This is a genomic window from Rhizobium sp. BK176 (genome assembly GCF_024808055.1).
Genome location: NZ_JANUBV010000004.1, coordinates 111,856 through 167,924 on the forward strand (window position 1 = coordinate 111,856; position 56,069 = coordinate 167,924).

Annotated in this window: 56 protein-coding genes (1 of these 56 running past the window's edge); 19 read left to right on the forward strand and 37 right to left on the reverse strand. The window is 61.2% G+C overall.

Annotated elements, in window-relative coordinates; translation table 11 throughout:
- The first annotated feature begins 146 nt into the window (after nt 1-146).
- Complete coding sequence (grpE, locus tag FHT76_RS15940) at nt 147-767, forward strand: nucleotide exchange factor GrpE (protein WP_183860550.1); 621 nt, start codon at nt 147-149, stop codon at nt 765-767.
- A gap of 58 nt (nt 768-825) precedes the next feature.
- On the opposite strand, the gene FHT76_RS15945 is transcribed toward grpE, so the two are convergent.
- Nucleotides 826-1,770, reverse strand: a complete 945-nt coding sequence (locus FHT76_RS15945; RefSeq protein WP_259185689.1) for a nucleoside hydrolase — start codon at nt 1,768-1,770, stop codon at nt 826-828.
- A 260-nt stretch (nt 1,771-2,030) separates the two neighbouring features.
- On the opposite strand from FHT76_RS15945, the gene FHT76_RS15950 reads away from it, so the two are divergent.
- Both FHT76_RS15950 and FHT76_RS15955 read left to right on the forward strand, forming a co-directional pair.
- Nucleotides 2,031-2,462: an Hsp20 family protein gene (locus tag FHT76_RS15950; RefSeq protein ID WP_016552493.1), complete on the forward strand. Its 432-nt coding sequence runs from the start codon at nt 2,031-2,033 to the stop codon at nt 2,460-2,462.
- A gap of 49 nt (nt 2,463-2,511) precedes the next feature.
- Complete coding sequence (locus FHT76_RS15955; protein ID WP_007799651.1) at nt 2,512-2,769, forward strand: DUF1150 family protein; 258 nt, start codon at nt 2,512-2,514, stop codon at nt 2,767-2,769.
- 7 nt (nt 2,770-2,776) lie between these two features.
- Here the strand turns inward: FHT76_RS15955 and FHT76_RS15960 are convergent, their stop codons facing one another.
- The 17 genes from FHT76_RS15960 to FHT76_RS16040 all read right to left on the reverse strand — a co-directional run bounded on the left by FHT76_RS15960 (nt 2,777) and on the right by FHT76_RS16040 (nt 17,235).
- Nucleotides 2,777-3,478: a tRNA (guanosine(46)-N(7))-methyltransferase TrmB gene (locus FHT76_RS15960; protein ID WP_183753255.1), complete on the reverse strand. Its 702-nt coding sequence runs from the start codon at nt 3,476-3,478 to the stop codon at nt 2,777-2,779.
- Complete coding sequence (metK, locus tag FHT76_RS15965; RefSeq protein WP_114711016.1) at nt 3,475-4,728, reverse strand: methionine adenosyltransferase; 1,254 nt, start codon at nt 4,726-4,728, stop codon at nt 3,475-3,477. The genes FHT76_RS15960 and metK overlap by 4 nt, the downstream gene beginning before the upstream one ends.
- A 183-nt stretch (nt 4,729-4,911) precedes the next feature.
- The gene (locus FHT76_RS15970) at nt 4,912-5,331 is read right to left on the reverse strand and encodes a helix-turn-helix domain-containing protein (protein WP_018855116.1); all 420 of its coding nucleotides are present in this window, start codon (nt 5,329-5,331) and stop codon (nt 4,912-4,914) included.
- A gap of 151 nt (nt 5,332-5,482) precedes the next feature.
- Entirely contained in the window at nt 5,483-7,084 is a 1,602-nt protein-coding gene (gene lnt / locus FHT76_RS15975; RefSeq protein ID WP_183860544.1) for an apolipoprotein N-acyltransferase, read from the reverse strand.
- A gap of 77 nt (nt 7,085-7,161) precedes the next feature.
- The gene (locus FHT76_RS15980) at nt 7,162-8,310 is read right to left on the reverse strand and encodes a hemolysin family protein (RefSeq protein ID WP_183753251.1); all 1,149 of its coding nucleotides are present in this window, start codon (nt 8,308-8,310) and stop codon (nt 7,162-7,164) included.
- Nucleotides 8,307-8,822: an rRNA maturation RNase YbeY gene (gene ybeY / locus FHT76_RS15985; RefSeq protein ID WP_183860542.1), complete on the reverse strand. Its 516-nt coding sequence runs from the start codon at nt 8,820-8,822 to the stop codon at nt 8,307-8,309. The genes FHT76_RS15980 and ybeY overlap by 4 nt, the downstream gene beginning before the upstream one ends.
- The gene (locus FHT76_RS15990) at nt 8,822-9,874 is read right to left on the reverse strand and encodes a PhoH family protein (protein ID WP_016552500.1); all 1,053 of its coding nucleotides are present in this window, start codon (nt 9,872-9,874) and stop codon (nt 8,822-8,824) included. The genes ybeY and FHT76_RS15990 overlap by 1 nt, the downstream gene beginning before the upstream one ends.
- Nucleotides 9,875-9,893: 19 nt before the next feature.
- On the reverse strand, nt 9,894-11,303 hold the full coding sequence (gene miaB / locus FHT76_RS15995) for a tRNA (N6-isopentenyl adenosine(37)-C2)-methylthiotransferase MiaB (RefSeq protein WP_183860540.1): 1,410 nt from the start codon (nt 11,301-11,303) through the stop codon (nt 9,894-9,896).
- A gap of 50 nt (nt 11,304-11,353) precedes the next feature.
- The gene (locus FHT76_RS16000; protein ID WP_183860538.1) at nt 11,354-12,151 is read right to left on the reverse strand and encodes a 1-acyl-sn-glycerol-3-phosphate acyltransferase; all 798 of its coding nucleotides are present in this window, start codon (nt 12,149-12,151) and stop codon (nt 11,354-11,356) included.
- A 30-nt stretch (nt 12,152-12,181) separates the two neighbouring features.
- Nucleotides 12,182-12,610 (reverse strand): Fur family transcriptional regulator, encoded by a 429-nt coding sequence (locus tag FHT76_RS16005; protein ID WP_016552503.1) that lies wholly within the window; start codon nt 12,608-12,610, stop codon nt 12,182-12,184.
- Nucleotides 12,611-12,646: 36 nt separating this feature from the next.
- Nucleotides 12,647-13,147, reverse strand: a complete 501-nt coding sequence (locus FHT76_RS16010) for a GNAT family N-acetyltransferase (protein ID WP_405049256.1) — start codon at nt 13,145-13,147, stop codon at nt 12,647-12,649.
- A complete protein-coding gene (gene tsaB, locus FHT76_RS16015) occupies nt 13,144-13,803 on the reverse strand; it encodes a tRNA (adenosine(37)-N6)-threonylcarbamoyltransferase complex dimerization subunit type 1 TsaB (RefSeq protein ID WP_259185690.1) in 660 nt (219 codons plus the stop codon). Before tsaB ends, FHT76_RS16010 begins: the two co-directional genes overlap by 4 nt.
- Before the next feature lie 101 nt (nt 13,804-13,904).
- Nucleotides 13,905-14,471, reverse strand: coding sequence for a NifU family protein (locus FHT76_RS16020; protein WP_183860534.1), 567 nt, complete (start codon nt 14,469-14,471; stop codon nt 13,905-13,907).
- A 110-nt stretch (nt 14,472-14,581) separates the two neighbouring features.
- Nucleotides 14,582-15,073: a universal stress protein gene (locus FHT76_RS16025; protein ID WP_007529542.1), complete on the reverse strand. Its 492-nt coding sequence runs from the start codon at nt 15,071-15,073 to the stop codon at nt 14,582-14,584.
- An 81-nt stretch (nt 15,074-15,154) separates the two neighbouring features.
- Complete coding sequence (locus tag FHT76_RS16030) at nt 15,155-15,580, reverse strand: cupin domain-containing protein (protein ID WP_259185691.1); 426 nt, start codon at nt 15,578-15,580, stop codon at nt 15,155-15,157.
- A 97-nt stretch (nt 15,581-15,677) separates the two neighbouring features.
- Nucleotides 15,678-16,742: a tryptophan--tRNA ligase gene (trpS, locus tag FHT76_RS16035; protein WP_183753231.1), complete on the reverse strand. Its 1,065-nt coding sequence runs from the start codon at nt 16,740-16,742 to the stop codon at nt 15,678-15,680.
- Nucleotides 16,743-16,839: 97 nt separating this feature from the next.
- Nucleotides 16,840-17,235, reverse strand: coding sequence for a VOC family protein (locus FHT76_RS16040; RefSeq protein ID WP_259126400.1), 396 nt, complete (start codon nt 17,233-17,235; stop codon nt 16,840-16,842).
- A 702-nt stretch (nt 17,236-17,937) separates the two neighbouring features.
- Here FHT76_RS16040 and FHT76_RS16045 point away from each other — a divergent pair.
- The gene (locus tag FHT76_RS16045; protein WP_183753229.1) at nt 17,938-18,363 is read left to right on the forward strand and encodes a DUF882 domain-containing protein; all 426 of its coding nucleotides are present in this window, start codon (nt 17,938-17,940) and stop codon (nt 18,361-18,363) included.
- Nucleotides 18,364-18,378: 15 nt separating this feature from the next.
- Here the strand turns inward: FHT76_RS16045 and murJ are convergent, their stop codons facing one another.
- The 4 genes from murJ to mutS all read right to left on the reverse strand — a co-directional run bounded on the left by murJ (nt 18,379) and on the right by mutS (nt 25,996).
- A complete protein-coding gene (gene murJ, locus FHT76_RS16050) occupies nt 18,379-19,959 on the reverse strand; it encodes a murein biosynthesis integral membrane protein MurJ (protein ID WP_183860528.1) in 1,581 nt (526 codons plus the stop codon).
- Between the two features lie 10 nt (nt 19,960-19,969).
- Nucleotides 19,970-22,879: a [protein-PII] uridylyltransferase gene (locus tag FHT76_RS16055; RefSeq protein ID WP_183860526.1), complete on the reverse strand. Its 2,910-nt coding sequence runs from the start codon at nt 22,877-22,879 to the stop codon at nt 19,970-19,972.
- 105 nt (nt 22,880-22,984) lie between these two features.
- Entirely contained in the window at nt 22,985-23,260 is a 276-nt protein-coding gene (locus FHT76_RS16060) for a hypothetical protein (protein ID WP_183860524.1), read from the reverse strand.
- Between the two features lie 3 nt (nt 23,261-23,263).
- Complete coding sequence (gene mutS, locus FHT76_RS16065; RefSeq protein WP_183860522.1) at nt 23,264-25,996, reverse strand: DNA mismatch repair protein MutS; 2,733 nt, start codon at nt 25,994-25,996, stop codon at nt 23,264-23,266.
- Nucleotides 25,997-26,107: 111 nt separating this feature from the next.
- On the opposite strand from mutS, the gene FHT76_RS16070 reads away from it, so the two are divergent.
- Nucleotides 26,108-28,393: an NADP-dependent malic enzyme gene (locus tag FHT76_RS16070; RefSeq protein WP_183860520.1), complete on the forward strand. Its 2,286-nt coding sequence runs from the start codon at nt 26,108-26,110 to the stop codon at nt 28,391-28,393.
- Between the two features lie 54 nt (nt 28,394-28,447).
- On the opposite strand, the gene FHT76_RS16075 is transcribed toward FHT76_RS16070, so the two are convergent.
- The 5 genes from FHT76_RS16075 to FHT76_RS16095 form a co-directional block, all read right to left on the reverse strand.
- The gene (locus tag FHT76_RS16075; RefSeq protein WP_183753217.1) at nt 28,448-29,323 is read right to left on the reverse strand and encodes a GNAT family N-acetyltransferase; all 876 of its coding nucleotides are present in this window, start codon (nt 29,321-29,323) and stop codon (nt 28,448-28,450) included.
- Between the two features lie 109 nt (nt 29,324-29,432).
- On the reverse strand, nt 29,433-31,703 hold the full coding sequence (locus FHT76_RS16080; RefSeq protein WP_183860770.1) for an ATP-binding protein: 2,271 nt from the start codon (nt 31,701-31,703) through the stop codon (nt 29,433-29,435).
- Between the two features lie 55 nt (nt 31,704-31,758).
- The gene (gene lspA / locus FHT76_RS16085) at nt 31,759-32,262 is read right to left on the reverse strand and encodes a signal peptidase II (protein ID WP_183860518.1); all 504 of its coding nucleotides are present in this window, start codon (nt 32,260-32,262) and stop codon (nt 31,759-31,761) included.
- Nucleotides 32,259-33,119: an RNA methyltransferase gene (locus FHT76_RS16090; protein ID WP_183860516.1), complete on the reverse strand. Its 861-nt coding sequence runs from the start codon at nt 33,117-33,119 to the stop codon at nt 32,259-32,261. Before FHT76_RS16090 ends, lspA begins: the two co-directional genes overlap by 4 nt.
- Nucleotides 33,109-34,215, reverse strand: coding sequence for a class I SAM-dependent methyltransferase (locus tag FHT76_RS16095; protein WP_183860514.1), 1,107 nt, complete (start codon nt 34,213-34,215; stop codon nt 33,109-33,111). Before FHT76_RS16095 ends, FHT76_RS16090 begins: the two co-directional genes overlap by 11 nt.
- Nucleotides 34,216-34,332: 117 nt before the next feature.
- Between FHT76_RS16095 and FHT76_RS16100 the strand changes: the two genes are divergently transcribed.
- Nucleotides 34,333-34,785, forward strand: coding sequence for a carbon monoxide dehydrogenase subunit G (locus FHT76_RS16100; RefSeq protein ID WP_183860512.1), 453 nt, complete (start codon nt 34,333-34,335; stop codon nt 34,783-34,785).
- 9 nt (nt 34,786-34,794) lie between these two features.
- Complete coding sequence (locus tag FHT76_RS16105) at nt 34,795-35,268, forward strand: GNAT family N-acetyltransferase (protein WP_183860510.1); 474 nt, start codon at nt 34,795-34,797, stop codon at nt 35,266-35,268.
- Between the two features lie 18 nt (nt 35,269-35,286).
- Here the strand turns inward: FHT76_RS16105 and FHT76_RS16110 are convergent, their stop codons facing one another.
- The 4 genes from FHT76_RS16110 to sppA form a co-directional block, all read right to left on the reverse strand.
- Nucleotides 35,287-36,192, reverse strand: coding sequence for a S1C family serine protease (locus FHT76_RS16110; protein ID WP_183753205.1), 906 nt, complete (start codon nt 36,190-36,192; stop codon nt 35,287-35,289).
- A gap of 149 nt (nt 36,193-36,341) precedes the next feature.
- On the reverse strand, nt 36,342-36,674 hold the full coding sequence (locus FHT76_RS16115; protein WP_183753204.1) for a lipopolysaccharide assembly protein LapA domain-containing protein: 333 nt from the start codon (nt 36,672-36,674) through the stop codon (nt 36,342-36,344).
- A gap of 123 nt (nt 36,675-36,797) precedes the next feature.
- Nucleotides 36,798-37,097 carry an integration host factor subunit beta gene (locus FHT76_RS16120; RefSeq protein WP_003544934.1) on the reverse strand — a complete coding sequence of 100 codons (300 nt, stop codon included), beginning with the start codon at nt 37,095-37,097 and terminating at the stop codon, nt 36,798-36,800.
- 26 nt (nt 37,098-37,123) lie between these two features.
- A complete protein-coding gene (gene sppA, locus FHT76_RS16125) occupies nt 37,124-38,077 on the reverse strand; it encodes a signal peptide peptidase SppA (protein WP_183860507.1) in 954 nt (317 codons plus the stop codon).
- A 211-nt stretch (nt 38,078-38,288) separates the two neighbouring features.
- On the opposite strand from sppA, the gene lptC reads away from it, so the two are divergent.
- From lptC to ptsN, 6 genes are all read left to right on the forward strand, one after another.
- Nucleotides 38,289-38,954, forward strand: coding sequence for an LPS export ABC transporter periplasmic protein LptC (gene lptC / locus FHT76_RS16130; RefSeq protein ID WP_183860505.1), 666 nt, complete (start codon nt 38,289-38,291; stop codon nt 38,952-38,954).
- A 13-nt stretch (nt 38,955-38,967) separates the two neighbouring features.
- Nucleotides 38,968-39,591: an LptA/OstA family protein gene (locus FHT76_RS16135; RefSeq protein ID WP_016552527.1), complete on the forward strand. Its 624-nt coding sequence runs from the start codon at nt 38,968-38,970 to the stop codon at nt 39,589-39,591.
- Nucleotides 39,592-39,630: 39 nt separating this feature from the next.
- Nucleotides 39,631-40,413: an LPS export ABC transporter ATP-binding protein gene (gene lptB, locus FHT76_RS16140; protein ID WP_016552528.1), complete on the forward strand. Its 783-nt coding sequence runs from the start codon at nt 39,631-39,633 to the stop codon at nt 40,411-40,413.
- Nucleotides 40,414-40,570: 157 nt separating this feature from the next.
- Complete coding sequence (gene rpoN / locus FHT76_RS16145; RefSeq protein ID WP_183860503.1) at nt 40,571-42,130, forward strand: RNA polymerase factor sigma-54; 1,560 nt, start codon at nt 40,571-40,573, stop codon at nt 42,128-42,130.
- A gap of 253 nt (nt 42,131-42,383) precedes the next feature.
- Nucleotides 42,384-42,959: a ribosome hibernation-promoting factor, HPF/YfiA family gene (hpf, locus tag FHT76_RS16150; protein WP_016552530.1), complete on the forward strand. Its 576-nt coding sequence runs from the start codon at nt 42,384-42,386 to the stop codon at nt 42,957-42,959.
- Nucleotides 42,960-43,023: 64 nt separating this feature from the next.
- Nucleotides 43,024-43,488, forward strand: coding sequence for a PTS IIA-like nitrogen regulatory protein PtsN (gene ptsN / locus FHT76_RS16155; RefSeq protein ID WP_183753195.1), 465 nt, complete (start codon nt 43,024-43,026; stop codon nt 43,486-43,488).
- Between the two features lie 73 nt (nt 43,489-43,561).
- Here the strand turns inward: ptsN and FHT76_RS16160 are convergent, their stop codons facing one another.
- The 3 genes from FHT76_RS16160 to FHT76_RS16170 all read right to left on the reverse strand — a co-directional run bounded on the left by FHT76_RS16160 (nt 43,562) and on the right by FHT76_RS16170 (nt 48,295).
- Nucleotides 43,562-45,901: a methyl-accepting chemotaxis protein gene (locus tag FHT76_RS16160; protein WP_183860501.1), complete on the reverse strand. Its 2,340-nt coding sequence runs from the start codon at nt 45,899-45,901 to the stop codon at nt 43,562-43,564.
- 219 nt (nt 45,902-46,120) lie between these two features.
- Nucleotides 46,121-47,020, reverse strand: a complete 900-nt coding sequence (locus FHT76_RS16165) for a ribokinase (RefSeq protein ID WP_183860499.1) — start codon at nt 47,018-47,020, stop codon at nt 46,121-46,123.
- A gap of 48 nt (nt 47,021-47,068) precedes the next feature.
- Nucleotides 47,069-48,295, reverse strand: a complete 1,227-nt coding sequence (locus FHT76_RS16170) for a DNA recombination protein RmuC (protein WP_183860497.1) — start codon at nt 48,293-48,295, stop codon at nt 47,069-47,071.
- A gap of 194 nt (nt 48,296-48,489) precedes the next feature.
- On the opposite strand from FHT76_RS16170, the gene FHT76_RS16175 reads away from it, so the two are divergent.
- From FHT76_RS16175 to arsC, 5 genes are all read left to right on the forward strand, one after another.
- The gene (locus FHT76_RS16175; RefSeq protein ID WP_183860495.1) at nt 48,490-49,986 is read left to right on the forward strand and encodes a globin-coupled sensor protein; all 1,497 of its coding nucleotides are present in this window, start codon (nt 48,490-48,492) and stop codon (nt 49,984-49,986) included.
- Nucleotides 49,987-50,082: 96 nt separating this feature from the next.
- Nucleotides 50,083-50,601 carry a peptide deformylase gene (def, locus tag FHT76_RS16180; protein ID WP_114712448.1) on the forward strand — a complete coding sequence of 173 codons (519 nt, stop codon included), beginning with the start codon at nt 50,083-50,085 and terminating at the stop codon, nt 50,599-50,601.
- A gap of 151 nt (nt 50,602-50,752) precedes the next feature.
- Nucleotides 50,753-51,688 carry a methionyl-tRNA formyltransferase gene (gene fmt, locus FHT76_RS16185; protein ID WP_183860493.1) on the forward strand — a complete coding sequence of 312 codons (936 nt, stop codon included), beginning with the start codon at nt 50,753-50,755 and terminating at the stop codon, nt 51,686-51,688.
- On the forward strand, nt 51,688-52,494 hold the full coding sequence (gene truA, locus FHT76_RS16190) for a tRNA pseudouridine(38-40) synthase TruA (protein WP_183860491.1): 807 nt from the start codon (nt 51,688-51,690) through the stop codon (nt 52,492-52,494). Before fmt ends, truA begins: the two co-directional genes overlap by 1 nt.
- Nucleotides 52,472-52,876, forward strand: a complete 405-nt coding sequence (gene arsC, locus FHT76_RS16195) for an arsenate reductase (glutaredoxin) (protein ID WP_183860489.1) — start codon at nt 52,472-52,474, stop codon at nt 52,874-52,876. The genes truA and arsC overlap by 23 nt, the downstream gene beginning before the upstream one ends.
- Nucleotides 52,877-52,879: 3 nt before the next feature.
- Here the strand turns inward: arsC and FHT76_RS16200 are convergent, their stop codons facing one another.
- The 3 genes from FHT76_RS16200 to dapD form a co-directional block, all read right to left on the reverse strand.
- Nucleotides 52,880-53,476 (reverse strand): hypothetical protein, encoded by a 597-nt coding sequence (locus FHT76_RS16200; RefSeq protein ID WP_183753179.1) that lies wholly within the window; start codon nt 53,474-53,476, stop codon nt 52,880-52,882.
- Nucleotides 53,463-54,656 carry a succinyl-diaminopimelate desuccinylase gene (gene dapE, locus FHT76_RS16205; protein WP_259185692.1) on the reverse strand — a complete coding sequence of 398 codons (1,194 nt, stop codon included), beginning with the start codon at nt 54,654-54,656 and terminating at the stop codon, nt 53,463-53,465. The genes FHT76_RS16200 and dapE overlap by 14 nt, the downstream gene beginning before the upstream one ends.
- 160 nt (nt 54,657-54,816) lie before the next feature.
- Nucleotides 54,817-55,677: a 2,3,4,5-tetrahydropyridine-2,6-dicarboxylate N-succinyltransferase gene (gene dapD / locus FHT76_RS16210; protein WP_183753170.1), complete on the reverse strand. Its 861-nt coding sequence runs from the start codon at nt 55,675-55,677 to the stop codon at nt 54,817-54,819.
- A 192-nt stretch (nt 55,678-55,869) separates the two neighbouring features.
- On the opposite strand from dapD, the gene FHT76_RS16215 reads away from it, so the two are divergent.
- Nucleotides 55,870-56,069 carry the beginning of an LOG family protein gene (locus FHT76_RS16215; RefSeq protein WP_183753168.1) on the forward strand. Its footprint extends 667 nt past the window's final position, so the window shows 200 of its 867 coding nt (coding positions 1-200); the start codon lies at nt 55,870-55,872; the stop codon falls past the right edge of the window.

Consider the following 56,069-nt stretch of genomic DNA (forward strand, 5'->3'; position numbering starts at 1 on the left):
AGCGCGAGCAAGTCAAGCTGGCCCTCTCGCATCCCCCGCATCGGTTGCCTTACATCGCGCGCTTTTCGGTCACGCAGACTTGATTTTTGCCCGCCAAAGCTCGATATCGGGCACATCCTAAAAGACACCAATCACCGGAGAACGTCATGACTGACGAAACGACGAAGAACGGACCTGACGCAGCCGCGGCCGAAGCCGCAGCGGACGCCGCCGCAAACGTCGAGAACGAAGCCACCGTACAGCCCGATCCGCTGGAACTTCTGAGGACCGAGAATGCGGAGTTGCGCGACCGTTATCTTCGGCTTGCCGCCGAGATGGATAACCTGCGCCGTCGCACCGAGCGCGAAGTCAAGGACGCGAAGACCTACGCAGCCGCCGGCTTCGCCCGTGATATGCTGGCTGTTTCCGACAATCTGCGCCGCGCCATCGATGCTGTTCCGGAAGAAGCAAAGGCTGCTGCCGATGCTGGCCTGACAACGCTGATCGAAGGCGTCGAAATGACCGAGCGTTCGATGCTGTCGGCGCTCGAGCGTCATGGCGTCCGCAAGCTGGAGCCGGTCGGCCAGAAATTCGACCCGAACTTCCACCAGGCCATGTTCGAAGTGCCGAATGCCGAAGTACCGAACAACACCGTCGTTCAGGTCGTTCAGGCCGGCTACACGATTGGCGAGCGTGTCCTGCGTCCGGCCATGGTCGGTGTCGCCAAGGGCGGCCCGAAGCTCGTCGAACCCGAAACCAATTCGGTTTTTGACCAGAAGGACGCCTGATCCGATCGGCCCGCTTCCGCGGGCCTGATCTCTCAGCCGCCCTCAAACGCACTAGGCATCAGATGCGGGCGAAGCGCTCGATCAACAGATCGAAGAAGCCGTCCGCATCGACATCGCGCATGACTTGAACATTGCGCTTGCGATCCGTCACGTGCCACCAGTCGACAACGGTCATGCCGACCGTCAGTTCCGACTTAACTTCGATCTCGACATTGCAGGTCCGCCCCTTGAAAAGCTCGGGCTTCAAGAGATAGGCGATTACGGTCGGATCGTGCAGCGGGCCGCCGTCCGAGCCATACTTTTCGACATCGAAGCGCTCGAAGAATTCCAGCATCTCGACCATGGCGATGGCCGGGCGCGTGCCGAGATCGGCCATGCGCTTGACGCGGTCCTTGCGGGTCAGGAGCTTGTGCGTGACGTCGAGCGGTATCATCACGATCGGTATGCCGGAGCGAAGGACGATGTCGGCGGCCTCGGGGTCCACGTAGATGTTGAACTCGGCGGCCGGCGTAATGTTGCCGCCTTCAAAGAAGCCGCCGCCCATCATGACGAGTTCACGGACACGCGGGACGATGTCGGGCGCTTTCTGGAAGGCCAAGCCGATGTTGGTCAGCGGCCCCAGCGTACAGAGCGTCACGGTGCCTTGCGGCTCGCTGCGCAGCGTGTCGATGATGAAGTCCACGGAATGCTGCGGCTGCAGAGCCATGGTCGGCTCGTCAAGGACAGGACCGTCGAGTCCCGTCTTGCCGTGGACGTGCTCCGCGGTGACGAGCTTGCGCGCGATCGGCTTGTCGGCGCCGGCAAAGACCTTCGTATCGGTGCGGCCGCAGAGCTCGCAGACAATGCGCGCGTTGCGGCTCGTATAGGACAGCGGAACGTTGCCGGCGACCGTAGTGATCCCCAGCACCTGAAGTTCTTCCGGGCTGCCGAATGCCAGCATGATGGCCGCGGCGTCGTCTTGACCGGGGTCAGTGTCGATAATGATCTTCCTAGGGTCCGCCATTCCGGTCGTTCCATCCTCATGGTGCGCGTCTTCGTGGCATGCACCGTTTGTTTATGCTTCCGTCGCAAATCGGCACAGCCGCCGCGGGCACGTTTTGATGCGAGGCGGCGCTTGCTTTGTCAAGGTCGGACCGTTGCGGGGCTTTCCAAGTGCGAGCGCGACATCCGCCTTGCGCCTGCGCCTGTCAGTTCCCATATTGGAAGCATTCGGATGCTGTATTCAGGTCCGGCAAGGTCGCTTGAATCAAGGACTTGAAGACGATGAGCCGCATGACGCCTTTCGCAAGCCCGCTACTCCTGGGCTTTGACGCCATGGAAAAGACGCTGGAGCGCCTTTCCAAGGCCAGCGACGGATATCCCCCTTACAATATCGAGCGAGTTGCCGCCGACCGTGCTTCCGGCGATCCGGAGAGGTTGCGCATAACCCTGGCCGTGGCCGGCTTCAGCGAAGAAGAATTAGACGTGTCGGTCGAGGAGAATCAGCTTTCTATTCGCGGTCGCCAGGTCGAGCAGGGGGAGCGGGATTACCTGTATCGCGGCATCGCCGCACGCCAGTTCCAGCGGACTTTCGTTCTGGCCGACGGGATGCAGGTTTTGGGCGCTTGCCTGAAGAACGGATTGCTCTCGGTGGATCTCATCCGCCCCGAGCCCAGCCGTATGGTGAAGAAAATTAACATTTCGGTCTCACAGTAGGACAACGGCGCATGTTGAGCCGTTGGTCCCTTCTCTTGGAGGTACAGGAATGTTGATGAAAGAAGCCAATTCGCACCTGACCAAAACCGAACTTGCCGGTATCGGCAACGGCGAGGTCGCCTATATCCGCAAGATGCGCAACGAAGAAGTTGCCAAGTGCTTCCCGGAAGCGCCCGACATCGATCCGAGCGTTGACCTTTGGGCGCTATTCGGCGCCGATGGCACGCCGATCCTGTTGACGGATAACCGTTCCAGCACCTTCTTCAAGGCTGCCGAGGATGAACTGAAAACGGTGAGCCTGCACTAAGGCAGGCTCAGACGCGCTTAAATGTGAGATAGGCGGAAGATCTGCCTTCGCGCCGTGCCTTGGCCTCGTAGCGTGTGCTCGGCCAGCCCTCGTAGGGCGTCAGCCAATCTGCTGCATCCTGTGCCAGCCAGTCGAAGCCGCCATGGTCGCGGCACTTCAGCAGCGTCCAGTTGACGTAGGTATCGATGTCCGAGGCGAAGCAGAACAGCCCACCCGGCTTCAGTACGCGGTGGAAGCGGTCGAGATTGGTCTTCGACACGAAGCGGCGCTTCCAATGCTTCCGCTTTGGCCACGGATCCGGGTAGAGCAGGTCGATCTGGTCGATCGAGGCGTCCGGCAACCAATCCAGCAATTGCGTCGCATCGTCGTTGTAGACGCGGACATTCCTGGCGTCCGCCTTGTCGACGCTCGTCAGCAGCTTCTGCATGGAATTGATGAAGGGCTCGACGCCGATGAAGCCGGTGGACGGCATTTCGACGGCACGATGAATCAGATGCTCGCCGCCGCCAAAGCCGATTTCCAGGCGCAGCCTTTGGGTCGGCGCCGGAAAGAGAGTGTTCAGCGGCTCGGGCGGAGCCGCTGAAAGGTCGATAAGGAACGTCGGAAGCAGGGTGTTCAGTCGCTCTGCCTGATGTTCGCGCAGAGCCTTTCCCTTGCGGCGACCGAAGAAGGCTTCGGTCGCGCGTCCGCGACGTTCCATGTCGGTCATGCTGCTTCCTTGACCTTGACGGCGTCCTTGAGCGCCTTGACGAGATCAGTGCGCTCCCAGGAGAACGAGCCGTCGCGGCCAGCCTTGCGGCCGAAGTGGCCGTAGGCCGAGGTCTTGGCATAGATCGGCTTGTTGAGGTCGAGGTGACGGCGGATGCCGGTCGGCGACAGGTCCATGTTCTTGCGGATCGCAGCTTCGACCATGTCTTCCGTCACGCCCTTGCCGGTACCGTGCAGGTCGACGTAGATCGACAGCGGCTGCGCAACGCCGATGGCGTAGGAGAGCTGGATCGTGCAGCGGTCGGAGAGGCCGGCGGCAACGACGTTTTTCGCGAGGTAGCGAGCAGCGTAGGCAGCCGAACGGTCGACCTTGGTCGTGTCCTTACCGGAGAACGCGCCGCCGCCGTGCGGAGCAGCGCCGCCGTAGGTGTCGACAATGATCTTGCGGCCGGTCAGGCCGGCATCGCCGTCCGGGCCGCCGATGACGAACTTGCCGGTCGGATTGATGTACCACTTGCAATCGTCGGCGATCGGCAGGTCGCCGAGAGCTTCACGGATGTAGGGTTCGACAACCGCGCGCACCTTCTTCGAGTCCCAGCTTTCGTCGAGATGCTGGGTGGAAAGGACGATCGACGTGACTTCGGTGGGCTTGCCGTTGACGTAACGCACGGTCACCTGGCTCTTGGCGTCAGGGCCGAGCTTCGCGACGTCGCCGTCGCCCTTCTTGCGGGCGGTAGCAAGGAGCTGCAGGATCTTGTGGGAGTAATAGATCGGCGCCGGCATGAGGTCAGGCGTTTCCTTGCAGGCGTAGCCGAACATGATGCCCTGGTCGCCGGCACCTTCGTCGCCCTGCTGGTCGGCAGCACTGTCGACGCCCTGGGCAATGTCGGCGGACTGCGAGTGCAGAAGCACGTCGATCTTAGCCGTCTTCCAGTGGAAGCCGTCCTGCTCGTACCCGATGTCCTTGATGGCGCGGCGGGCAGCAGCCTTGAACTTCGAAGGGTTGATGACGTCGTTGCCGTCCTTGTCCTTCTTCATCAGGCTCGGCGGCAGGCGCACTTCACCGGCGATCACGACGCGGTTGGTGGTTGCCAGCGTCTCGCAGGCAATGCGCACGCCCCAAGGGTTGACGCCGGTCTTGGCGGCTTCGCGGTAGACCAGATCCACGATCTCGTCGGAGATCCGGTCACACACCTTGTCCGGGTGACCTTCGGCAACTGACTCGCTGGTGAAAAGGTAATTGGCGCGCATTCCGGGATTCCCCTCAAAGAACAAAAGCTGCGTAGTAGGTACTCAGTTCGCGCGGGAAAAACAAGCGTAGAAGGACATAAATATATCTTTATATCTGCGACTAAGTGGCAATTTGTGCCCAAAAAACGCCAAAAAGCGGCCGCTGTGGCCGCTTTCACTCTTGCTCCAAATTTTCAGTGGCTATTATTCGCTGTCTGCTTCGGCCGCGAGCGCCTTGACCAATTCCACGACCTTGCGGCGAACCTTGGGGTCGGTGATCTTCACAAAGGCGCGGTTGAGCTGCAGTCCTTCGGACGACGAAAGAAAGTCGACCACATAGTTGGAGCTGGAGGCTTCCGCCATGCCGGACAGTCCGGAGGACTGTTCGCCGGGGGCATCTTCAAAGAAGAAGGAGACCGGGACGTTCAGAATGCTGGAGATGTTCTGGAGACGGCTGGCACCGACGCGGTTGGTGCCCTTTTCGTATTTCTGGATCTGCTGAAAGGTGATGCCGAGGCTCTCCCCGAGCTTTTCCTGGCTCATTCCGAGCATCGTTCTGCGAAGGCGAATGCGACTACCTACATGGACGTCGATGGGGTTCGGCCGCTTCTTGTTCTCAATCATGGTCCTGCCCTAACAATAATTTTCAACCTTGTTTAAACCGGCATGCCCAAACCCACCCCAAAACGCCACGTTGCAAAGTCTTGCTTAACCACCTTGAAACATACGCTAAGAACGCCGATCCCAACCACTATGCAATTTTAGGGGTTTTCGGTCAATTCTGCTTGAAAACAAAACCAAAGCGAGAAACGATAGCAATTACAAACAGAAGTATTTCCAGCAACCAGAAGTAAGTTTGGCGTGGATAGCCCGCAGGACGATGCGCGTCGAAGCTCGTGATAGTTGCATCGACGAAGCCCGTTTCATTGAGATCAAGACCAGTAATGACTTCGCCGCGAGCGTTCACGAGGGCCGAAATGCCGCTGTTACCATTACGAATCAGCGGCAGCCCGGTCTCCACGGCACGCAGCCTGGCCTGCTGGAAGTGCTGGTAGGGTCCAGGTGTAGCGCCGAACCAGGCATCGTTCGTGACGTTGAGGATGGCATTGGCGGCACCAAGGTCGCCCGTCATCTCGTCAGGGAAAATGATCTCGTAGCAGACGAGCGGATAGAATTTGATCCCGGTCGGCAAGGCCAGCAGCTGGCGGCTGGCGGCGGGCGAGAAGCCACCCGGCATCTCGACCACGTTCTGGATGCCGAAATCGTCGAGGACGCTCTCGAACGGTACGTATTCGCCGAACGGCACAAGATGCACCTTGTCGGCGGCGCCAACGATCTGTCCCCGGCCATCGATGACGTAGATCGAATTGTAGTAGCGCGGCGGATTGCCGGGCCCGGTATCCTCCACCCGAACGGCGCCAGCGATCAGGATCTGGTTGTCGTCGAGCGTATCGGCGATCCGGCTGAGTGCATCCTGATTGTCGGTGAGTATGAAGGGAATGGCCGTCTCCGGCCAAACGATGATGTCGGGCTTCCGGCCGCCATCCTTCGGGGGCTCTGCCGAGAGCTTCAGGTGTTTCTCGAAGATGGCGGCGCGGTCGCCGTCGGTGTCCATCTTCGCGGTCTGCTCGATCATCGGCTGAACGAGGCGGATGATAGGGCTTTTGGCGTCCGCCGCTGGTGTCGGCTGCGGGCCATAAAGGATATAGGCGCCGTAGCCGATATGCGCAGCGAACAGCAGAGCCGCCAGGGAGAGACCGAGCTTGGTGCCCTGGCGGGTGCCGAGCAGTGCGGGCGCGGCGAAGACGAAGACCGACAGTGATGTGATACCCATGATGCCGATGACATGCGCCGATTGCATCATGAGGGGCACGGGCGTCATGCCGTAGCCGACCGCGTTCCAGGGAAAGCCGGTGAAAAGCACGCTCCTCAGCCATTCGAGCAATCCGAAGCTCGCAGCAAGTGCCGCAATCCGCCCCATGCCATCGGACCACAGGGTCCGTGCCAGCGCGGCGGCAATTCCGTAATAGATGGCGAGCACCGCAGGCAGGCCGAAGATCGCCAGCGGCAGCGCCCATGCAAAAGCCTCCGCGTCGATCATCAGGGCGTGGCCAAGCCACCAGAGGCCGGCAATGAAATAGCCGAACCCGAAGAGCCAGCCGACAGCGAAGGAAGGCCATAGACGGCCTATCCACCCGCTTTCAGGAGCAGCCGCCGAACCGTCGATCAGCCAGACAAGGAGCGTGAACGACACGAACATCGCGGCAAAGAAGCCAAATGGCGGGAGGGCCAAAACACCGACGGCGCCTGCAAGGATTGCCACTGCAACCCTTTTGAACCCCCAGGCCAGGATAACCCTGTCTGCAAGCCGCTCCATGCGCACTCCCGTCAAGCCGCGAATCAACCCGACCGCAGTGTTTCAAAAAAGCCGCCGTTTGTCGTGCTTTGCGGCAATCAGTTTGTCGTGGGGACGTCCGTCTGCCGCTCTTCGCCCTGGTCCGAGCCGGCTGTGCCGTCACCATCGAGCTTGGCGCGGCGACGAATGGCCTGGCGCTTGCGGGTAATCCTCACGCGCTTGATGCGACGCGGATCGGCATCGAGGATGTGGAACTCGAAACCGGGCAGGGCCTGCACCACCTCGCCCCGCACCGGAATGCGTCCAAGCTCGGAGAAGATCAGGCCGCCCAGCGTGTCGACTTCGTCGACCTGCTCGGTGATGTCGAAGTCCGGTCCGATCGCCTCGGCGATCTCCTCCAGTTCGACACGCGCATCCGCGACGAAGACGTCTTCCGACACCCGCTTGAACATCACCTCTTCGTCGTCGTGTTCGTCATCGATGTCGCCGACGACCATCTCGACGATGTCCTCGTGCGACGCCAGGCCGTCAGTGCCGCCATATTCGTCGATGACGAGCGCCATCTGCGTGCGGTTCACCTGCATGCGGCGAAGCAGATCCGACGCGAGCATGGATGGCGGGACGAAGAGGATCTTGCGGATGATCCCGGCCTCCGACAGGGTCTTCTGCAGGTCGACGCGGCTGAGATCGAAATTCGCCTTCACGGAGCGGGTCGGCTTCTGCAGATGTTCGGGGGAAACGTCCACGAGAGGCGTCGCCGGCTTGATGGCCCTGGCGCTACCGCGGCGCTTGTTCCGCGCCTGCTTGGCGACGTAGGAGAGGAGATCACGGATATGCACCATGCCGCGCGGGTCGTCGAGCGTATCGGCATAGACGGGCATACGCGAACGACCGGATTCCTCGAACAGGATCATCAACTCGCCGATGGTGATGTTCTGATCGACGGCTTCGATATCGGCACGGGGGACCATAACATCGGCAACGCGCACTTCGCGGAAGCGCAGAATGTTATGCAGCATCGCCCGCTCATCGGGCGAAAAGACGTCTCCGACCGCAGCGTCGGTCATCAAAGCATCCGCAATATCTTCGCGAAGGCGTGAGTTTTGCTGCGGTCTTAAGATACGCGCCGCACGCGACCAGAAGGATTGGGATCGTCCAGACTGCCTACTACTGCCACCCTCGTCGGAGGAGGATGATTGATCGGCGTCCTTGGCCTCGGCGGCCGGTCTCGTCGTAAAGTCGCTCATGGTTCCATTTTAAGGTCTTGACCCTCGTATGGGTCAGATAGGCCGAGTACCGCCAAAATGCGAGTCTCCAGCCCCTCCATTATTTCGGCTTCAGCGTCATTATTATGGTCGTAGCCGAAGAGATGCAAGAATCCATGCACGATCAGATGCGTCAGGTGGTCGTCAAAGCGCTTCTCGAGCTCGATTGCCTCCCGCTCCACGGTCTCTCTTGCGATGATGATGTCGCCTAGCATCGGACCTGGCACCTTGCCCGGCGTGACGGGAAAGGCGGGAAAGGAAAGCACGTTGGTCGGCTTGTCCTTGCCGCGCCACTCGGCATTGATGTCCTGGATCGAGGCGTCGTCCGTGAAGACCAGCGAAACCTCGGGCACCATTTTCGGAAATGGCTGTTTGACCGTCTCGCGCAGATAGTTGGCGGCCGTTTCAAGCACCCGGTCCGCCAATGCATGCAACGCATCTTCGGAGGGCCAATTGCCCTCCTCGACGCTAATCTGGATATCGAGTTCCGCCATCAGTCCTGCCGGCTAACCTCTTCGGTTTCCGTTGCATAGGTGGAATCGTAGGCTCTGACTATGCGCCCGACAAGCGGATGGCGCACCACGTCGGTATCCTTGAAGCGGACAATCGAGATGCCCTCGACGCCGTTCAGCAGTTGAAGAGCCTCCACCAGTCCCGACTTGACACCGCGCGGCAGGTCGATCTGGCTCGGGTCGCCGGTGACGATCATACGTGAGTTCTCACCAAGACGCGTTAGGAACATCTTCATCTGCATCGAGGTCGTGTTCTGCGCCTCGTCGAGGATGACGGCGGCGTTCGCGAGCGTCCGACCGCGCATGAAGGCGAGCGGCGCGATTTCGATAACGCCTGCGGTGATCGCACGATCGACCTTGTCGGCCGGCATCATGTCGTAAAGCGCGTCATAGAGCGGGCGAAGGTAGGGATCGACCTTTTCCTTCATATCGCCGGGCAAGAAGCCGAGGCGCTCGCCGGCTTCCACGGCCGGGCGGGAAAGGATGATCTTCTCGACCATGCCACGTTCAAGAAGCTGGGCGGCATGGGCGACGGCGAGATAGGTCTTGCCGGTACCTGCGGGTCCACAACCGAAAACCAGTTCGGCTCGCTCCAGTGCCCTGAGATAGGCGTCCTGGGTCGGAGTCCGGGCAATGATGGTCTTCTTGCGCGTGGAAACCTGTGCCATGGTCAGCTTGGCCTTGCGCTCCATGGTTGGCAGGCTCAGCTGATCGTCCGCCGCGACCGCCATGCGGATCGCGCCTTCAACGTCGGATCGCTCCACGCTGCCGCCTTTCTGGAGTTTCTCATAGAGATAGTCGAGGGTGCGCCGCGCCTGGTTGGTAGCGACGATGTCCCCTGATATAACGACGGAATTGCCCCGCGCTCGAGCGTCGATGTGCAGACGCTCTTCAAGCAGCTTGAGGTTCTGGTCAAACTGACCGAACAATTCGCTGGCGAACCGATTGTTCTCGAACGTCAGAATAAAGTGATTGGCGTCGCTCGCAATGCGTGGGTGGCGCGGTGAAGAAGAAACCAATTCTTGTCCGTTCAAGCGGTCGAGCTCCTAGGGTTTAAACCTCAGCCTCTGCTATCTCGGCAAACAGGCTGTTGGTTCCGGTTCCGGTGATTCGCACATTAATAATGTCACCGATTTGCAATGCTTTTGCATCAACATTCACGGACTGAAGCCAGGGAGAACGGCCTATAAGCTGTCCTGGCATACGACCGGGCTTTTCAAGCAACAGTTCGATCGTTTTCCCGACACAGGATTCGGCAAATTCCTGCTGTTGCTTCAGGAGAAGCGCCTGCAGGCATTCAAGCCGTTCTGCCTTGATCTCTTCCGGCACCTGGTCCTTCAGCTCCGCACCGGGCGTGCCCGGCCGTGTCGAGTACTTGAAGGAGAAGGCCTGTGCATAGCGGACCTCCTCCACCAGGCGGAGTGTATCTTCAAAATCCTGGTCTGTCTCCCCCGGAAAACCGACGATAAAGTCGCCGGAGAGAGCGATGTCCGGACGGGCGGCGCGGATCCGCTCAATCAGGGTCAGATACTCGGCAGCCGTATGGCGCCGGTTCATCGCCTTCAGGATGCGGTCGGAGCCGGCCTGCACCGGCAGATGCAGGTATGGCATCAGCGCTCGGAGATCCCGATGCGCTTCGATCAGGCGGTCGTCCATGTCGCGCGGATGGCTGGTGGTGTAGCGCAGGCGCGCAAGCCCGGGAATTTCCGCCAACCGGTAAAGCAGGTCGCCAAGGGTCCATTCCTGACCGTTGGCGCCGACACCATGCCAGGCGTTGACGTTCTGGCCGAGCAGGGTGATCTCGCGTACGCCGCCCTCGACGAGCTTTTGCGCTTCCTCGACGATCTGGCTGACCGGCCGCGACACTTCCGAACCGCGGGTGTAAGGCACGACACAGAAAGTGCAGAACTTGTCGCATCCTTCTTGGACGGTAAGGAAGGAGGTGACGCCACGCGAGCGGATTTTCTTGGCTTCGGCGATCGGCAGATGCTCGAACTTGTCTTCCAGCGCATATTCGGTGTCGACGATGCGCTGGCCTTCCTTCGCCTTGCGCAGCGCTTCCGGCAGGCGGTGATAGGTCTGAGGACCGATGACGACATCGACGGCTGGCGCCCGGCGCAGGATTTCCTCGCCCTCGGCCTGTGCGACACAGCCGGCAACGCCGATCATGAACTCCCGGCCTTGCTTGCTGCGTTCCTTCTTCATGTCGCGCAGACGACCAAGCGCCGAATAGACCTTTTCAGCAGCCTTTTCGCGGATATGGCAGGTGTTGAGCAGGACAAGGTCAGCCTCTTCCATGACTTCCGTCGGCTCATATCCGTCACGGGCGAGTGCATCGCTCATGCGCGTCGAGTCGTAGACGTTCATTTGGCAGCCGTAGGTCTTGATGAATACCTTGCGGCTGTTGCTGCCATCGCGGAGATCGGTCTCCGGGGCCTGAAGAAGGGCGCTGTCCTGGGTCATGGCCGGCTATTTAGTGGTTTTTCATGCGCGAGAAAAGGAAATCTTGTGCCTTAGGCCGTCTTGTGACCGCGCAAAGCGGCGCCAAGCATCGTGCGGATGCGTCGGGCAATCGTCGCGCTGACTTCCTTGCGGTTACTGTCGGCACGATACTCCACCGCCTCGCCGAAACAGACGTCAACCTCGAAGGCACCGCATTGCAGCATGTCCTTCAGGTGCGGGAACATCTCGACATCGCCTGGCCAAGAGGCGAGGGGCCGGTGATAACGGCCCATCGGCAGGCCGTAGACACCCGTATAGGCAACCGCGACCGGTTGAACCACGACGGCGCCTGTTGGCGACGCCGGCACCGCCATGGCGGCTGCGCCAAACAGCGAGGATTTGACCTCGAGAAGCCGATTCCCGTCCGAGGTCGTGCCCTCCGGGAACAGAACGACGATCTCGCCATCCGCCATGCGGGTGGCAATTTCGTTGGCCTGGTGGCCGGTCTTGCGCTTTTCCTCGCGCACCACGAACACGCTCTTCTGCAGCTTCGCCAGGTTGCCGAAGATCGGCCAGTCGCGCACTTCGATCTTGGCGATGAAGGCGACGTCGGCGACCGCGGACAACACCATGATGTCCATCCACGACGAATGGTTGGCGCAAAGCATCAACGGCCTGTGGGTCTCCATCTTGCCATGGACGCGGATTCGGATGCCGAGGCAGAAACAAACGATGCGATGCCAGATGCGCGGCAGCCAGCGTCGCAGCTTCCAGTCGAAGCGCAACGCAAGAAGCTGCCAGGGCATAAGCACTATGCTGGCGAAGAAAATGACGATACCGGCGAGGGCGAGACGCAGCCAGGCGATCAAAACGAAGACTCCGCGGCTGCGCTCATGGCCTCAGCGCTCGTCCTTTTTGAGTGGGATGCCATAGAGCTCCAGTCGATGGTCGACGAGCTTGAAGCCATGCTCGCGGGCAATGCGTTCCTGCAGGGCCTCGATCTCCGGCGAGTGAAACTCGATGACGACGCCCGACTTCAGGTCGATGAGATGGTCGTGATGCTCTTCCGGCACCGTCTCATAGCGCGAGCGGCCGTCTCGGAAGTCGTGGCGTTCGATAATGCCGGCGTCCTCGAACAATTTCACGGTGCGATAGACGGTGGAGATGGAGATCTTGGCGTCGACCTTGACGGAGCGGCGGTAGAGTTCCTCCACGTCAGGGTGGTCGGCCGACTCCTCGAGGATGCGGGCAATCACCCGGCGCTGCTCGGTCATGCGCATGCCGCGTTCGGTGCAAAGCTCCTCAAGGGTCTTGGCGACGTCAGTCATGGGCTGCCTTCCGATAGTCAACGTTTGAGCAACGGACTAGCGAAGAACGCGCTTCATGACAAGCGCCGTGGAAACCGCGCCCTGGGTATCCTTGTAGTAACCCTTGCGTTCACCGACTTTCTCGAATCCAAGCTTGCGGTAGAGCCCGAGCGCTGCCGCATTGCCGTCATCGACCTCCAGGAAGATGCTCTCGCCACCGCGCAGCTTCGCTTCACGCATCGCAGCTTGCATCAGCCGCCAGCCAAGGCCGGCGCGAGCGACCTTCGTCTGCACGGCGACTGTCAGGATCTCCGCCTCGCCAGCGACCTGACGCGCGAGCACAAAACCCGGCAGCGGCTTCTTCAGAAATGCGTTGGTCTGCCGAGCGACGAAGCCGAAGACGGTGTCCTGGCTGAGCAAGCTATAGAATTCGCCATCGCCCCATGGTCGTGCGAAGCGTTCGCCGTGTAACGCCGCCACGGCGCGGCAGTCATCGGCGTCCATCGGGACAATCTCGAATTCCGGCTTCAGCGTCAGATAGGATTCCAACATGGTCATACTCGCGTAATCGCAAACCCGGCCTGCGGCTTGGCATCGGGTCCGCGCAGATAGAGGGGCTTCGGCTTTCCGGAAGACGGGTCGGCGGCAGCGCCGAGACGCGCCACGATGGAAATCGGGAAATGGTTGGCGCAATCGCCGATCGTGCCGGGTTTCAAGAGCGGCGTAGCCGAACCGGCAATTTCGCCCTCGAACGTCGCAGCAATTGCCTGTGCTTCCTCGACGGCGACAGCGCGGGCCTCATCGAGCGGTTCGCCATCGGCATCGAATGTCTGCAGATAGATCTCGTTTCGCTTGGCATCCATGGCGGTAAGCACGCTCCGCCCTGGCGTCTTCAACCGCTGCGCCTCGGCCATGACCGCAAGCGTGGTGACGCCGACGGCCGGAACGCCGAGCGACAGCGCAAAGCCACGGGCGGCGGCGACGCCGACGCGAATGCCGGTAAAGGAGCCTGGGCCGATGGTAACGGCAATGCGATCGACAGCCGAAAGCGCGACGCCGGCCTGCTCCAGCACGCGGTCGACGATTCCCATCAGATGTTCAGCATGCCCCTTGCCGATCATGTCCGATGCCTCCCCCAGCATCGTATCCCTGCCGCTGTCATAGAGAGCGGCAGCGCAATCCACACCTGCGGTGTCGAGCGCCAGTATGATCATGGCATCAATTTCCGAATAAAGCGTTCCTCAGCGTCCATACATTCACCCTGCCGCGCTTGCAAATGCTGCGCCAGGACAAATGCCGGGACAGGGCGTCGTCGTCAGGCGGCGACGACTTCCTCGACTTCCGGAACGAAATGGCGAAGCAGGTTCTGCACGCCATGCTTCAGCGTCGCCGTCGAAGACGGGCAGCCGGAGCAGGAGCCTTTCATGTTGAGATAGACCTTGCCGTCCTTGAAGCCACGGAAGGTGATGTCGCCGCCATCCTGTGCAACGGCGGGACGGACTCGGGTATCCAGCAATTCCTTGATGGTGAGCACGATCGATTCATCGGCTTCATCGAAGAATTCGCCGCCGGCATCAAGATCTTCGGAAAGGACAGAAGCGTCGCCCATCACGGGCTTGCCGGACATGAAGTGTTCCATGATTGAGCCGAGGATCGCCGGCTTCAGGTGCTGCCACTCGGCATTGTCCTTGGACACGGAAATGAAATCGTAGCCGAAATAGACGCCGGTCACGCCAGGAATCTCGAACAGGCGAGCCGCGAGCGGCGATGCCTCAGCCTCGTCCGCGTTGCGGAATTCGGCGGTTCCGTTTTCCATGACGACCCGACCCGGCAGGAACTTCTGCGTGGCGGGATTCGGCGTGGCTTCGGTCTGAATAAACATCTCGCTCTCCGTGCGGCGGGCAGCGGCCCACGCCGTCTTTAGAATTCTTCAAAAAAGAAAATAAGCCGATTGGCAACTCTATTCAAGAGACTGGTACTCAAGAAATCGCTTTATGCGAGCGCATCCAGTTCCTCGTCCGTCAATGTATCAGGCAGGACCGTGACGGGGATCGGAAATGTCGCGCCACGTCCGGCGATCGACGACACCAGCGGCCCCGGTCCCTCCTTGGCGGAGCTTGCGGCCAGCACCAGGATCGCGATATCGCGGTCTTCTTCGATGACGGCGTTGATCTGCTCGGTGGCACTTCCCTCGCGGATGACGATCTCCGGGTCGATGCCGATCGTTTCGCGAACCACGTGCGCCGCTTTCGCGACCACCGCTTCGGCTTCCTCGCGCGCCTCGGCCCGCATAATCTCCTCAACCCCCAACCATTGCTGGAAGTCCCCCTCCGGAATCACGTACATCAGCACTAGGCCGCCGTTCGAGTTCTTGGCGCGCCGACCGGCGTAGTGGACGGCGCGGGAGCATTCGGGCGTATCGTCGATGACCGCAATGAATTTGCGGCGATGACCTTCGAGCCGGGAGAGTCGTTTCGATACCATGGGCCGGACTCTGACACCTGAACCTGAAAATTTGCAAGCCCTCGTTTTTGACCCTCGAACGGTCTGCCGGGCCAGTCTGCGTCAGACGGGAACCAGTCCGTAAAGGCGCATGATCGCCTTCACATGCTCGATGTCGGGTTTCCCATGAACGTTGATGGCCAAAGCCATTTCCTCGAAATAGCGCCTGCCGATCAACCCGGGCGTCATGGTGATCAAGGCCTTGGCGGCTTCACCGTGCAGGTTCTCGTGGGTGTGGACATAGCCGCGCGGAATGAACAGGGTGGCCCCGGGCCCGATCTCGTGCTTGCGCCCGTCCAGCGTCGTCGTCATCGTGCCGGACAAGCCGTAGATCACTTCGTCGACGTCGCGGTGATAGTGAGGGGCGGGGACACGTGCCTGGGGCGGGACCGTGAATTCGAACACCACGAGGCTCTCGGCGCTCTGATCCTCGTCGATCAGAAGCCGGATCTCCATGGTTCCGATCTGGATGAGGTTGCGATCTCGCATCGAAGCCTCCTGACGGTCCGTTTCGATAAGACTACGCCGCAGGTCTGGCTTCGACAAGCCCGGGGCGGTGAGGTCCGCCCCGGGCCAAGGTCATATTTCAGTACAGGAAGCCGACGATGTCGCGCACTTCTTTCATCGTCACTTCGGCCCGCGCCCGCGCCCGTTCGGAACCATTGCGCAGGATCGCGTCGATGTGGCTGGTGTCCGACATCAGGCGACGCATTTCAGCGGTGATCGGCGAGAGCACGTTGATGGCCAAATCAACAAGCGCCGGCTTGAACACCGAGAACTGCTGGCCACCAAATTCGGCAAGCACATCAGCCTTCGACCTGTCGGCGAGCGCCGCATAGATGCCGACAAGGTTGTCGGCTTCCGGGCGGCCCTTGAGGCCGTCGACTTCACCAGGCAAACCTTCCGGATCGGTCTTGGCCTTGCGGATCTTCTTCGAGATCGCGTCCTCGTCGTCCATCAGGTTGATGCGCGACAGATCTGATGGGTCCGACTTCGACATTTTCTTGGTGCCGTCGCGAAGCGACATGACGCGTGGCGCCGGGCCATCGATCAGCGGCTCGACCATCGGGAAATAGGCATGCACCGGTTCGTTGCCGACCGTGATGTCGATGCCGTAGTCCGTCTTGCGGATATGTTCCGCATAGTCGAGGTTGAACTTCATGGCGATGTCGCGGGCGAGTTCAAGGTGCTGCTTCTGGTCGTCGCCGACCGGGACATGCGTGCCGCGGTAGACGAGGATGTCGGCAGCCATCAGGCTCGGATAGGCGTAGAGACCGAGCGAAGCCTGCTCGCGGTCCTTGCCGGCCTTGTCCTTGAACTGCGTCATGCGGTTCATCCAACCGATGCGCGCAACGCAATTGAAGATCCAGGCAAGCTCGGCATGCTGAGGCACGGCCGACTGGTTGAAAACGATATGCTTTTCCGGATCGATGCCGGACGCAATGAAGGCGGCGGCGATCGAACGGATCTGGTTCGGCATGTCCTCATGGACGAGCTGTGCCGTAAGCGCATGCATGTCGACGACGCAGTAGATGCAGTCGTTGCCTTCCTGCAGGGCGACGAACTTGCGGATCGCGCCGAGATAGTTGCCGAGATGGAGATTTCCTGTCGGCTGGACGCCGGAGAAAACCACTTTCTTGAATTCGTTCATCATGTCCTCGATTAGGCTGGTGGAGGGCCCCAGGGCCAATGGCCCATGTTGCTAACGGGCGCGCTTATGCACGCGGACGCCAGCGCAATCAAGGGGTTCAGCCTGCGGTGTGTTCGATCAGATCGAAGGTGTTGCCATAAGGATCCGCAAAGACGGCGACTGTGCCGTAAACCTCGTGCCGCGGCGCCTCGAGAAACTGCACGCCCTTCGCCAGCATCGACGCGTGGTCGCGGGCAAAATCGTCGGTCTTGATGAAGAAGCCGACGCGCCCGCCCGCCTGGTTGCCCATCGCCGCCGTTTGCCGGTCGTTGGCAGCTCGCGCGAGCAGAAAGGCGGCACCGTCCCCGCCCTTCGGCTTGACGACCACCCATCGCTTGCCGTCGGGCTGAATGTCGTCCTGGAGGCAATCGAAGCCAACCGCGCCGCAGTAGAAATCTTTGGCACGATCGTAATCGTCGACGACGAGGGTCACGAGGAAAAGTGATTGGAACATTGCAGGCTCCGATTCGTGGTGTGGTGTTGTCGCCAAGGATGCGTGGCTGGTCAAGGGCGGCCGGGTGCCGGCGTTCGGTGCACGGCGCTTCCCTCACGCGGTCCTTGCGGCCCGTGGCTTGATCCTGCACTTCACTCGGACGGGGCGCTGGAAATTGCCTCGCTGGAGTAAAAACAATATGGCGCTTCCCAGCGCCCCGTTCGGCGGTTTATGCCCGCAACTCCGGTCCCTCTGCCGCCTTGCCCGAGGAAGCTTTGCTTCCCCTGGGGGCCATGTGTGCCACACAGGCACGTCCGGGGCTCAACTCGACGCCGGATTCGCGCGATCGCCGCCGTCCCCGGAGGGAGACCATTTTCTGCGGACCCGGTGCATGAGGTTTTGCGTCCTACCCTCACCCCCCGCGCCGGTCCCGCCTCGCCGCAACGCCTTGCGGTGTATCCGCGACAGGAGGGACGAATTCTAGGATCGGTCCAGATGTCGGGGAAAATTTGCCGAGATTCTTTTTTTGTGAATATGTCTCACAAACTGCGAGCAGAAAATTCGTACCTCTTTTGAGGTATTTCTAACCTATCAATTAGCAGTAAATTATGGCGATGTTCCGTAACGGTAGGTAAACAATTTCACAAAAAGGCCATTTTTAGGGAGATCTTTCCATTCGCCAAAAATTGCGCCACCGCGGCGTATTTCGAGGGGAGGGGAACCATGCAATCCGCATTTTCCATCGCACTCGCCGGCCTGTTCTGTCTGTCGTGTTTCGACAGCGCCGACGCGCAGAATGTCAGAAGAGTGACAATCCCGTCGCTCAAACACAAAGAAACGCTCGCCTACTCGCTGCAGACCGTCAGCGTTCAGGCGAACTGCTTCCCGCCGCAGCTGCGCGGCATTCTCACCTACATAGCCGCTAAGACCGGTCGCCGCCCGATCGTAACCTCCGGGTTTCGCTCGCGTGGTCGATCGCATTCCCAGCATCGCAGTTGCGCTGCCGCGGACATTCGAATTCCCGGGGTATCCGAACGAACGATCATCGCGATTGCCGCTTCGGCTCCCGGCATCGGCGGGATAGGCCGCTACTGCAACGGGATAGTGCATGTCGACATCGGCCCCAGCCGACGATGGACCTATTGCTGAAGCATGCCGGACCGCTTAGCCGTCCACCTTTGCGGTCGGCTTGCGGTTCAGGTTGCGACGGATCATGCCGAGGTTCGCGCCGCCGATCAGGAAGGCTGTCGCGAAGTAGACAGCCATGGCGATGACGATCAGAAGGCCGAGCGTGCCGACCTTCGTCGCCAAATGCGCGCTCGAGGCAAGCCACGGCTCCCAGCGGTGCTGAAGGTACATGATGACGCCGCCCATGACGGCCGCGGAGACGACCAGCAGCGCCGCACGCCGCGCCAGCGCCCATTCCCAGATGAGGTGACCGCGGCGCAGCAAAGTCGTGAACAGAAGCACGGTGCTGATCCAGCCTGCCGTTGCTTCCGCAACCGCAATGCCGGGAGCGCCGATGAACGGGAACAGCGTCAAAGCCGTCGCACAGTTGACGCCAACGGCAACGGCGGAAAAACGCATCGGCGTCCTGGTGTCCTCGCGCGCATAGAAACCCGGCTGCAGCGCCTTGATCAGTACGAAGGCAGGGAGACCGACGCCATAGACCGCGAGGATGGAGCCGACGATCGCCGTGTTTTCCTGATGGAAGGCGCCACGTTCATAAAGGACGCGGATGATCTCGTCGGAGAGGATCCAGAGCGCAAAGGCGGCCGGGATTGTCAGGAACAGAACGAATTCCATCGACCGGTTCTGCAAGTTCGCCGCCTCGCGCAGATTGCCGCCCTTAAGCGCGCGCGCCAATTCCGGCAGCAGCACCACGCCGACGGCAACGCCGACGACGCCGAGCGGCAGCTGGTAGATGCGGTCCGCATATTGAAGCGCGGCGATCGCACCCTCCTTGCTGGAGGCAATCGCCTGGCCGATCATCTGGTTGATCTGGGTGATGCCACCGGTGACGGCGGCAGGCACCGCGAGGATCAGCAGCCGCTTGACGTTCGGCGTAATGCGGGGAAAGCGTAACCCGATGCTCATGCCGGCATGCAGGACGCCGAGATAGACGACGACGAGCTGTAGGATGCCCGCGACGAGCACGCCCCAGGAGAGATACCAGGCTGTCTGCAGCGGTTCAGCGCCGGTGTAGAGCGCGTAAAACAGCGCCCCGATCATCACCACGTTGAGGAAAACCGGGGCGATGGCTGCGGCGAAGAAGTGATGCAGCGAGTTCAGCATCCCGCTCATCATCGCCGTCAGAGACATGCACATCAGATAGGGGAACATCACCGCCGCCATGCGGACGGTAATCGAGAATTTTTCCGCATCGTCGGCAAAGCCCGGCGCGATGACGAAGCGCACGAGCAGCGGCATGCAGAGTTCCATCACGATGGTGATGAGCAGCAGCACCGAAAACAGCACGCCGAAGACTTCCTCGGAGAAGCGCTTGGCTCCGTCAGTGCCGTTCGCTTCGATTTCCTTGGCAAACAGCGGCACGAAGGCGGCGTTGAACGCACCTTCGGCGAAGAGCCGTCGGAAAAGGTTCGGAAACCGGAAAGCGGCATAGAAGACGTCGGCCATCGGGCCGGTGCCGAGGGCCGCGGCCATCAGCGTTTCACGGGCAAAGCCGAAGATGCGGCTGCCGAGGGTGGCGCCGCCGACGGTGGCGAATTTTCTGACGAGGCTCATGCGATTGGGCTCATGCGGGCGAATCCGCCTTCTTGTCTGTCTGCATCGCGGCCCGGACAGGAGTCGGTTGCGCGATGATGCCGGAAGGCATCCGTTCGCGCAGTTCGTCCTGTTCCTCGGCCATGACGGCCTTGAGGCGTGCGGTGATGTTGGCGCGCTTGCTGTCGCCCGAGATCTTCTGGCCGACGAGGTCGGTCACGTAGAAGGTGTCGATCACCTTCTCGCCGAAGGTGGTGATCCGCGCCGATTGAATGTCGAGCGAAAGGTCCGAGAGAACCGCGGTGATTTCCGAGAGCAGGCCCGGCCGGTCAAGGCATTCGACCTCGATGACGGTGAACTTGTTCGACAGGCTGTTGGAGATGTTGACCGACGGCGGGATGACGAAGGCCTTGCTCTTCTTGCGGTTCTTGGTCCGTGTCGCAATTACCTCGGGCAGCCGCTTGCGGCCGGAAAGCACGTCTTCGATCATACGCCCGATCGTGCCGGCACGACGCAGCTCGTCGGCGTCGTCCTTGAACTCGCGGCTGACATGGATGGTATCGAGCGCGCGGCCGTCCGAGGTCGTGAAGATCTGCGCATCGACGATGTTGGCCCCCGCCGCCGCGCACGCACCGGCGATGACGGCAAGAAGGCGCGGATGGTCCGGCGAGAGCACGGTGATCTCGGTGATCGCGTGGAAACTGTCGGTGCGCACCATCGTCGCCAGCGCCTGGCCCGCCTTGTCCGCCTGGCGGATGAAGCCGGCGTGCCGCACCTGGTCTTCCAGCGGAACCGAGAGCAGGTAGGGCTGATAGTGCAGCTTGCTGTAGATCTTGCGGTCCTTCTGGCTCCAGTCGGAGAGCGCATTGTAAAGCGCTTCGGCCGCGAAGTTGGCGCGCTCCTTGCGCGACACTTCCGAGAAGCCGCCGGCAAGCAGCAGTTCGGTTTCGTAGTAGAGTGTGCGCAGCAGCTGGCCCTTCCAGCCATTCCAGACGCCGGGGCCGACGGCGCGGATGTCGCAGATCGTCAGGATCAGCAGCATCTTCAGCCGGTCAAGCGACTGCACCACATCGGCAAAGTCGGTGATTGTCTTGCGGTCGGTCAGGTCGCGGGTCTGCGCGACCATCGACATCGCCAGATGCTCCTGGATCAGCCAGACGACCATCTCCGTCTGCTTCTGCGACAGACCAAAGCGAGCGCAAAGCTTGCGGGCGACGCGGGCGCCGGCAATCGAATGGTCCTCCTGGCGGCCCTTGGCAATGTCGTGCAGCAGCACCGCGACATAGAGCGCCTCGCGGTCTTCAATGCCGGGCATCAGTTTGTTGGCAAGCGGATGCAGATCGTCTGCCTTGCCCTTGTCGATTTCCGAGAGCACGTCGACGGTGCGGATCAGATGCTCGTCCACCGTATAGTGGTGGTACATGTTGAACTGCATCATCGCGACGATCTTCCCGAACTCCGGGATGAAGCGGCCGAGCACGCCGGCTTCGTTCATACGGCGCAGGATCAGCGCCGGGTCGCGCTTCGAGGTCAGGATCGACATGAAGAGGCGGTTTGCCTCGTCGTTCTCGCGCAGATTGTTGTCGATGAGGCTGAGCGAGCGGGTGACGCGCTTCAGTGCGTCCGGATGGAATTCCAGCCCGTTGATATCGGCGACATGGAACAGTCGAATGATGCTGATCGGATCCCGCTTGAACACATCGGGGCTTGCAAGCGCGATGCGGCCACGATCCTCGACGAACTCGGTGCTGCCGGCGATCTTGCGGCTGCGGTGTGCGAAGCGGCTGATGACGCCGGTCAGACCCGGCGTCGACTTCGCCTGCTGATCCTCGAGCGCCGCGCAGAGAATGCGCGTCAGGTCGCCGACATCCTTGGCGACAAGAAAATAGTGCTTCATGAAACGCTCAACGGCCGAAAGGCCAGGGCGCGCATGGTATCCGAGTGCTTCGGCAATCTCGCGCTGGATGTCGAAGGACAGCCGCTCCTCTGCCTTGCCGGTCAGGAAATGCATGTGGCAGCGCACCGCCCAGAGGAAGTCGTCCGCCTTCTGGAACAGGTGATACTCGTGCTTGGAGAGGACGCCGAGCGGCACGAGCTCAGCCGTGTCGCGGACGTGATAATAGTATTTCGAGATCCAGAAGAGCGTGTGCAGGTCGCGCAGGCCGCCCTTGCCTTCCTTGACGTTCGGCTCGACCAGATAGCGCGTATCGCCGGCCTTGCGGTGGCGCTCGTCACGCTCGGCAAGCTTGGCGGCGATGAATTCGGGGCCGGTGCCGGTGACGATTTCCTTGTCGAAACGCGTCTCAAGCTGCGTTTCCAGCGCGCGCAGGCCGCAGATGTAGCGCATCTCGAGGATAGCCGTACGGATAGTCATGTCGGACTTCGACAGTGCGATGCACTCTTCCAAGGTGCGCGTGGCATGGCCGACCTTGAAGCCCATGTCCCAGAGGACATAGAGCATGAATTCGACCGCCTTGTGCGTTTCCTCCGCCGGCTTCGGCTGGAACAGGAACAGGAGGTCGATGTCGGAGCCCGGCGCCAGCGTGTCGCGGCCATAGCCGCCGACGGCGGTGACGGCGAACTTGTCCTTCTGCTTCGGGAAGACGTGCGCGCAGACGAACTCGTAGAGAACCGTGATGATCTGGTCCTGCAGCCAGGAAATCCGGCGGGCGCAATTGATGCCGCTGCCATCGGCCGAAAGCAGCTCGCGCGCCTTCTGCCGACCCTCGCTGCTCGCCTTTTTGAGGATCGCCAGCAGATCCGACCGCATGACGTCGGGCCGAGTCTTGTTGGCCTCGGCGACCGCGTCGCACATCTTCCGGAGATAGTCGGTGTCGAGGATATCGGAGAAATCGATTTCGTTCGTCGTCGCCATGCGCGGGGCGGCTTCCTCTTCGCGCGGGGCAGCCGCTTCGTGCTGCACCTCTCGTTTCGTCTGCATGCGCTATAGCCTCTTTGCCCACCGATGACACGGGCTTTCCTACTGCAGAACGTTTAATTTTGGCGAAAAGGTGTTGCCGCGCCTGAAACCTGCGGCTTCAACCCATCAGGCGGCGATCTGCGCCCGCACGGAATAGAGCACCTGCCGCGTTTCGCTGGTGATCGCCTCCAGGGTCTCTTGGTCGCACTCGCGGTAGCCGGCTTTGGCGACACAGGAGGAGAGTTCCAGAATCCTGGCGCAGCAGCGGATGATTTGCAGCAGGCCGAACGGCGAGGCCCAGCCACGCGGATTGCCGCGCTCGTCGGCAAGCCGCAGCGCTTCAAGCGCGCTGAAGATCGCCGCAAGCCTTTGGGTCTCGTTGAACAGCCGGTCCATGAACATCGGTCAGCCCTGCTTCAGCTTCTTCTTGAGCTCGTAGAGCGCGTCCATGGCTTCGCGTGGGGTCATGTCGTCGAGGCTCATGCCCTTCAATGCTTCCTCGACCTTCGAGGGACCGCGATTGGAATCCTCGCGGCGCACTGCCACTTGGAAGAGTGGCAGGTCGTCGATGAGCTGGCTTGCCGGGTTCTTGCGGTCGGCGTCCTCGAGCCGCGTCAGCACATCGCGGGCGCGGGACACTACGGAAGCCGGCAAGCCGGCAAGCCGGGCGACCTGGATGCCGTAGGAGCGATCGGCGGCACCGGGACCGACTTCGTGCAGGAAGATCACGTCGCCGTCCCACTCCTTCACGCGCATCGTCGCATTTGATAGCCGCGCAAGCTTTTCCGAAAGCACCGTGAGTTCGTGGAAGTGGGTTGCGAAGAGACCGCGGCAGCGGTTTGCTTCGTGCAGATGCTCGACGGCGGCCCAGGCGATGGAGAGGCCGTCGAAGGTTGCGGTGCCACGGCCGATTTCATCGAGAATGACCAGGGAACGGTCGGTCGCCTGGTTGAGGATCGCCGCCGTCTCGACCATTTCGACCATGAAGGTCGAGCGACCGCGCGCCAGATCGTCAGAGGCGCCGACACGCGAGAACAGCCGGTCGACGATGCCGATATGGGCCGAGGTGGCCGGCACGAAGGACCCCATCTGCGCGAGGATCGCGATCAGCGCGTTCTGGCGCAGGAAGGTCGACTTACCGCCCATGTTCGGGCCGGTCAGCAGCCAGATCGCGCCATCCTTGCCGTCGGAAACGGGCGAGAGATCGCAGTTGTTGGCGACGAACGGGCCTGACGATTGCCGCCTGAGCGCCTGTTCGACCACCGGATGGCGGCCGCCCTCGATCGCAAACATCTTCGAGCCATCGACGAGTGGTCGGCAGTAGGCCTGTTCGTCGGCAAGCAGCGCCAGGCCAGCAGCAACGTCGATGACGGCCAGTGCGCGGGCGCCCGCCTTGATTGCCTCCGCTTCGGCTACGACGGAATCCGTCATGCGGTCGAAGGCCGCCAGTTCGATCGCGAGCGCCTTGTCGGCCGCATTGGCGATCCGGCTTTCCAGATCAGCAAGCTCGGTCGTCGTGAAGCGCATCGCGTTCGCCATCGTCTGGCGGTGGATGAAGCGCCCCTTGGCCTCGGGCGTATCGGTCATCGGCCCGGCATTGCCGGCGGTCACCTCGATGAAGTAGCCAAGGATATTGTTGTGCTTGATCTTCAGCGACTTGATGCCGGTTTCCTCGGCATATTGCAGCTGCAGGCCGGCAATCACCCGACGCGATTGATCGCGAAGCGCCCTGACCTCGTCAAGTTCGGTATTGGCACCGTCGCGCAGGAAGCCGCCATCGCGCTTCAATAGCGGCAACTCGTCGCCGAGCGTCTCGGAAAGCAGTATCGCAAGGCCGGAGGGCAGGGCCTGAAGGCTGGAAAGCGCAAGCTGCAGTTCTTCCGGCAGCAGCGCGTCGGACAACAGCCGACCGATATCGCCCGCAGCATTCAGACCTTGGCGGATGGCGGCAAGGTCGCGGGGCCCGCCACGGTCGAGCGCCAGGCGCGAGAGCGCGCGCGGCATGTCCGGAACATGCTTGAGATGGTGGCGCAGGTCGCCACAAAGCGACGGCTCCTCCATCAGGAAGCCGATGGAATCCAGACGCTCATTGATGCGGACGGGATCGGTCAGCGGCGACATCAGCCGTTCGGCAAGCAACCGTGCTCCGCCACCGGTGACGGTGCGGTCGATCGCCTTCAGCAGGGAGCCGTTGCGATCGCCTGACAGCGTGCGGGCAAGTTCGAGGTTGGCGCGGGTCGCCGGATCGATGAACAGCGTGGACGCGCCGCTCTCGCGCTCCGGCCGTCCGAGCGGTGGCCGTTCGGCGATCTGCGTCTTCTCGACATAGGCGACGGCCGCAGCAGCGGCAGCAAGCTCGGCACGCGAAAAGGTGCCGAAGCCGTCGAGTGTCGAGACATTGAAGTAGCGTGCGATCCGCCCTTCGGCCGTGGCACTGTCGAAGAGCACAGCCGGCTGCGGAACGGCGGTGCGACCCAGCACGTCGAAAACAGGCTTCAGTTCGGGATCGTGAAAGATAGTATCGGGCACGATCAGTTCGCGCGGGTCGATACGCAGGATATCGGCAAGCAGCCGCGAGCCTTCAGTCTCGGCCAGCCGGAAAATCCCGGTCGAAATGTCGATCCACGCAAGCGCCAGCACAGGCTCGGCGCCGGCGCGAATCCGGGTAAGTGCCATCAGATAGTTCGATTCCGATGGTGAAAGCAGCTTTTCCTCGGTGATCGTGCCCGGCGTCACCAGGCGGACCACGTCGCGCTTCACCACCGATTTCGAGCCACGTTTCTTGGCCTCGGCCGGGTCTTCAACCTGCTCGCAGACGGCAACCCGGAAGCCGAGTCCAATGAGTTTCTGCAGATAGTCGTCGGCCGCATGCACCGGCACGCCGCACATCGGGATGTCCTGCCCCATGTGCTGGCCGCGCTTGGTGAGCGTGATGCCGAGCGCACGCGAAGCGTCCAGCGCATCCTCGAAGAACAGCTCGTAGAAATCGCCCATGCGATAGAACAGCAGCGAGTCAGGGTTGTTGGCCTTGATCTCGATGAATTGCTCCATCATCGGCGTTGCCGAGGCACGGCTTTCTTCCGTGGCCAGTTCGGCAGCCGAAAAGGCTTCTATTCCAGTGTCTATTCGTTCGTTCACGGAGATGCATTTTTTCCAAAAAAGAGGTGCCAACCCTAGCTGCCCGCCGCTATAGATGACAACTGCGATTGAGGAAGAGCAAGGCGTCACCCACAAGACGTTGGAGGAAAAATGCCCGATACCGAGAAGAAGCAGCGGCCGGTTACATCTGTAACCGACAACGAGGCTCTTGAGTTCCACGCCATGGGGCGGCCCGGAAAGCTGGAGATCAACGCCACGAAGCCGATGGCGACGCAGCGCGATCTGTCGCTTGCCTATTCGCCTGGTGTGGCCGTTCCGGTGAAGGCAATCGCCGCCGATCCGGCGACCGCCTATGATTACACCACGCGCGGCAACATGGTTGCGGTCATCTCCAACGGCACGGCGATCCTCGGCCTCGGCAATCTCGGCGCACTGGCTTCGAAGCCAGTGATGGAGGGCAAGTCGGTGCTCTTCAAGCGCTTTGCCGACGTCGACTCGATCGACCTCGAAGTCGACACCGAGAATGTCGACGAATTCATCAATTGCGTGCGTTTCCTCGGACCTTCCTTCGGCGGCATCAATCTCGAAGACATCAAGGCGCCCGACTGCTTCATCATCGAGCAGCGCCTGCGCGAGCTGATGGACATTCCTGTTTTCCATGACGACCAGCACGGGACGGCGATCATCGCGGCTGCCGGCCTCATCAACGCGCTGGAATTGACCGGTCGCGACCTGAAGACGACGAAGCTCGTCTGCAATGGTGCCGGTGCCGCCGCCATCGCCTGCGTCGAACTGATCAAGGCGATGGGCTTCGCCCCCGAGAATATCGTTCTTTGCGATACCAAGGGTGTGATCTATCAGGGCCGCACTGAGGGCATGAACCAATGGAAATCGGCGCATGCGGTCAAGACCAAGGCACGCACGCTCGAGGAGGCCATGAAGGGCGCGGATGTCGTCTTCGGCCTCTCGCAGAAGGGAGCCTTCTCGGAGACGATGATCCGCTCCATGGCCGATCGTCCGATCATTTTTGCCATGGCCAACCCCGATCCGGAAATTACCCCGGAAGAGGTCGCGCGCGTCCGCGACGATGCCATCATGGCAACCGGTCGCTCAGACTATCCGAACCAGGTCAACAACGTTCTCGGCTTTCCCTATATCTTCCGCGGCGCGCTCGATGTTCGTGCGACCACGATCAACGACGCCATGAAAATTGCGGCCGTCGAGGCGCTGGCAAACCTCGCCCGCGAGGACGTGCCTGACGATGTCGTTGCCGCCTACCAGGGCAACCGCCCGCGCTTCGGCGCGCAGTACATCATTCCGGTGCCGTTCGATCCGCGGCTGATCTCGGCGATCCCAGTTGCCGTGGCGCAGGCAGCGATGGATAGCGGCGTCGCCCGCAAGCCGATCGCCGACATGGCAGTTTATGCCCGCGAGCTGTCCGCCCGTCGCGATCCCATCGCCTCGACCTTGGCGAGCCTTTACGAGCGCGTACGCCGCCGCCCGAAGCGGGTGGTTTTTGCGGAAGCGGAAGAAGAGCAGGTCATGCGCGCAGCAATGTCCTATGCCAACCAGGAACTCGGGACGGCAATCCTGCTTGGCCGCGAGGACCTGATTCAAGCGACCGCGGAACGCGCCGGTATCGATCTCAATCGGCCGGGGCTGGAAATCGTCAACGCGCGCATCTCCACCCGCGTCGAAACCTATGTCGACTATCTCTATGCGCGCTTGCAGCGCAAGGGCTACCTGCATCGCGATGCCCAGCGCCTGATCCACCAGGACCGCAACCACTTCGCCGCCTGCATGGTGGCGCTTGGCGACGCCGACGGAATGGTCACCGGTATCACCCGCAACTATTCGACGGCGCTCGAAGACGTGCGCCGCTGCATCGATATGAAGCCGGGGCACCGCGTGATCGGCGTATCGATTGCGCTCTGCCGCGGCCGAACAGTGTTCGTCGCCGATACGGCGGTTCATGACATGCCGAACGCCGAGGAGCTCGCTGATATCGCTGTCGAGGCCGCAGGCTTTGCGCGTCGCATGGGCTATCAGCCGCGTGTTGCCATGCTGGCCTATTCGACCTTCGGCCACCCGTCGGGCGAACGCTCCGAGCGTGTGCGCGAGGCTGTAAAGATCCTCGACAAGCGTCGCCTTGATTTCGAGTATGACGGCGAGATGGCGGCTGACGTGGCGCTGAACCGCAGGGTGATGGAGCAGTATCCGTTCTGCCGTCTGTCAGGGCCGGCCAATGTGCTGGTCATGCCGGCTTTCCATTCGGCAGCGATCTCAACGAAGATGCTGCAGGAACTCGGCGGTTCGACCGTCATCGGCCCGATCCTCGTCGGTCTCGACAAGGCCGTTCAGATCACCTCGATGGGCGCGAAGGATTCCGATATTGTCAACATGGCGGCGATCGCGGCCTACACGGCCGGATCGTGAAATAAAGACGGAGCGGGAGGCATCCTCCCGCTCCGTCTTTTCATCCGTTTGAAATCAGCTCGCGAACCGTCCGGCGTCGGCGCCGTAATAGTTTAGGTAGCGATCGGAGATGCTTGATATCGGCAGGACGATCAGAACATCCGTCGTGTTGAAGGCCTTGTCGACCACGGCGGTCGAACCGACCATGGCGCCAAGGCGCAGATAACCCTTGATCAGCGGCGGCAGTGCCATCAGGGCCCGCTTCGGGTTGACGGCTTCGGCCGGCATCAGATCCATATCGCGAGCCAGATGCGGAAGGGCGCTGACCGCCCACTCGTCCTTGGCGGCGACGTTGTGATGCAGGAAGGAAAGTGCCAGCGCATGGCTTTCCGGATGGATACCCGGGAAGGACGCGCAGCCGAACATGGCGCTCATGCCATGCTTCAGCGCATAGGCCCAGTTGCCCTGCCACAGAAGCTCGACCGTACGCTTGGTGCGGTAATCAGGCAGCACGCAAGAGCGGCCGAGTTCCATGAACCGCTTATCCGGGTGGCGGGCCAGCAGCTCGTCGATGGCGAATTCCGAAGCCGAGTAAAAGCCGCCGTTTGCCATGGCAACTTCCTGCCGGAGCAGGCGATAGGTGCCAACGATCTGGTCCTCGCTGTCGCCCTCGATCGAGCGGTCGAGCACGAGCAAATGGTCGCAGAACGCATCGTAGGAATCGAAATCGCGTTTGCGGCGCATGGCTTCCTGTGAAAGCTCGGCACCCATTTCTTCGACGAAGACACGGAAGCGAACGGCCTGTGCGGCGTCGATCTCGCTGGAACTACGGGCGAGGCGGGTCTCGAGATTGCCGATGCGGCCGAGAATGTCGCCTTCCTTTGGCGCAAGCGTGCTCGACGGCCGATGAACCTCGGCGACGGCGGCACAATTGAAAGCGTCTGCGGACATGGCGATTCTCCCGTTGCCGGCTTTTGACACGCCATAAAACACTTATGTACGACAGGAAAGTGACATCATGTCGCCGTCACACTTAAGCAGCGTGCCGGTCTCTCGGTGGTTACCGTGCTTCCGCGCGGCGGGCCGAAAGCGCAGCAACGGCTTGGACTTCCGTCAGCAACCTTATCGGGTCAACTGGCTTTACCATGACGCGGTTTGCGCCATTCAGCAAGACCTGTCTACGGGATTCGTCGCGCTTGTCGGCGGTCAGCACGATGATCGGGACCGGGGGAACATCAAGCCGGCGCTCATGTCCGCGTAGCCGGCCAAGCATGTCGATGCCATCGCCGCCCGGCATGGAAAGATCGCTGATGACGATATCGGGGCGTGCGCTTCCTTCCGACAGCGCGCAGTCGAGAAGCGTTTCGAAGTGGTCGACATGCTGGACGGTATGGCCGGCTTTCTCCAACATGGCGCGAATGAGCATCGCGTTGATCGGGTCGTCTTCGGCCAACAGGATTCGCAGCCCGCTCTGGATGCCCGCCTCCGGGATGACGACGCTGAATCCAGGCTGGTTGTCGTTCAGAGCGTCACGCTTCTCCATGCCGCGCATCCTGCCGCGCAATACGTCGATCAGCGACTGCTCTCGCAGCGGCCGTATCAGCCATGCGTCGAAGAGGTCGAGCGCATGGGCGTTGCGCTCCTCGGGGTTGACCAGGAAGATCTTGCGCAGCCCCAGTGCAGCGATTTCCGCGCGATCGGCGAGGTGGTCGGCAAATTCTCCCGACATGCGGTGGTCGACGATAATGTCCGTTGGCCGGCATCCGCGCGCCGTCATGGCAAGCAGCATCGCATGCGCGCTCTCGCCATCAGTGACCAGGTGGCAATCGCCGCCGAGCGTTGTGATCGTCTCAGAAATCGCCAAGCACGCCGCGCCGGGTGGCGCCAGCAGCAGGACGACGCTGCCGGCAAGCACCGTATTCCGGCGCGCGCGGTTTTCCTCCGGAATGTCGATCGGAAAGCGGATGCTGAACTCGCTGCCGGTGCCTCTTTCGCTCGAGACCGCGAGCGAGCCGCCGAACTCGCGCATGATGCGGGCAGAGATCGACAGACCAAGTCCCGTCCCGGCACTCTTGTCGACCGTGCTTCCGCCCTGCTCGAATTCACCGAAGATGCGGTTCTGTTCTTCCTCGGTCATGCCGGGGCCGGTGTCGTTGACGCTGATCAGCACACCATTGCCCTGCTGGGATGCCCGCACGAATACGCCACCCGCCTGCGTGAATTTAACGGCATTGCCGATGACGTTGAACAGGACCTGACGTAGGCGTGCCGGATCGAAGCTCATCAGTTCCGGCAGGTCGGAGGAAACGGTTGCGCCGATCTCGATGCCCTTTTCGTGGGCGCGGTGGGCGAGCATCTCGACCACGCTCTCGAGCAGCTTGCGCAGAGATTCTGCCCGGGGACGGAGCTGAAAACGACCGACCTCAATCGTCGAGAAATCGAGCAGGTCCTCGACCAGTTGCGTCAGTGCATAGCCGGATTGGCGAATGCCGGTGAGGTAGTTCTGCTGTTCCTGGGTCAGACGGGTCTCGCTCAGCAGGTGCGTCATGCCGAGGATGCCCGAAAGTGGCGTGCGGATTTCATGGCTGACGGTCGCAAGCAGCCGCGATTTCGCGGCACTGTTATATTCGGCTTTCTGCCGCGCCTCTTCGCGGGACTGCGCTGTTAGCCGTTCTTCGGTCACATCGCGGGCGATGCTCTGCAGCAACAGCCGTCCGTCGCCGGGATCGCGGGTCACGACGTCGCGCCAGACGTAGATGCGCTGGCCCTCAGGCGTCGAGATCTCCACCTCGAAGCGGTGCGGTGCGGGACCCGGACGAAAGGCGATCCCGATCTCCTCACAGGTCAGCCCTTCCGGATTGAGGCGACCGGTCAGCCGACGGAACATCTCGTTGGCGCCGACGATGCGCCGGTCCATGCTGCGTGTGACGGTAATGTCGCCAAGCGCGTCATGGATATCGGCGAAGAGAACCGCGCCTTGGCTCCACGCGGGAGAAACGCCAGTCGAGGGGCTCCGCGTGCTTCTCCGTTTGGTGGCCGAAAAGACTGCAAGAAGGGCCATGGCGGATAGGGCGGCAACGCCAAGCCCTATCGAAAGCACCGGGGAAATACCGGCTTTGGATATGGCAATGAGGATCAGACCGGCAACAAGCCCAAGTCCGCCCAACCACCATGACAGAAGCTTGCGGCCTATCCGGCGACGATGGGGTTGTGGCGAAACGAGCCCGGTTTGCGGGTCAACAGCATCCAAAATCCACGCGCCATGGCGACGAGCGGTACGCCGCCCAAATGCGGCGGCAAGTCTTTCGTGCAATTGACCGAGACTTTGCATGGTCGCGGGATAGCACAACGGCGGTTCCAAATGCCTTCAGCAAATCGCTAGGATTTTAACGGTCTGCGTTTTTAGGTTGTATCAGCTCGTCAAGAATCACGCATCCCGCGCCGATCGTGATAAAACTGTCGGCTAGGTTGAAGACGGCGAACGACCATGTCTCGGTATGAAACAGGATGTAATCGATCACATGCCCGTAGAGGAACCGGTCGATCAGGTTGCCGAGCGCGCCGGCGATGATCAGCGCATAGCCGAGATGAGCAAAGGTGCGCTGCTTGCCAGTGCGGTGCCAGAGCCAGATGACGAAAGCGACGATAACAAGGCGCATGCCGACGATGAACCACCCGTCCATGCCAGAGAGCATCGAGAAGGCGACGCCGAGATTGTACGTCCGGTAGAGCGCCAGCATCGGGATTAGATGCACCGGCTCCTGAAGTGGCAGCGTACGGTCGACGACGATCTTGACGATCTGGTCAAGCACGACGGCAATGACGATGAAGATCAGGATCGGCAGCGGCCTGGCAAACAGCGTCGGGCGCTCTAGCGTCTGTTCGGTCATTTGGCCTCGTCGAGTGAGAGAAGGTGACGCCGTGCCTCGAAGAGCATGACGGCGCTGGCGACGGCAAGATTGAGGGAGTCGGCGCGGCCCTGCTGCGGAATACGGGCAAGCGCATCGGCTTCCTTTGCAAGATGCTCGGGCAGCCCAGACTGCTCGTTGCCCATCAGGATCACCACCGGCTTCTTCTTGTAGTCGATCGTGCGGTAGTCGACCGATCCGGCCAGGTGCGTCGCGACGACGGAAACGCCGGCGTGCTTCTTCCAGGCGATAAATTCTTCCGCCGTGGCGCGTGCAACGGGAACGGCAAACACCGAGCCCATGGTGGCGCGCACCGTTTCCAGCGAGAAGGGATCAGTCGTTTCGCCGACGAGGATGACGCCGGAGGCGCCGGCAGCATCCGCGGTGCGAATGATCGTGCCGAGATTGCCGGGGTCGCGCACGCGGTCGAGGGCAATCCAGGTTTCGCCTGGCTTCGGGTGGATCTCGCGCAATGGCTTCCAGCGGCTTTCGAAGATGCCGACCACCATCTGCGGATTGTCGCGGCGGGTGATCGAGGAGATCACCTTCTCGCTGACCTCGAGCACCAGGCCACCCGAGGCGACGGTCTTTGCCGCCATCTGCTCGACCAGCGGCTTGCCCTTGGCTGCCTTGGCGTAAACGAGGGTGCGGATTGTCCAGCCGAGTTCAATGGCATCGATGACAAGCTTCAGCCCTTCGGCCATGAAGGTACCGCTCTGCTCGCGGTTTTTCTTGTCGCTAAGCGCCTTGATGTCCTTGATGATAGGATTGGCGAGCGAAGTGACCTCTTTCACGTGCCCGACCTTATGCGGGCCGTGGCCCCTGTGTTCATGGCTCATTTGGGTACCAACGGGAGAAGAGAGAGGTGGAAAGGGCGCGGCCCGGCCTATTGCCGTCCAGCCCGGCCTCGCGAATGACAAGCTCGCCGGATTCGACGACACCGCCGGCCCCGCGCATGGTCTCGCGCATCAGTTCGTGGATCGAATAGAAGCTGGCGCGGATCGAATAGGCGGTCAGCACGAGCCCGACAGCCTTCGGAGACAGGATTTCGCGGCAGATGTCGAGCATTAGCGGTAGGTGGGCGAAAAGATGCCAAACCTCGCCGTTCGGGCCGCGGCCGAAGCTTGGCGGATCAGTGAGGATGATGTCGTAGGTGTTGCCGCGGCGTTCTTCCCGCAGGATGAACTTCATCGCGTCTTCGCAGATCCAGCGGATCGGCGCCTTTTCCAGTCCGCTCATCGCCTGGTTTTCGCGTGCCCAGCCGATCGCTTTCTTGGAAGCATCGACATGCGTAACCTCGGCGCCCGCAGCGGCGGCGACGAGCGAGGCGACACCGGTGTAGCCGAACAGGTTCAGAACCTTCAATGGCCGCTTGGCGGCCTCGACCTGCTGTTTCATCCAGGTCCAGTGGGCGATCTGCTCGGGAAAGACGCCGACGTGGCGGAAAGAGGTGAAGCGGCCGAGAAAATCGACGCCGAGCAGATTAAGCGGCCAAGTCTCGCCGAGCGCTTCCTTGGGAAAGCGCCAGCGCCCGGTGCCTTCCTCGTCGGTGTCGCCGGTGAAGACGGCATCGACTTTCTCCCAGGCCTGTTTCGGCAAGGACGGCTGCCACAATGCCTGGCCCTCCGGGCGCACGATCCGGTAGGGGCCGTATTGCTCCAGTTTCTCGCCATTGCCACTGTCGATCAGATGGAAGTCGCCTGCGCCGAGGGACTCGAGGATAACGGGCACGCGTTCAGCCGGACGTTCGCCAGTGCGCACCATCAGCGGCCGGTCGATTGCCGTCGGCACGGAAGCCGGTTCGCGCACCTTCTCACGAACTGGCGCTGGCTTCGCTGCCGGCTTTATCGGCCGCTGGCCGCGATCGTCAGGGCGGCGTCCGCCCGAGGGGCCGGCGGCGGATTTCTGGCCAGGCCGGCGTTCTTTCTGTCTCACGTGATTTTCCGCGTGCTTCAATTCGATAGAACTCGTGCAAATAGCATCCTGTTTCACCTTGGCAAAGCGCTTTCGGGCTGTGATAAATTGAGGCAGGTCGAAATGGGAGGATTTCGGATGGACTTGACCGGCGAAGAACGGATTACCGCGCCTCGCGATGTCGTATGGGCAGCGCTCAATGACCCGGAGATATTGAAGCAGTGCATTCCGGGCTGTCAGAGCCTGGAAATGAAGTCCCCAACCGAGCTGACGGCTGTGGTCAAGATCAAGATCGGTCCGGTTTCGGCAACCTTCAACGGAGAGGTCACGCTTTCCAATATCAACGCGCCGGAAAGCTACACGATCTCAGGCGAAGGCAAAGGTGGTATCGCCGGCTTTGCCAAGGGTGGCGCCGATGTGGTGCTGAAGGACGAGGGCAACGAAACGGTCCTGCAGTACGAAGCAAAAGCCCAGGTCGGTGGAAAGATCGCGCAGCTCGGCGCACGACTGATCGACTCGACCTCCACGAAGCTGGCGCAGCAGTTCTTCTCGAGTTTCAACGCCGCCGTCAGTGCCAAAGCCGCAGAATAAGGGTCGGAATTGACAGATCTCTCCGTTCAGACGCAGCCGCAATCCGTCAAGTGGACGATCAGATCGCCACGGGAATCGGATCTGGAAACTCTGGCAGACATTTATCTCGCCGTGCGCCGCGAGACCTTTGCGTGGGTCGATCCAGCCAGCTTCCGCCACGATGATTTCAGGGCCCACACACAGGGCGAACATCTGTGGCTCGCGGAGGCGCCAAACGGCGAAATCGCCGGCTTCATGACGTTGTGGCCGCCGGACGATTTCATTCACATGCTCTATGTCAGCAGATCCTGGCAGGGGCAGGGCGCCGGTGCCGCGCTGCTCGCGGCGCTCCCCGATTGGCCGCATAACAAGTATCGCTTGAAATGCCTGGTGAAGAACAACCGCGCCAAGGCCTTCTATTGTTCGAAAGGGTTCGTCGTCACCGGATCAGGCACATCGGCGGAAGGCGACTACGAGGAGATGAGTTTTTATCCAGACGCGTAGAACCACGCGTCTCCGACCCTATTGCAACTGCGGCTTTTTCAGGAACTGATTGCGGTCGGCGGACCTGATGCGCAGCCACGCCTCCCGGCCATCACGCAGCACGCGCATCGGGATTTCCGCGCCCGCCGGACCGCTGCTCCAGACCTTGCGATAGAAATCGGCAAGTCCATCGACTTCGCCATCGCGGATTTCGGAAATGATGTCACCTCGCCGCAGGCCGGCGGTATCCGCGGGGCTGCCTTCAGCGACGCTCATCACGATCACATCGCCGTTGCTTTCCGCCGAGAAGGCTCCAAGCCACGGCCGCGGCGGTTTGTTGACGCGCCCGCGCGTCATCAGGTCGTCCAGAATTGGTGGAAGCAGGTTGATCGGCACGATCATGTTGATGTCGGCGACCTCGCCGTTCTGGCTCATCTGCAAACGCAGCGAACCGATCCCAAGCAGCTTGCCCTCGGCATCAATCAGGGCGGCGCCGCCCCAGGACGGGTGCGCAGGCGTGGTGAAGATTGCCTCATCCAGAAGATATTCCCAGTAGCCGGCGAATTCCTGCTTTGCAACGATCCTCGCCTCCACGAATTGGCCGATGCCATCCGCCAATACGACGGGATCACCGAGGCCGGCTCCGGTCCCGCTTCCGAATTCCAGGGCCGGCAGGCCGAGGTCGCCGAGAGCCTGCAGCAGGCCGAACCCGGTCTCCTGATCATACGCGAGCGGATGGGCTGCGATCACCCGCCCGTCAAGCGTCGTCAGCCAGACTTCCTCGGCTTCGGTGATCAGGTAGCCAATGGTGAGGACCAGCCCGGATGAGTTGATCACGACGCCGCTGCCTTCGCGGCGTGTGCCAAGTGTGCCTGCTGTAAAGGCGTCTTCGGGAATTGATGAGCGGACGGCCACGACTGACCGCAGGATTTCGTCGATATTCATGGTCTCATCCTCGCAAGGCGCCGCGCGTGTGTCGTAGAACGACTGTGCCTAGCAGATGTGCAGCGGGTCTACTTTGTATAGCTATGAAGCTGGGGCGATGGCTGCAAGTGCTTGCCCCGCCGAATTTCAGCCTCGCTTCGGGCGAGCTGTCACCGCGACGGCAGCTGTCCGGCAATTTCCTCGGCGCGGTTTTTGTGCCGATCCGCCTCTGCCTGCCAGCGAACCGCTTCCTTAGCCTCGGTGCGAGCGCGCTTGCGATATTTGCTCTGGTTGAACCAGGTGGCAGCCGAACCGACGACCATGCCGATGATCAGCGCGATAAAGATGAATACAAAGAATGGCGCCGACAGCGAGAGCACGCGGTCTTCCGGCAGGAAGGGATTGAATGCGAGCGTAACCACCTGCCTGTTGGCGACGCAGAAGACAATGAGGATGATTCCGAGTGGCAGCAAAATCAATAGGTTGGTGATCTTTTTCGCCATGCTCGGCCTCCGTATTTCAACGCCCACCGCCTTTGGCGTAGCGCTTTGATCTGGTCAGCAGGATAGTGGGCCGAGAGCCAAGTTCAAGTGCAGGCTTGCCGCAGGCAGTCGTGATCGCGAGGATCAATCCTCTTCGTCGGCCTGTCCCGGGTTGAGACGCTCGCGCAGCTCTTTGCCGGTCTTGAAGAAGGGAACCCACTTCTCCTCGACGAAAACGGTATCGCCGGTGCGCGGATTGCGGCCGGAACGGGAAGGGCGATTTTTGACCGAGAAGGCACCGAAACCGCGCAGCTCGACGCGGTTGCCCGCCGCGAGCGCATCGGTGATCTCGTCGAGCACCGCGTTGACGATATTTTCGACATCGCGATGGTAAAGATGCGGGTTGCGAGCTGCAACAATCTGCACCAGTTCGGACTTGATCACTTCTGCCCCCTTAAATTATTGATTTCTTATTGGTCATTGCCAACCTGCCAAACTGAAAGGAGCCCGTCAAGGAGCAACTTTTGGGGCAGAATTCCACCAAGGTCCCGCGCCTTGGCAAGATTGTCGTAGCCGAGCAGTGTCAGGATTTGAGATGCGCTGTCTGCGAGCAGGAAGGGTGTGCTGCTTCGCTTGTCCCAATCGACCTCCGGTAGGCTCTTGCTGACCTTGCGCGTCTCCAGGTAGGCGCGGATCTCGTCATCCCCGCCGATCTGATCGATCAACTTGGCCTTCAAGGCCTGACGCCCGGTGAAAATCGTGCCATCCGCCAGTTTTAGCACCTCATCACGCGGCAGCTTGCGCCGCTCGGCGACGAGATCGACGAACCACCCATAGCTGTCGACGATCATACTGTTGATCATCGCCTTGGCCTCCTCGCTCGCCGGATGGAACGGCGAGGGTTCGGCCTTCAGGGGCGAGGATTTGATTTCTTCAAGCGACACGCCGATCTTGTCCAGCAGCGGCTTGACCTGCGGATATTGGAAGATCACGCCGATCGAGCCGGTGATCGAGCTGTCGCCGGCAATAATCATGTCGCCGGCAGTCGCGATCATGTAGCCGGCGGAAGCGGCCAGCGTCCGCACGTCGGAGACGACGGGTTTCTTGGCGGCGATGGCGCGGATAGCCTTGAAGACCCTTTCACCGCCATAGGTCGTGCCGCCGGGCGAGGAAATGGAGACGACGACGGCCTTTACCGCATCGTTCTTTTCGATCTTCTTCAGTCGCTCCAGCAACTCGTCATCATCGGTGATCAGTCCGGAAATGGTCACGTGGGCGACGTGTGGCCGGCTGCGTGGGACGTCGCCGATGAAGGCGCTGTAGGCGGCAAAGCCCAGTGCCACGAGCAGCAACACCGCGACGACGCGCCAGAAGCCGACCTTGCGGCGAAGCCTGCGGCGATCGGCGATCATCGAACTGTCCATTAATTCCTCCAGGGGGTGGCGAGCACGCACGACCCCTAACCTTAGGGCTATTGCGCCGTTCGGACACGTTGATTTTACACGTTCCGGCGCCTTTGTTGCTTGTTGCAGAAAAAAATCCATATTGGCAAGTCAGTGTAATAATGCGAAACGAACTGTGATCGGGCGCGGCAACGCCTATATAAGCTGCCCGATCACGGACATGGACCAGGTTATGCTCAATACATTGAACACCAGCGGAAAGGCCGACTATGCGGCGCCGAAGCGAGGCGCCTATGTCGATGCGCGCTTCCATTCCGCACGTGTACGCCGCCTGAAGGTCATTCTGCCGGTGGCGGCCGTCGTGGTGTCGCTGGTCTTTATTGGTGTGTCTGTTATCCGCACCTATCTGCCGGAAAATATAAAGATCGAGGGCGCCAAGATCGAGAACGGCAAGGTCGTAATGGAAAAGCCCGCCATCTCGGGCCGCAATTCGGACGGGATCAACTATTCGATGCTGGCCGAACGGGCGCTCCAGGATATCAAGAATCCGAACCTGATGACGCTTGAGAAGATCAAGGCTGCGGTGCCGATGAAGGACGACCTGATCGCTCGCGTCGAAGCGACGTCTGCGGACTACGATCGCGCGACCGACAATCTCGATGTTCGATCCCCCTTTGCCATTCTGTTGAGCAACGGCCTTACGGCCAAGTTCCAGACCGCCAAGGTGGATATCAAAGGTGGGAAACTCACCAGCGAGGATCCCGTAAGTATTCAGAAAGATGGCGCCTCTATTGTTGCGCAGTCGATCAAGATGACGGATAAGGGGCAGACGATCACATTCGAGGGGAATGTACGCATGAATGTCGATCCGTCCGCTATTCACAAACAGGGCACTTAACAGCCGGGTCACCATGACAAACGATTGTCGCATTTCTACCCGCAAGGCGGGAGCAGTATTTTTCAATGGCGCGGTCGCGCTGCTGCTGTTGGCCGGAGGCGCCCTGGCGCAGGCAACGACCAGCCAAATGGACGGCCTGAAGCTGAACAGGGACGAACCGATTCAGATCGAGAGCGACAAGCTGGAGATCCACGATCAGGAGCACACGGCCGATTTCACGGGCAATGTGAAGGTCGTACAAGGCAAGACAACGCTGCAGGCCGGCCACATGACGGTCTATTACAAGCCGAAGGCCGATCCCAACGCGGCGCCGGCCGCTGGCGCCAAGAAGGCTGCACCCGCCCAGAACACCTCGGCGTCGATTTCATCGGGAAACACGGATATCGATCACATCGTGGTCACGGATAAGGTGTACCTGACCTCGGGCACGCAGACAGCGACCGCCGACAACGGTTCGTTCGATATGGCCAAGCAGCTGTTCATCCTCAAGGGGGACAAGGTTGTCTTGACCGATGGACCGAACGTCTTTACGGGCTGCCAGTTGACGGTCCACATGGAAACAGGTCAGGCACAGTTGGACAGCTGCGGGGGGCGCGTCCAGATCCAGCTTGATCCGAAGTCACAGAAACAGAACTGACCCCGGCCTTACCACGTGAAGTTATTCTCGCTATCGACCATGTTCGGCAGGTCCGGGCAGCAAGCTGCTGAGACCCCCGCCGGTGACAAGAGCCGCTATCAGGGCACGCTAATCGCGCGCGGTCTGACAAAGACCTACAGCACGCGGCGCGTGGTGAACGGCGTGTCGCTGGTCGTTCGACGTGGCGAAGCCGTCGGGCTGCTCGGCCCGAACGGTGCCGGCAAGACTACCTGCTTCTACATGATCACCGGGCTCGTACCCGTTGACGAGGGTACGATCGAGATCGACGGCAACGATGTCACGACGATGCCGATGTACCGTCGCTCGAGGCTAGGTGTCGGCTACCTGCCGCAGGAAGCGTCGATCTTCCGTGGGTTGACCGTCGAAGAAAATATTCGCGCGGTTCTTGAAGTGCACATCAACGACAAGGCTGCACGCGAGAAGAAACTCGACGAGCTGCTCGACGAATTCCATATTCGCAAGCTGCGCAAGAGCGCCGCGGTGTCGCTCTCCGGTGGCGAGAGGCGGCGTCTGGAAATTGCTCGCGCACTGGCAACCGATCCGACCTTCATGCTGTTGGACGAGCCGTTCGCCGGCGTCGATCCGATTTCCGTCGCCGACATCCAGCACCTCGTGCATCACCTGACAGGGCGCGGTATCGGCGTGCTGATCACCGACCACAATGTGCGCGAGACACTCGGCCTGATCGACCGCGCCTACATCATCCATGCAGGCGAAGTGCTGACGCATGGTCGCGCCAACGACATCGTCAACAATCCGGAAGTGCGCCGCCTGTATCTCGGCGACAATTTCAGCCTCTGACGCGTGCAGGCCAGCCCGGAAATTCACCTTCCGTGACGGTTCTGCTTGACCAAATAGAATAAAAAAGCAATTTTTGGGCCAACTTGGATATCCGTGGCCTGAGCCCGTGGCAGGACGCGGTTTCCCGGAGGAGACGAACGGGAGTTTCGCGTCCGCTATGGCATTGTCGGCCAACCTTTTTCTGCGCCAGAACCAGTCGCTGGTGATGACACCGCAGCTGATGCAGTCCATCCAGTTGCTGCAGATGACGCATTTTGAGCTGACCCAGTTCATTGCCCAGGAAGTTGAGAAAAATCCGCTGCTCGAGATTCCGTCGACTGACGCAGACGCAGCTCCCGAGCGCGGCGGCGCGGAAGACGAGGCTTACGCATCGCAGCCGGACGAGACCTCCGAAGACGGCTACGACAGCCGGACTGAAGTTCTGTCGGGCGACTGGTACGAGAGTGGCAACGCCGGGGGCGCAAACCGCCTCAGCGATGAACTCGACGCCAACTACGCCAATGTCTTTCCCGATGACGGTGCCCCGCAGCGCGCCGATGCGCCGGAGCTGATCAGCCAGTGGAAATCGATGCCCGGCGGCGGCGATGGGGCAGAGAGTTACGATCTCGATGATTTCGTTGCCGGCCAGACCTCTCTGCGCGACCACCTGGCCCAGCAACTGCCCTTTGTTCTGCCCGACATGGCCGACCGGATGATTGCCCAGCATCTCGTCGACCAACTCGACGAGGCCGGCTACCTTCACGGCGATGCGACCGAGGCGGCCGATCGCCTGGGCGCCGACCCCGACGATGTCGAGCGGGTGATCGCAGCCCTGCAGACCCTCGATCCGCCCGGTGTTTTCGCCCGCAATCTGGCGGAGTGCCTGGCGATCCAGCTTCGCCAGAAGGATCGCTTTGATCCTGCTATGCAAGCGTTGGTCGGCAATCTCGAGCTTCTGGCGCGGCGTGACTTCGCGACACTGAAACGGCTTTGCGGCGTTGACGAGGAAGATCTGCTCGACATGCTGAGCGAGATCCGCCAGCTCAACCCGAAGCCCGGCACCGGCTTCGAAGCAGGGATGTCCGAGGCGATCATGCCTGACGTCGTCGTGCGCGCAAGCGCCGATGGTGGCTGGCTGATCGAGCTCAATCCGGACACGCTGCCGCGCGTTCTGGTCAATCAGGCGTATTTTTCAAAAGTTACGAAAAGTGGCGATGACTACGCCTTTCTGTCGGAATGTCTGCAGACCGCCAACTGGTTGACCCGGAGCCTCGATCAGCGGGCTAAGACGATCATGAAGGTGGCAAGCGAGATCGTCCGGCAGCAGGATGCCTTCCTGATGCATGGCGTCGATCACCTGCGACCGCTCAACCTCAAGACGGTGGCGGATGCCATCAAGATGCATGAATCCACGGTCAGCCGCGTGACGTCAAACAAGTACATGCTGACACCACGCGGCCTCTTCGAGCTCAAGTATTTCTTCAGCGTTTCGATCAGTGCCGTTGAAGGCGGCGATAGTCATTCGGCCGAGGCCGTCCGCCACAAGATCCGGACGCTGATCATGCAGGAAACCCCGGAGGCCGTGCTTTCGGATGACGATATAGCGGATATCCTCAAGAAGAGCGGCGTCGATCTCGCTCGTCGCACAGTGGCAAAATACCGTGAAGCAATGAGCATTGCTTCCTCCGTCCAGCGCAGGCGCGAAAAGAAAGCCCTGGCCAAGGTCGCGGGCTTTTGAGAGCGATTTCGCAGCCATCAGTGCGTGTATTTCAAGGCGCTAATAAAAGTCTGTTGACATTTTGGTAACTTCTGGCTAGAAGCCCGCCGCAATTGGCGCTGTGGACAGCGCTAGGAAGTTATCCCCATCATCCTCAGGGCGCCTGAAGCCGGCAACTTCGGCCGATCTTGCTTGGGATCGTGCGAAGTGCTTGGATGAGCGGGAGCCTTGGCGTAAACTGGTACTCGCAAACTACCATAAGAAGGGAAACTCCATGAGTGTGCGTGTATCCGGTAAACATATGGAAATTGGTGACTCGTTTCGTCAGCGGATCGAGGACCAAATCGGTGTAGCCGTCACGAAATACTTCGACGGAGGGTATTCCGGTCAAGTGATCGTACATAAGGCCAACGCCCGGTTTTCCGCGGACTGCAAGCTTCATCTCGATAGCGGAGTTGTATTGCATGCCGCCGGAGAGGCGATGGATCCGCAGTTGGCGTTCGATGCCGCTTCCGAGCGGATCGAAAAGCGTCTTCGCCGCTACAAGCGCAAGCTGAAGGATCACTACTCTGGAAATCACCAGAATGGTTCAGCGGAAGTTGCCTATACCGTCATGGATGGCATGTCGGACAACGAAGACGAGATCCCGGATGATTTCGCGCCGGCGATCGTCGCCGAAAGCACCAAGCAACTGAAAACAATGTCGGTCGCGACCGCCGTGATGGCGCTCGACATGACGGATGAGCCGCTGCTGCTGTTTCGCAGCCCCGGCAAGGAACAATTGAACATCGTTTATCGTCGGCATGACGGTAACATTGGCTGGATCGATGCAGCCAGCATCAAAAGCTGAGGTTAAGGCGAAGGGCGGCAGTTAGGCTGCCGCCATCGCTCTCTCGGCGCAGAAGGAAAATAAAATGGCATTGGCAGATTTGCTGCAGCAAAATGCGATAATTCCCGCCCTCAGGGTAAATTCCAAGAAACAGCTCCTCCAGGAATTGGCTGCAAAGGCGTCGAAAGTCACAGGACTTTCGGAGCGGGAAGTTTTCGATGTTGTCCTGCAGCGCGAGCGCCTCGGCTCCACCGGCGTCGGCAACGGCATCGCCATACCGCACGGCAAGCTCGCAAGCGTCCACTCCATCGTCGGCATCTTCGCGCGCCTTGAGCAGCCGGTCGATTTCGAGGCTCTGGACGATCAGCCTGTTGACCTTGTGTTCCTGCTTCTCGCGCCAGAAGGCGCCGGTGCGGATCACCTGAAGGCCCTGTCTCGCATCGCCCGCGTGCTGCGTGACCACGATCTTGTCGCCAAGCTGCGCGCGACCGACTCCGCGTCGGCGATCTATGCATTCCTCAATGAAGAGCAGACCTCGAACGCTGCCTGAGCATTCGACATTCCATTAGAAAAGGCGCCTGATTGCTCAGGCGCCTTTCTTGTTTTGAGCGACCGGGCTCGGCTTAGAATTCCTCCCAATTGTCCTGGGCCAGTGCTGCCGAACCGTGTGTCTGCGGGACGGCCCGGCGCGGTGCCGGAGCTGCGGCCTGGCGATAGGTCGCAGCGGCGGTCGGCGCACGCATCTGCTGAGCCGTCGAGCGCAGCGCCGAAGCGTGGCTCATGCCGGATACGCGGAAGCGCGTGACGAGCTGCTTCAGCGTCTGCGCCTCGTCGTTGAGCGTGACGCTGGCGGCCGTCGTCTCCTCGACCATGGCGGCGTTCTGCTGGGTCACCTGGTCCATCTGGTTCATGGCCTGGTTGATCTCTTTTAGGCCGATCGCCTGTTCGCTGGCCGATGCCGAGATCTGGCGGATGAGACCGTTGATACCCATGACCTGCTCGGAGATCTTGTGGAGCGTGTCGCCCGCGCGACCGACGAGATCGACGCCTTCCTTGACCTGTACGGCCGAGGTGTTGATGAGCGTCTTGATCTCCTTGGCGGCATTTGCCGAACGCTGAGCTAGCTCGCGGACTTCCTGCGCGACGACGGCGAAGCCCTTGCCGGCTTCCCCAGCGCGGGCGGCTTCGACGCCGGCGTTCAGTGCCAGCAGGTTGGTCTGGAAGGCGATCTCGTCGATGACGCTGATGATGCGCGAGACCTCTGTCGAGGACTGCTCGATGCCCTGCATCGAAGCGATCGCCTTGCGCACGACTTCGCCTGACTTTTCGGCATCCTCGCAGGCGAGGTTGACGTTATCAGCGGCGGTGCGGGCATTCTCGGCGCTCGAGTTGACCTGGGCGGTAAGCTCGTTCAGTGCCGCCGCCGTCTCTTCGAGGCTTGCTGCCTGCTGTTCGGTGCGCTTGGCGAGGTCAGAGGCACTGCCACTGATTTCGCTGGTGCCGGAGCCGATGTTCACGACGCTGAGGTTCATCGTCTTGATGGTTTCCTCGAGGCTTTCGAGCGCCGCGTTGAAATCCTGCTTCAGCTTGGCATATTCGCCCGGGAACTCCTCGGTGATGCGGTGACCGAGATTGCCCTGAGACAATTCGGACAGGCCAGAACCGACGATCGAGACGATGTGACGCTGCAGCGTGACGGACTGCTGCCGCTCGGCCTCCGACCGGCCGCGCTCGGCCTCGGCTGCGTCTCTCTGGTTGTTCGCTTCAGCTTCGAGGCGCTGCGTGTCGGCAAGCGCAAAGCGGAAGCCTTCCAGCGCCTTCGCGACCGAACCGATCTCGTCGGCCCGCTCCTGACCGGCAACCGGCTGCTCGTACTTGCCGTCGCTAAGTGCCTTGACGCTGGCGACGAGGCCGCCGATCGGGCGCTGGACGAGAGAACGGACGGCTAGGTAGAGGGCAATCATGACCGCGGCGAGCACGAGAATGCCGGCTGCGACCATCATGAAGGTCTGATCTTGAACAGGCGCGTTGATGGCGGTGTGCGGGACGTCGACGAGGACGACCCAAGTCGTGTTCACGTCGGGTAGGGCGAAGGGGTAAACGACGCGATCGAAGGGTTCATAACCGTCATAGGCGAGGTTCTTGACGACGGCGGGCTGCAGTGTCGAAAGCGCGCTCTTTACGGCGTCGGTGCCTTCGCCGTCGTAGTCCTTCATGGCGAGTTCGGGGATCGGCGAGACAATCCATTTGCCGGTCTGCGAGAGCAGCGTGACGCGGCCGGAACCGAAGGGATGCAGCGTCGAGAGCTTGTCGCGGAGCGACTTAAGCGAGATGTCGACGCCGCTGACACCGATCAGCTTGCCACCAGACATGACCGGATAGGCAATCGAGGTCATCGCGGTGTTTTCACCGGTGGTCGTTTCCGCATAAGGCGGCGACAGTGCGCCCTTCTTGCTCTCCGCAGCGAGCGCGTACCAGGCAGCCTTGTAGTCGGAATCAAAGGTCGAAAAGGTGAAGCCACCATCCTTGCTCTTCGTCCAGTAGGGGTTGAACGTGCCATCCTTGCCGGCGCCGAATTCGACCTTGCCTGCCATCGTCGGCGACTGGCCGTCAAAGGCGTTCGGCTCTTCGGCGAACCAGCTTCCGAAGGCGAACTGGTTGCGTTCGACGTTTGCCTTCAACATGTCGAGAACGGCCTTGCGGTCGAGATATTTGCCTTCCTGACCGCGGCCGATCGTGCCGGCCATCGAGCGGGCCGCGCCCGCCAACTCTCCAACGGAGGAAGCAACCTCGTTGGCGATCGCCTTCGCTTCGAGATTGGCTTGATCCATCGTTAGCGTCTGGACGCGGTTGCGCGTCTCGCCGATGAGGAAGAAATTGGAGACGAGGAGGACGAATGCGATGGCAATGCCGGTAATGAGGATAAGCTTGGCTGCAAGCGATTTCATGCGAAAGATGAACATGGAGTCCTCGGGGAGCAAGGATGTGCCGGACGGGGCATTCATCGGCACAGGGGACGGAGGCGTCGCCCCCTCATGGAGCAGCCGTTACAGAAACCGGCCCCCTAGGGAAGTCCGGTGATGGCTGGAACATCACCGAAAACCTCTTAAATTTGAATGAAATCCTATAAAAATCGACTGGATCTGCAGCGAACGGTTCAATGTGTCGCGGGTGAGGCTGTCTTATAGCGCGTTTGCGACGTCCGAGCTCGATGGGATCGATGGCTGGGCCCCCTGCTTGAGGCAAGCGAGTGAGCCGGCCACCGCCGCGCGGCGCAAGGATGCTTCGAAATCCAGTCCCTCATCGAGGCTCGCGGCGAAGTAGCCACAGAAAGTGTCGCCGGCGCCCACCGTATCGACGGGCTCGATCTTCAGTCCCTTGGCCCGAGAAACGACACCGTCGCGAATGGCAATGACGCCGTCCGCGCCAAGCGTCACGATCAGGGTCTGCCCGGTCTCCGCATTGAGGCGCTTCAATGCGGCCTCGCGGTCGCCTGCGCCCATGTTCTCCTGGCCGGCAAGCCGCTCGAATTCCGTCTCGTTCGCAATCACGATGTCCGCGAGGCGGCCGAGGCGGGCGGCGTCTTCGATCAGCGGCGCAAGGTTGAGCACGGTCGTCACGCCCTTGGCGCGGGCGTTGGCCAGGGCCTGCTCGACCGCCGGGACCGGAACTTCGAGTTGCAGCATCAGGATGTCGCCCCTGCTCATGGCACGGACCGCCGCGTCGGCATCGGCTGGCGTTATCGTGCCGTTTGCCCCTGGCACCACGGCAATCATGTTCTCGCCGTCACCGCCGACGAGGATCAACGCGGTGCCAGTCGGCTCGTCGACCTGTTTGACCGCCTGAAGCTCGGTGCCGGCTTCCTTCAGCAGCGCGAGCGCCGGCTCGGCGAAGCCATCTCGCCCGACTGCGCCTGCCATGTGAACGGTTCGTCCCGCCCGTCGCGCAGCAAGCGCCTGGTTGGCGCCCTTGCCGCCAGCAGCCGTCGAGAAGCCGTTGCCGGCGACGGTCTCGCCGGGCTTCGGCAACCGCGCGGTGGTGGCGATGAGGTCCATGTTGATGGAGCCGAAAACTGTGATCATGAGTGTCCCGTCCCGTGCTTTTCTTGGGCGCGACACTGCCCGAAGGGCTTACTCGTCGTCAACCACTCTGAGCTTCAGAAGCCCGCTGCGGCTATCGACGGATTTCGGCGAGGAGTCGTTGTCGCGCGCCGCGGCCTTGCCATTGTCGCTGCCTTCGAACTCCAGGGCCTCGATCTTTGCGCCGCGCTTGGTGAGCTTATCGGTGGAGGTGAGAATCTGGTCGACGTCCCTCTGAGCCATGGAAAAATGGCTCTGCAGCTTGCGGACGCGCTCGTCGAGCCGGCCGAGGTCATCCATCAGGTTCGCCACCTCGCCCTGGATGACATGCGCTTGGGCCCGCATGCGCTGATCCTTCAGCACCGCCTGGATGACCTGGATGGAGAGCATCAGCAGTGACGGCGACACGATGACAATGCGCGACCGATGCGCCTTCTGGACGATCGCTTCGAAATTCTCGTGGATCTCCGCGAAGATCGATTCCGACGGGACGAACATGAAGGCGGTGTCCTGCGTCTCCCCCTGGATCAGATATTTTTCGGAGATATCGCGTATATGCGTCTCCATGTCGCGGCGAAACTGCTGCGAGGCGACCTTGGCTCCGTCAGGCCCGCCGGCATCGCGTATCGCGTTCCAGGCCTCAAGTGGAAACTTGGCATCGATCACCAGCGGCGGCGCGCCGTTCGGCATGCGGATCGTGCAGTCCGGGCGCGAGCCGTTCGACAGCGTCTGCTGGAAGGCATAGGCGCCCATCGGCAAGCCATCCGCGACAATCGTCTCCATGCGCGATTGGCCGAAGGCTCCGCGCGTCTGCTTGTTGGAGAGGATCGCCTGCAGGCCGACGACGTCCTTTGCCAAAGTTTGGATATTGTTCTGTGCGGCATCGATGACGGCGAGACGTTCCTGCAACCGCTGCAGGTTTTCGTGTGTCGACTTCGTCTGTTCGCTGATCGTCGTACTGACGCGCTGCGACATTCCGTCCAGGCGCTGGTTGATCGCCTGGTTCAATTCGGATTGTCTCGAGCCGAACACTTCCGCCATCGTCGACATCCGCCCGTGCATCTCGGACTGGATCTTCAGAAGTTCCGCCATGCGGGCATCCGCCTCTGCCGCGCGCAGGCTCGCAACCTCCGCCTGCTCGCGCCGCACCTGCCCACTGCGGACAAGGAGGACGACCAGGAGCAAGATCATTGCGGCAATTCCGCCGCCGGCGAGCGCCAGCATTGCGGGGCTAATATGCGACAGGGCGAGGAAGAGCGACTCAGAGCTGGTGTTCATGGCGCAACCATAGCAAATCGGGATGAGATGACTAGATCAAAACGTGAACAACTCACAGTCACTTCGAAACGCTCGCAATGCCGGAAGAAACGAGTGCTGACAAATGACAAGCTCATTTAACCATTACTCAACCATATTGCGCAAAAGCTCTGCTCAATTTTTCCCTTCCGTATCAATCACGAAGCAGAGACATCATGACCAGCCAGCAGTCCGACAGCGCGCTCAAGCAACGCCTCGATTTCATTGAGCTGGATGATGCAGCGCGCACGGCCCTGCGGGAGATGCGCCCGGCGATCTCCGAGCTGCTCGGTGGCGCACTGGACAAGTTCTATGCGAAACTGGCGAAGACCTCTGATGTCGCAAGCTTCTTCGCCGACAAGGCGCACATGGGCCATGCTAAGAAGCGCCAGGAAGACCACTGGGCGAACCTAGCGGGCGGCAACTTCGACGAGTCCTATGTGAAGGGGGTGGTTGCGGTCGGCAAGACGCACGCCCGCATCGGGCTCGAGCCACGCTGGTACATCGGCGGCTATGCTTTGCTGATGAGCGAACTCGTGAAGGGCCTCATGGCCAAGCAGTGGCCTTCTATGTTTGGCAGGCAGCAGGGCAAGGTCCTGGCCGAGAAGCTGGCAGCTGTCATCAAGGCCGCGATGCTCGACATGGATTACTCGATCTCGGTCTACCTGGAAACTCTTGAAGAAAAGCGCCGGACGCTGGAAGCGGAACGTGCAAAGGCCGAACAGGATCAGGCGATCGCACTCGATCATCTTCGCCGCGGGCTGGAGGCACTCTCTAACGGCGATCTCGAGGCGACTCTGCCACCCGATCTTCCGGGCAACTTCAAAGCCATGGCTGACGATTACAACCGTGCTGTCGCCGCACTTCGCACCTCCTTCGTCTCTGTGCGGGCAACCTCGGGTGAGATTCTCAAGGGTACGGATGTAATTGCCAAGGCGTCCGATGACCTTGCTCTGCGTACCGCTCAGCAGGCCGCCGGTGTCGAAGAAAGTTCGGCGGCGCTGCAGCAGCTCTCGGTCAGCGTCGGCCAGACGGCGGCAAATGCCGAAAAGGCATCTGGCGCCGTTCGCGAAACGCAGCAGAAGGCGAAGAACTCCGGCGAGCTTGTGACCAGCGCAGTTTCCGCCATGGCCGGCATCGAAAAGTCTTCCACGGAGATCTCCAAGATCATCGGCGTGATCGACGAGATCGCCTTTCAGACAAACCTTTTGGCACTGAACGCCGGCGTCGAAGCGGCGCGTGCCGGCGATGCGGGCAAGGGTTTTGCAGTTGTCGCGCAGGAAGTCCGCCAGCTCGCTCAACGCACAGCCGACGCCGCCAAGGAAATCAAGAACCTGATTTCGGAGAGCTCGATCCAGGTGAACGAGGGCGTCGACATCGTCAGCAGCACCGGTGAGGCGCTCAACGACATGATCAACCGCATCGACATCATCAACCGCTTTGTTGCCGATATCGCCGCCGCCGCGCGCGATCAGGCAACCGGCGTCAATGAGGTCAGCATCGCCATCCGCAACATGGATACCATTACCCAGCAAAACTCGGGCATGGTCGAGAACACTTCGGCCGAAACCCGGCATCTGCGCGGCGAGGTCGACAATCTTGTGGCGCTGCTGCAGCGGTTCCGTACCGGCGGCGAGCATCGCTCGATGGCCGCGCCACGCCGCGCCGCTTAAAGGAATGCGGCGAAAATCCGGGCTGGGACGTAAAAAAGCGTCCCGCCCGCCTGCCGGATAATTCCATCCTGGAAAAAGATGCGTTATGGGAACGCCATGACCATCAAGCCACTCATCATTCTCCCCGATCCGCTGCTTCGTCAGGTTTCCAAGCCGATCGAGCGCGTCGACGCCGATTTTCAGCGTCTCGCCGACGACATGCTTGAAACCATGTATGACGCGCCAGGCATCGGCCTTGCTGCCATCCAGATCGGCGTGCCGCGCCGCATGCTGGTGATTGACGTTTCCCGCGAGGGCGAAGAGAAGCAGCCGCTGGTATTCGTCAACCCGGAAATCGTCGCATCCTCAGACGAGCGCTCGGTGTACGAAGAGGGCTGCCTATCCATCCCTGATTACTACGCCGAAGTCGAACGGCCGGCGACCGTCACCGTCAACTATCTCGACCGCGACGGCAAGGAGCAGACGGTGCAGGCCGACGGCTTGCTCGCGACCTGCTTGCAGCACGAGATCGACCACCTGAACGGCGTGCTTTTCATCGACCACATCTCGCGCCTGAAGCGCGACATGGTGATCAAGAAGTTCACCAAGGCAGCGAAGTCGGCGAAGGCGCTTTAAGCGGGGTTTGCCGGGAGTCGATTACGATCCGACGACGACCCCAAGCGCCTGGAACTCCGGCGGCGATGTCGCCGGGCAAGCCAATGGACTTGATCTTAGGCTCGTAAGCCCGTTTGAAGACGGGTGACGATCTGCAACATGGCGAGATACAATGTCGCTTCGCATCATCTTCATGGGTACGCCCGAATTCTCTGTTCCGACCTTGCGCGCGCTGGTCGATGGCGGGCATGAAATCATCGGTGTCTATACGCAGCCTCCGCGGCCGGGTGGGCGGCGCGGTCTCGATCTGCAGAAGTCGCCGGTGCATCAAGCCGCTGAACTGCTCGGCATTCCCGTCTTTACGCCAGTGAATTTCAAGGATCCGGAAGAACGTGAGCGCTTCAAGGCGCACGACGCCGACGTTGCCGTTGTCGTGGCCTATGGCCTGCTGCTGCCGGAGGCGATCCTGACCGGTACCCGCCTTGGCTGCTACAATGGTCATGCCTCGCTCTTGCCGCGCTGGCGCGGTGCCGCCCCGATCCAGCGGGCGATCATGGCCGGCGACGAAAAGACCGGCATGATGGTGATGAAGATGGACAAGGGGCTGGATACCGGCCCGGTCGCCCTCACCAGCGAAGTCGAGATCGGCGCCAACACCACGGCTGGCGAGTTGCACGACAGACTGATGCATGTCGGTGCCAAGGCGATGGCCGAGGCGATCGTCAAGCTCGAGATGGGCGAGCTGCCCCTGACGCCCCAGCCGTCGCACGGTGTGCTCTACGCCGCCAAGATCGACAAAGGCGAGACGCGGATCGACTTTTCGAAGAACGCTACCGACGTCCACAATCACATTCGCGGCCTGGCGCCGTTTCCCGGCGCATGGTTCGAGGTTGCGATCGGCGGCAAGCCGGAACGTGTGAAGGTGCTGGCGTCCGAGCTCGCACAAGGTCAAGGGGTTGCGGGTGACCTGCTGACCGACGATCTGGTTGTCGCCTGCGGAACCGGCGCCGTACGTCTCACTAAACTGCAGAAGGCTGGCGGCAAGCCGCTACAGGCTGCCGATTTCCTTCGCGGAACGCCGCTTGCATCAGGTACGAGGCTCACCTGATGCATCGCTACCGCATGATCGTCGAATATGACGGTGGCCCTTATGTCGGCTGGCAGCGGCAGGACAACGGACCTTCCGTCCAGGGCGCGATTGAGAAGGCGATTCTTTCGGCAAGCGGCGAAACGGTGTCGATCCGCGGGGCCGGCCGCACCGATTCCGGCGTCCATGCGACAGGCCAGGTCATCCATGCCGATCTTGCCAGGGAATGGTCGCCCTTCAAGCTGCAGAATGCGCTGAACGCCCACCTCAAGATGGCAGGCGAACGGGTCGCGATCATCAACGTGGAAGCGGCCAGCGAGTTTTTCGATGCCCGCTTCTCGGCGCTGCGGCGCCATTATCTCTACCGCATCATCAGCCGCCGGGCGCCGCTGGCACTCGAGGCTGGCAAGGCCTGGTGGGTGCCGAAACCTCTCGATCACGATGCTATGCATGCGGCCGCGCAGACCCTTGTCGGCAAGCACGATTTCTCCACCTTCCGTTCCGCCCATTGCCAGGCGAATAGTCCTGTCCGTACGCTGGATCGGCTGGACGTCACAAGAAGCGGCGAACTGATCGAAATCCGCGCGACCGCACAGAGCTTCCTGCACAACCAGATCCGCTCCTTCGCCGGCACATTGAAGCTCGCCGGCGAGGGGAAATGGACACCAGACGATGTGCGCGCCGCGCTCGAAGCCCGCGACCGCAAGGCTTGCGGCCCGGTGGCGCCGCCGGACGGACTTTATTTCATGCAGGTCGATTATCCCGAGGTGATCACCGATCGCCGGCGGGAAAAGGAGGCACGCGATGACGACGACGATCTATCATAATCCCGCTTGTGGCACCTCGCGCAACACGCTTGCGATGATCCGCCAATCCGGCGAGGAGCCGGTAGTGATCGACTATCTGAAAACGCCGCCGACACGCGAGCGATTGGCCGAGCTGGTCGCTGCGATGGGGATCCCCGTCCGCGCGCTGCTGCGCCAAAAGGGCACGCCCTACGATGAACTCGGATTGGACGATCCATCGCTGAGTGATGACCAGTTGCTCGACGCGATGATCGCGCATCCGATCCTGATCAATCGCCCGATCGTCGTCACGGAAAAGGGCGTGCGGCTCTGCCGGCCCTCGGAGACGGTGCTGGATATCCTGCCGAATGCCTCCATCGGGACCTTCACGAAGGAAGATGGTGAAGTCGTTCAAGGCAAATAGCTGCTAGACGGGATAGATGCCGAGAAAGCGTTGCAGGTATTCCGACAGCATCAGCGACGGGACCAGCAGCACCAGCGTCATCGCGCCAACCATCAGCCCTTGGCCGTGGAAGATCATCCTGAGAATGCGGGCGATGGCGAAGACCTGCGCCAGCATGAAAGCCAAAAGCAGCAGAGACACGAAGCCCATCAGTTGCGGCAGGAAGAAGACCAGCGCCAGCAGCAGCCCGTTGATATAGGAAAGCGGCACACCCAGCCAATTGACGCTGACGATGACGGGCGCGAAACGCTCGCCCTTCTTGAAGGCGAGCAGCAGCAAGCCCGCAAAAACCAGCGGTACGAACCAGTTGGCGGCTTCGACGAGTCCGAGGCGGAAATAGAAGAGCGCGCCGACATTGGTGTGCGGCGGCATCGTTTGCAGGAAGGCCTGGCGCCACCAGAGCCACGAGATCCCCATCGGCGGCAGGCACCAGAAGATCGCCCAGAACGAGCGGTTGACGCCGCGCTCCGACATGTCGAGAAAACGGAAGCCGCGCGGGTCCATGCGGATCAGCAGCCAGATTCCGGCAAGATAGTATTGAACTTCCCTAAAGCCCGGCATTCGCGAACCAGCGCTCGATGAAGGTTTCATAGATTACCGTGAGTCGCTCGAGGTCGGAAACGGCAACGCGCTCATCGACCATATGCATTGTCTGACCAACGAGGCCGAACTCGACGACCGGGCAATAATCCTTGATGAAGCGGGCGTCGGACGTGCCGCCCGTGGTGGAAAGCTTCGGCGACTGGGCGGTTACGCTCTCGACGGCGGAGGATAGCGAGGCGATCAGCACATTGTTGCGCGTCAGGAAGACGTGGCTCGGACGCTCAGCCCACATGATGTCGTATTTGAGCGGCGGACGGCCGGGGCGCAGCACACCGTCCGCGGCGGCGGCATCGAGCCGGCGCAGGATCTCCTGTTGCAGGCTTTCCGCTGTCCACGTGTCGTTGAAGCGGATGTTGAAGCTCGCTGTCGCCTTGGCCGGCACGACGTTCGTCGCCGGATTGCCGACGTCGATGGTCGTCACTTCGAGGTTCGACGGCTGGAAGTTGTCGGTGCCGGCATCGAATGGCGGGTGCATCAGGGCCTGCGTCAGTTGCAGGATGCCGCGCACCGCGTTGTCGGCCAGATGCGGATAGGCGGCATGGCCCTGGACGCCGTGCACGGTGATCTTGCCGGACAGCGAACCGCGACGACCGATCTTGATCATGTCGCCGAGCTGGTCCGGATTGGTCGGTTCGCCAACGAGGCAGGCATCCCATCGCTCGCCGCGCTCGGCCGCCCACTTGAGCAGCTTGATCGTGCCGTTGACCGCCGGGCCCTCCTCGTCGCCGGTGATCAGGAAGGAGACCGAGCCCTTCGGCGCTCCATGCTTTTCGACATGGCGGGCAATGGCCGCAACGAAGCAGGCAACGCCGCCCTTCATGTCGACCGCGCCACGGCCAAAGAGTTCGCCGTCGGCGATCTCGGCGGCAAAGGGCGGATGCGTCCAGGCCGCTTCGTCGCCAACCGGCACCACATCCGTATGCCCGGCAAACATCAGGTGCGGGCCCTCGGTGCCGAGCCGCGCATAGAGGTTCTCGATGTCGGGCGTTCCCGGTTCCGTCGCCGTCACCTTGTCGACCTTGAAGCCGAGCGGCGACAGCATTGCTTCGAGTGCCGAAAGCGCACCGCCCTCGGCAGGCGTGACGGACGGGCAGCGAATCAGGGTCTGAAGATTGGCGACGGGATCGGTAGCGGTCATGGGAGTGGAACTATCCAGCTGTAATGGCAAAGAAAAGGCAAGCCGGCGATGCCGCCTTGTTGAAATGTGCCGTTCATTTTGCCGGATCAAGTCCGACCGTCAGCGTTCGGGCGGCGCGCGTCTTTTCAGATGCGCGGACCGCCGGAACGCCAAGACTTGATCAGTCGCGCAGCAGTTCGTTGATGCCCGTCTTCGAGCGGGTCTTTTCGTCGACGCGCTTGACGATGACGGCGCAGTAGAGGTGTGGTGCCGGCAAGCCGTTCGCCATGGTGGCGTTGCCCGAAGGCATGGAGCCTGCAACGACGACGGAGTAGGGCGGCACTTCGCCGTACATCACTTCGCCCGTGGCGCGATCGACGATCTTGGTCGACTTGCCGATATAGACGCCCATGCCGAGGACCGAGCCCTCGCGGATGATGCAGCCTTCGACGACTTCCGATCGCGCGCCGATGAAGCAGTTGTCCTCGATGATCGTCGGGCCGGCCTGCATCGGCTCAAGAACGCCGCCAATGCCGACGCCGCCAGAGAGATGCACATGCTTGCCGATCTGTGCGCAGGAACCGACTGTCGCCCAGGTATCGACCATCGTGCCTTCATCGACGAAGGCGCCGAGATTGACGAAGGACGGCATCAACACGACGTTCTTGGCGATATAGGCCGAGCGACGCACGACGCAGTTCGGCACGGCGCGGAAGCCGGCGGCGCGATACTGGTTTTCACCCCAGCCTTCGAACTTGGAAGGCACCTTGTCCCACCAGGTCGAGTTGCCCGAACCGCCCTTGACGACCTCCATGTCGTTCAGGCGGAAGGAGAGAAGCACGGCCTTCTTCAGCCACTGATTGACCTTCCAGGCGCCGTCGCTGCCGCGCTCGGCAACACGTGCCTTGCCGCCATCGAGCAGTTCGAGCGCTGCCTCGACAGCGTCGCGAACTTCGCCCTTCGTGGACGTATTGACGTTGTCACGGTTATCGAAGGCAGCTTCGATTGTCTTTTCAAGGGAAGAAAGGTCGCTGGCGCTCATGGGAATTCCTTAAACTTCGATCTCTATCGTGGAGACCGAAGCCTCCGGAATTGTGATTGGCGGGACGCGATCTGCTCTATCCCATGCAGGGGTAAAATGGAATGATTTTTCGGGGCGTGGTAACTCTCCCAATTCAAAGCAGGAAACGACATACCGGCACCACCTGCCGGGCGTACTGAGAGGCATTTTGACATGGCAAAAACAAAAAACAGCAGGCTGCGGCGCAAGGATGGCGTCTGGGACCCGCTGAAGACGAGCGCAACCGACAAGCATCGCGCCGAAGCCGTGCCGAAAACACCCCAGACGCTGTCACCTGCCTATCGTCTTGCCTATGTCGATGAAGACTTTCTATGCCGCGAAGAGCTGCGGCCGATCCGCCTGCAACTGGAGCT

Excerpts from the sequence above, each read along its gene's own strand:
- FHT76_RS16020 (WP_183860534.1), bottom strand. The coding sequence starts at position 14,471 with ATGTTTATTCAGACCGAAGCCACGCCGAATCCCGCCACGCAGAAGTTC.
- lptC (WP_183860505.1), top strand. The coding sequence starts at position 38,289 with ATGCTCAATACATTGAACACCAGCGGAAAGGCCGACTATGCGGCGCCG.
- miaB (WP_183860540.1), bottom strand. The coding sequence starts at position 11,303 with ATGACCCAGGACAGCGCCCTTCTTCAGGCCCCGGAGACCGATCTCCGC.
- rpoN (WP_183860503.1), top strand. The coding sequence starts at position 40,571 with ATGGCATTGTCGGCCAACCTTTTTCTGCGCCAGAACCAGTCGCTGGTG.
- tsaB (WP_259185690.1), bottom strand. The coding sequence starts at position 13,803 with ATGATCATACTGGCGCTCGACACCGCAGGTGTGGATTGCGCTGCCGCT.
- FHT76_RS16115 (WP_183753204.1), bottom strand. The coding sequence starts at position 36,674 with ATGGCGAAAAAGATCACCAACCTATTGATTTTGCTGCCACTCGGAATC.
- FHT76_RS16080 (WP_183860770.1), bottom strand. The coding sequence starts at position 31,703 with ATGCAAAGTCTCGGTCAATTGCACGAAAGACTTGCCGCCGCATTTGGG.
- hpf (WP_016552530.1), top strand. The coding sequence starts at position 42,384 with ATGAGTGTGCGTGTATCCGGTAAACATATGGAAATTGGTGACTCGTTT.
- FHT76_RS16110 (WP_183753205.1), bottom strand. The coding sequence starts at position 36,192 with ATGAATATCGACGAAATCCTGCGGTCAGTCGTGGCCGTCCGCTCATCA.
- lptB (WP_016552528.1), top strand. The coding sequence starts at position 39,631 with ATGTTCGGCAGGTCCGGGCAGCAAGCTGCTGAGACCCCCGCCGGTGAC.
- FHT76_RS16100 (WP_183860512.1), top strand. The coding sequence starts at position 34,333 with ATGGACTTGACCGGCGAAGAACGGATTACCGCGCCTCGCGATGTCGTA.
- FHT76_RS16175 (WP_183860495.1), top strand. The coding sequence starts at position 48,490 with ATGACCAGCCAGCAGTCCGACAGCGCGCTCAAGCAACGCCTCGATTTC.
- FHT76_RS16160 (WP_183860501.1), bottom strand. The coding sequence starts at position 45,901 with ATGTTCATCTTTCGCATGAAATCGCTTGCAGCCAAGCTTATCCTCATT.
- murJ (WP_183860528.1), bottom strand. The coding sequence starts at position 19,959 with ATGAGCCTCGTCAGAAAATTCGCCACCGTCGGCGGCGCCACCCTCGGC.
- FHT76_RS16075 (WP_183753217.1), bottom strand. The coding sequence starts at position 29,323 with ATGTCCGCAGACGCTTTCAATTGTGCCGCCGTCGCCGAGGTTCATCGG.
- FHT76_RS15955 (WP_007799651.1), top strand. The coding sequence starts at position 2,512 with ATGTTGATGAAAGAAGCCAATTCGCACCTGACCAAAACCGAACTTGCC.
- FHT76_RS16090 (WP_183860516.1), bottom strand. The coding sequence starts at position 33,119 with ATGAGCCATGAACACAGGGGCCACGGCCCGCATAAGGTCGGGCACGTG.
- FHT76_RS16135 (WP_016552527.1), top strand. The coding sequence starts at position 38,968 with ATGACAAACGATTGTCGCATTTCTACCCGCAAGGCGGGAGCAGTATTT.
- FHT76_RS16040 (WP_259126400.1), bottom strand. The coding sequence starts at position 17,235 with ATGTTCCAATCACTTTTCCTCGTGACCCTCGTCGTCGACGATTACGAT.
- FHT76_RS16200 (WP_183753179.1), bottom strand. The coding sequence starts at position 53,476 with ATGCCGGGCTTTAGGGAAGTTCAATACTATCTTGCCGGAATCTGGCTG.
- FHT76_RS16005 (WP_016552503.1), bottom strand. The coding sequence starts at position 12,610 with ATGACTGACGTCGCCAAGACCCTTGAGGAGCTTTGCACCGAACGCGGC.
- FHT76_RS15945 (WP_259185689.1), bottom strand. The coding sequence starts at position 1,770 with ATGGCGGACCCTAGGAAGATCATTATCGACACTGACCCCGGTCAAGAC.
- ybeY (WP_183860542.1), bottom strand. The coding sequence starts at position 8,822 with ATGGCGGAACTCGATATCCAGATTAGCGTCGAGGAGGGCAATTGGCCC.
- metK (WP_114711016.1), bottom strand. The coding sequence starts at position 4,728 with ATGCGCGCCAATTACCTTTTCACCAGCGAGTCAGTTGCCGAAGGTCAC.
- FHT76_RS16165 (WP_183860499.1), bottom strand. The coding sequence starts at position 47,020 with ATGATCACAGTTTTCGGCTCCATCAACATGGACCTCATCGCCACCACC.
- FHT76_RS16030 (WP_259185691.1), bottom strand. The coding sequence starts at position 15,580 with ATGCGAGATCGCAACCTCATCCAGATCGGAACCATGGAGATCCGGCTT.
- trpS (WP_183753231.1), bottom strand. The coding sequence starts at position 16,742 with ATGAACGAATTCAAGAAAGTGGTTTTCTCCGGCGTCCAGCCGACAGGA.
- FHT76_RS15960 (WP_183753255.1), bottom strand. The coding sequence starts at position 3,478 with ATGACCGACATGGAACGTCGCGGACGCGCGACCGAAGCCTTCTTCGGT.
- dapD (WP_183753170.1), bottom strand. The coding sequence starts at position 55,677 with ATGAGCGCCAGCGACCTTTCTTCCCTTGAAAAGACAATCGAAGCTGCC.
- FHT76_RS16045 (WP_183753229.1), top strand. The coding sequence starts at position 17,938 with ATGCAATCCGCATTTTCCATCGCACTCGCCGGCCTGTTCTGTCTGTCG.
- FHT76_RS16055 (WP_183860526.1), bottom strand. The coding sequence starts at position 22,879 with ATGCAGACGAAACGAGAGGTGCAGCACGAAGCGGCTGCCCCGCGCGAA.
- grpE (WP_183860550.1), top strand. The coding sequence starts at position 147 with ATGACTGACGAAACGACGAAGAACGGACCTGACGCAGCCGCGGCCGAA.
- dapE (WP_259185692.1), bottom strand. The coding sequence starts at position 54,656 with ATGACCGCTACCGATCCCGTCGCCAATCTTCAGACCCTGATTCGCTGC.
- ptsN (WP_183753195.1), top strand. The coding sequence starts at position 43,024 with ATGGCATTGGCAGATTTGCTGCAGCAAAATGCGATAATTCCCGCCCTC.
- FHT76_RS16070 (WP_183860520.1), top strand. The coding sequence starts at position 26,108 with ATGCCCGATACCGAGAAGAAGCAGCGGCCGGTTACATCTGTAACCGAC.
- lspA (WP_183860518.1), bottom strand. The coding sequence starts at position 32,262 with ATGACCGAACAGACGCTAGAGCGCCCGACGCTGTTTGCCAGGCCGCTG.
- sppA (WP_183860507.1), bottom strand. The coding sequence starts at position 38,077 with ATGGACAGTTCGATGATCGCCGATCGCCGCAGGCTTCGCCGCAAGGTC.
- FHT76_RS16010 (WP_405049256.1), bottom strand. The coding sequence starts at position 13,147 with ATGACCATGTTGGAATCCTATCTGACGCTGAAGCCGGAATTCGAGATT.
- def (WP_114712448.1), top strand. The coding sequence starts at position 50,083 with ATGACCATCAAGCCACTCATCATTCTCCCCGATCCGCTGCTTCGTCAG.
- lnt (WP_183860544.1), bottom strand. The coding sequence starts at position 7,084 with ATGGAGCGGCTTGCAGACAGGGTTATCCTGGCCTGGGGGTTCAAAAGG.
- FHT76_RS16170 (WP_183860497.1), bottom strand. The coding sequence starts at position 48,295 with ATGAACACCAGCTCTGAGTCGCTCTTCCTCGCCCTGTCGCATATTAGC.
- FHT76_RS15950 (WP_016552493.1), top strand. The coding sequence starts at position 2,031 with ATGAGCCGCATGACGCCTTTCGCAAGCCCGCTACTCCTGGGCTTTGAC.
- FHT76_RS15980 (WP_183753251.1), bottom strand. The coding sequence starts at position 8,310 with ATGAGCGACTTTACGACGAGACCGGCCGCCGAGGCCAAGGACGCCGAT.
- FHT76_RS16025 (WP_007529542.1), bottom strand. The coding sequence starts at position 15,073 with ATGGTATCGAAACGACTCTCCCGGCTCGAAGGTCATCGCCGCAAATTC.
- FHT76_RS16060 (WP_183860524.1), bottom strand. The coding sequence starts at position 23,260 with ATGTTCATGGACCGGCTGTTCAACGAGACCCAAAGGCTTGCGGCGATC.
- truA (WP_183860491.1), top strand. The coding sequence starts at position 51,688 with ATGCATCGCTACCGCATGATCGTCGAATATGACGGTGGCCCTTATGTC.
- fmt (WP_183860493.1), top strand. The coding sequence starts at position 50,753 with ATGTCGCTTCGCATCATCTTCATGGGTACGCCCGAATTCTCTGTTCCG.
- arsC (WP_183860489.1), top strand. The coding sequence starts at position 52,472 with ATGACGACGACGATCTATCATAATCCCGCTTGTGGCACCTCGCGCAAC.
- FHT76_RS15970 (WP_018855116.1), bottom strand. The coding sequence starts at position 5,331 with ATGATTGAGAACAAGAAGCGGCCGAACCCCATCGACGTCCATGTAGGT.